The 56,270-nt window shown below is 53.8% G+C and carries 59 protein-coding genes, 1 tRNA gene and 1 pseudogene (2 of these 61 running past the window's edge); 25 read left to right on the top strand and 36 right to left on the bottom strand.

Going from position 1 to position 56,270, the window contains the following annotated elements; genetic code table 11:
- The 6 genes from GCD22_RS11310 to dapC form a co-directional block, all read right to left on the bottom strand.
- Positions 1-414, bottom strand: partial view of a L,D-transpeptidase family protein gene (locus GCD22_RS11310; protein WP_081577422.1) — the 5' portion only. 585 nt of this gene lie to the left of the window's left edge; only the first 414 of its 999 coding nucleotides appear in the window; the start codon lies at positions 412-414; the stop codon falls past the left edge of the window.
- A 65-nt stretch (positions 415-479) separates the two neighbouring features.
- Positions 480-1,403 (bottom strand): sulfotransferase family protein, encoded by a 924-nt coding sequence (locus GCD22_RS11305; RefSeq protein WP_031568475.1) that lies wholly within the window; start codon positions 1,401-1,403, stop codon positions 480-482.
- Between the two features lie 11 nt (positions 1,404-1,414).
- Positions 1,415-2,236 carry a septal ring lytic transglycosylase RlpA family protein gene (locus GCD22_RS11300; protein ID WP_031568477.1) on the bottom strand — a complete coding sequence of 274 codons (822 nt, stop codon included), beginning with the start codon at positions 2,234-2,236 and terminating at the stop codon, positions 1,415-1,417.
- The gene (gene dapE, locus GCD22_RS11295) at positions 2,229-3,377 is read right to left on the bottom strand and encodes a succinyl-diaminopimelate desuccinylase (RefSeq protein ID WP_031568479.1); all 1,149 of its coding nucleotides are present in this window, start codon (positions 3,375-3,377) and stop codon (positions 2,229-2,231) included. Before dapE ends, GCD22_RS11300 begins: the two co-directional genes overlap by 8 nt.
- 12 nt (positions 3,378-3,389) lie before the next feature.
- Positions 3,390-4,214 (bottom strand): 2,3,4,5-tetrahydropyridine-2,6-dicarboxylate N-succinyltransferase, encoded by an 825-nt coding sequence (gene dapD, locus GCD22_RS11290; RefSeq protein ID WP_031568482.1) that lies wholly within the window; start codon positions 4,212-4,214, stop codon positions 3,390-3,392.
- A gap of 22 nt (positions 4,215-4,236) precedes the next feature.
- Positions 4,237-5,439: a succinyldiaminopimelate transaminase gene (gene dapC / locus GCD22_RS11285; RefSeq protein ID WP_051690399.1), complete on the bottom strand. Its 1,203-nt coding sequence runs from the start codon at positions 5,437-5,439 to the stop codon at positions 4,237-4,239.
- Positions 5,440-5,595: 156 nt separating this feature from the next.
- Here dapC and GCD22_RS11280 point away from each other — a divergent pair, with 156 nt between their 5' ends.
- Positions 5,596-6,510, top strand: coding sequence for a DMT family transporter (locus GCD22_RS11280; protein WP_140391081.1), 915 nt, complete (start codon positions 5,596-5,598; stop codon positions 6,508-6,510).
- Here the strand turns inward: GCD22_RS11280 and GCD22_RS11275 are convergent.
- The 5 genes from GCD22_RS11275 to GCD22_RS11255 all read right to left on the bottom strand — a co-directional run bounded on the left by GCD22_RS11275 (position 6,469) and on the right by GCD22_RS11255 (position 11,058).
- Positions 6,469-7,143: an HAD family hydrolase gene (locus GCD22_RS11275; RefSeq protein WP_153940785.1), complete on the bottom strand. Its 675-nt coding sequence runs from the start codon at positions 7,141-7,143 to the stop codon at positions 6,469-6,471. The genes GCD22_RS11280 and GCD22_RS11275 overlap by 42 nt on opposite strands.
- Complete coding sequence (ubiG, locus tag GCD22_RS11270) at positions 7,140-7,832, bottom strand: bifunctional 2-polyprenyl-6-hydroxyphenol methylase/3-demethylubiquinol 3-O-methyltransferase UbiG (protein WP_031568490.1); 693 nt, start codon at positions 7,830-7,832, stop codon at positions 7,140-7,142. Before ubiG ends, GCD22_RS11275 begins: the two co-directional genes overlap by 4 nt.
- Entirely contained in the window at positions 7,829-9,175 is a 1,347-nt protein-coding gene (locus GCD22_RS11265; RefSeq protein WP_031568492.1) for a TRZ/ATZ family hydrolase, read from the bottom strand. Before GCD22_RS11265 ends, ubiG begins: the two co-directional genes overlap by 4 nt.
- 100 nt (positions 9,176-9,275) lie before the next feature.
- On the bottom strand, positions 9,276-10,451 hold the full coding sequence (locus GCD22_RS11260; RefSeq protein WP_031568495.1) for a lytic murein transglycosylase: 1,176 nt from the start codon (positions 10,449-10,451) through the stop codon (positions 9,276-9,278).
- A 43-nt stretch (positions 10,452-10,494) separates the two neighbouring features.
- Positions 10,495-11,058 carry a C40 family peptidase gene (locus tag GCD22_RS11255; protein WP_226855976.1) on the bottom strand — a complete coding sequence of 188 codons (564 nt, stop codon included), beginning with the start codon at positions 11,056-11,058 and terminating at the stop codon, positions 10,495-10,497.
- A gap of 169 nt (positions 11,059-11,227) precedes the next feature.
- Here GCD22_RS11255 and GCD22_RS11250 point away from each other — a divergent pair.
- Together GCD22_RS11250 and GCD22_RS11245 are read left to right on the top strand one after the other, a co-directional pair.
- Positions 11,228-11,302, top strand: a tRNA-Val gene (locus tag GCD22_RS11250).
- A 221-nt stretch (positions 11,303-11,523) separates the two neighbouring features.
- Positions 11,524-12,609, top strand: coding sequence for an IS630 family transposase (locus tag GCD22_RS11245; protein ID WP_153940443.1), 1,086 nt, complete (start codon positions 11,524-11,526; stop codon positions 12,607-12,609).
- Here the strand turns inward: GCD22_RS11245 and GCD22_RS11240 are convergent.
- The 7 genes from GCD22_RS11240 to GCD22_RS11210 all read right to left on the bottom strand — a co-directional run bounded on the left by GCD22_RS11240 (position 12,557) and on the right by GCD22_RS11210 (position 18,827).
- Entirely contained in the window at positions 12,557-13,873 is a 1,317-nt protein-coding gene (locus GCD22_RS11240) for a glycosyltransferase family 4 protein (RefSeq protein ID WP_031568769.1), read from the bottom strand. The genes GCD22_RS11245 and GCD22_RS11240 overlap by 53 nt on opposite strands.
- A 3-nt stretch (positions 13,874-13,876) precedes the next feature.
- Entirely contained in the window at positions 13,877-14,590 is a 714-nt protein-coding gene (locus GCD22_RS11235; RefSeq protein ID WP_170286741.1) for a DUF4214 domain-containing protein, read from the bottom strand.
- A 13-nt stretch (positions 14,591-14,603) separates the two neighbouring features.
- Positions 14,604-15,404 carry an ABC transporter permease gene (locus tag GCD22_RS11230; RefSeq protein WP_031568775.1) on the bottom strand — a complete coding sequence of 267 codons (801 nt, stop codon included), beginning with the start codon at positions 15,402-15,404 and terminating at the stop codon, positions 14,604-14,606.
- Entirely contained in the window at positions 15,394-16,374 is a 981-nt protein-coding gene (locus GCD22_RS11225) for a KpsE/RkpR family capsule polysaccharide export protein (RefSeq protein WP_237747358.1), read from the bottom strand. Before GCD22_RS11225 ends, GCD22_RS11230 begins: the two co-directional genes overlap by 11 nt.
- A gap of 164 nt (positions 16,375-16,538) precedes the next feature.
- Complete coding sequence (locus GCD22_RS11220) at positions 16,539-17,990, bottom strand: mannose-1-phosphate guanylyltransferase/mannose-6-phosphate isomerase (RefSeq protein WP_031568778.1); 1,452 nt, start codon at positions 17,988-17,990, stop codon at positions 16,539-16,541.
- 186 nt (positions 17,991-18,176) lie between these two features.
- On the bottom strand, positions 18,177-18,581 hold the full coding sequence (locus GCD22_RS11215; RefSeq protein ID WP_031568780.1) for a type II toxin-antitoxin system VapC family toxin: 405 nt from the start codon (positions 18,579-18,581) through the stop codon (positions 18,177-18,179).
- A gap of 3 nt (positions 18,582-18,584) precedes the next feature.
- A complete protein-coding gene (locus tag GCD22_RS11210; RefSeq protein ID WP_010638470.1) occupies positions 18,585-18,827 on the bottom strand; it encodes a type II toxin-antitoxin system Phd/YefM family antitoxin in 243 nt (80 codons plus the stop codon).
- Positions 18,828-19,040: 213 nt separating this feature from the next.
- Here GCD22_RS11210 and GCD22_RS11205 point away from each other — a divergent pair, with 213 nt between their 5' ends.
- The 4 genes from GCD22_RS11205 (at position 19,041) to GCD22_RS11190 (ending at position 20,455) form a co-directional block, all read left to right on the top strand.
- A complete protein-coding gene (locus GCD22_RS11205) occupies positions 19,041-19,292 on the top strand; it encodes a type II toxin-antitoxin system Phd/YefM family antitoxin (protein WP_035209351.1) in 252 nt (83 codons plus the stop codon).
- Positions 19,283-19,678, top strand: a complete 396-nt coding sequence (locus GCD22_RS11200) for a type II toxin-antitoxin system VapC family toxin (RefSeq protein WP_010638464.1) — start codon at positions 19,283-19,285, stop codon at positions 19,676-19,678. Before GCD22_RS11205 ends, GCD22_RS11200 begins: the two co-directional genes overlap by 10 nt.
- A 133-nt stretch (positions 19,679-19,811) precedes the next feature.
- Entirely contained in the window at positions 19,812-20,063 is a 252-nt protein-coding gene (locus GCD22_RS11195) for an AbrB/MazE/SpoVT family DNA-binding domain-containing protein (RefSeq protein WP_010638462.1), read from the top strand.
- The gene (locus GCD22_RS11190; RefSeq protein ID WP_226831283.1) at positions 20,045-20,455 is read left to right on the top strand and encodes a type II toxin-antitoxin system VapC family toxin; all 411 of its coding nucleotides are present in this window, start codon (positions 20,045-20,047) and stop codon (positions 20,453-20,455) included. The genes GCD22_RS11195 and GCD22_RS11190 overlap by 19 nt, the downstream gene beginning before the upstream one ends.
- A gap of 9 nt (positions 20,456-20,464) precedes the next feature.
- Here the strand turns inward: GCD22_RS11190 and GCD22_RS11185 are convergent, their stop codons facing one another.
- The 9 genes from GCD22_RS11185 to GCD22_RS11145 are packed head-to-tail and all read right to left on the bottom strand — an operon-like array spanning position 20,465 to position 37,291.
- Complete coding sequence (locus GCD22_RS11185) at positions 20,465-22,018, bottom strand: LTA synthase family protein (RefSeq protein ID WP_035209354.1); 1,554 nt, start codon at positions 22,016-22,018, stop codon at positions 20,465-20,467.
- Entirely contained in the window at positions 22,011-22,793 is a 783-nt protein-coding gene (locus GCD22_RS11180) for an SDR family NAD(P)-dependent oxidoreductase (RefSeq protein ID WP_031568788.1), read from the bottom strand. Before GCD22_RS11180 ends, GCD22_RS11185 begins: the two co-directional genes overlap by 8 nt.
- Positions 22,700-24,010: a capsule polysaccharide biogenesis protein gene (locus GCD22_RS11175; RefSeq protein WP_031568790.1), complete on the bottom strand. Its 1,311-nt coding sequence runs from the start codon at positions 24,008-24,010 to the stop codon at positions 22,700-22,702. The genes GCD22_RS11180 and GCD22_RS11175 overlap by 94 nt, the downstream gene beginning before the upstream one ends.
- A complete protein-coding gene (locus GCD22_RS11170; RefSeq protein ID WP_031568792.1) occupies positions 24,007-25,128 on the bottom strand; it encodes a capsular polysaccharide export protein, LipB/KpsS family in 1,122 nt (373 codons plus the stop codon). Before GCD22_RS11170 ends, GCD22_RS11175 begins: the two co-directional genes overlap by 4 nt.
- A complete protein-coding gene (locus GCD22_RS11165; RefSeq protein ID WP_031568794.1) occupies positions 25,129-26,454 on the bottom strand; it encodes an aminotransferase class I/II-fold pyridoxal phosphate-dependent enzyme in 1,326 nt (441 codons plus the stop codon).
- A gap of 9 nt (positions 26,455-26,463) precedes the next feature.
- Entirely contained in the window at positions 26,464-33,789 is a 7,326-nt protein-coding gene (locus GCD22_RS11160; RefSeq protein ID WP_080707718.1) for a type I polyketide synthase, read from the bottom strand.
- Positions 33,786-34,961, bottom strand: coding sequence for a glycosyltransferase family 4 protein (locus tag GCD22_RS11155; protein ID WP_031568799.1), 1,176 nt, complete (start codon positions 34,959-34,961; stop codon positions 33,786-33,788). Before GCD22_RS11155 ends, GCD22_RS11160 begins: the two co-directional genes overlap by 4 nt.
- A gap of 7 nt (positions 34,962-34,968) precedes the next feature.
- Positions 34,969-36,150 (bottom strand): polysaccharide biosynthesis/export family protein, encoded by a 1,182-nt coding sequence (locus GCD22_RS11150; protein ID WP_031568800.1) that lies wholly within the window; start codon positions 36,148-36,150, stop codon positions 34,969-34,971.
- Between the two features lie 55 nt (positions 36,151-36,205).
- A complete protein-coding gene (locus GCD22_RS11145) occupies positions 36,206-37,291 on the bottom strand; it encodes an IS630 family transposase (protein ID WP_153940443.1) in 1,086 nt (361 codons plus the stop codon).
- Positions 37,292-37,359: 68 nt separating this feature from the next.
- On the opposite strand from GCD22_RS11145, the gene GCD22_RS11140 reads away from it, so the two are divergent.
- From GCD22_RS11140 to GCD22_RS11120, 5 genes are all read left to right on the top strand, one after another.
- Positions 37,360-40,293, top strand: coding sequence for a glycosyltransferase (locus tag GCD22_RS11140; RefSeq protein WP_153940783.1), 2,934 nt, complete (start codon positions 37,360-37,362; stop codon positions 40,291-40,293).
- Positions 40,294-40,773: 480 nt separating this feature from the next.
- Entirely contained in the window at positions 40,774-42,036 is a 1,263-nt protein-coding gene (locus tag GCD22_RS11135; protein ID WP_031575090.1) for a class I SAM-dependent methyltransferase, read from the top strand.
- Between the two features lie 226 nt (positions 42,037-42,262).
- A complete protein-coding gene (gene gmd / locus GCD22_RS11130; protein ID WP_153940782.1) occupies positions 42,263-43,279 on the top strand; it encodes a GDP-mannose 4,6-dehydratase in 1,017 nt (338 codons plus the stop codon).
- Between the two features lie 19 nt (positions 43,280-43,298).
- Positions 43,299-44,225, top strand: a complete 927-nt coding sequence (locus GCD22_RS11125) for a GDP-mannose 4,6-dehydratase (protein WP_051690742.1) — start codon at positions 43,299-43,301, stop codon at positions 44,223-44,225.
- A 112-nt stretch (positions 44,226-44,337) separates the two neighbouring features.
- Entirely contained in the window at positions 44,338-44,646 is a 309-nt protein-coding gene (locus GCD22_RS11120) for a hypothetical protein (protein ID WP_031575100.1), read from the top strand.
- Here the strand turns inward: GCD22_RS11120 and GCD22_RS11115 are convergent.
- Positions 44,636-45,016 carry an SCP2 sterol-binding domain-containing protein gene (locus tag GCD22_RS11115; RefSeq protein ID WP_176212012.1) on the bottom strand — a complete coding sequence of 127 codons (381 nt, stop codon included), beginning with the start codon at positions 45,014-45,016 and terminating at the stop codon, positions 44,636-44,638. The genes GCD22_RS11120 and GCD22_RS11115 overlap by 11 nt on opposite strands.
- A 139-nt stretch (positions 45,017-45,155) precedes the next feature.
- On the opposite strand from GCD22_RS11115, the gene GCD22_RS11110 reads away from it, so the two are divergent.
- The 7 genes from GCD22_RS11110 to GCD22_RS11085 all read left to right on the top strand — a co-directional run bounded on the left by GCD22_RS11110 (position 45,156) and on the right by GCD22_RS11085 (position 51,062).
- Entirely contained in the window at positions 45,156-45,452 is a 297-nt protein-coding gene (locus tag GCD22_RS11110) for a type II toxin-antitoxin system TacA family antitoxin (protein WP_010638488.1), read from the top strand.
- Positions 45,453-45,971, top strand: coding sequence for a GNAT family N-acetyltransferase (locus tag GCD22_RS11105; RefSeq protein ID WP_031575102.1), 519 nt, complete (start codon positions 45,453-45,455; stop codon positions 45,969-45,971).
- A 67-nt stretch (positions 45,972-46,038) separates the two neighbouring features.
- Positions 46,039-46,353 carry an ATP-binding cassette domain-containing protein gene (locus GCD22_RS18560; protein WP_244947525.1) on the top strand — a complete coding sequence of 105 codons (315 nt, stop codon included), beginning with the start codon at positions 46,039-46,041 and terminating at the stop codon, positions 46,351-46,353.
- Complete coding sequence (locus GCD22_RS18555; RefSeq protein ID WP_244947524.1) at positions 46,350-46,700, top strand: hypothetical protein; 351 nt, start codon at positions 46,350-46,352, stop codon at positions 46,698-46,700. Before GCD22_RS18560 ends, GCD22_RS18555 begins: the two co-directional genes overlap by 4 nt.
- A gap of 3 nt (positions 46,701-46,703) precedes the next feature.
- Positions 46,704-47,459 (top strand): class I SAM-dependent methyltransferase, encoded by a 756-nt coding sequence (locus tag GCD22_RS11095; protein ID WP_031575105.1) that lies wholly within the window; start codon positions 46,704-46,706, stop codon positions 47,457-47,459.
- A complete protein-coding gene (locus GCD22_RS11090; protein WP_244947523.1) occupies positions 47,423-49,462 on the top strand; it encodes an HAD-IIIC family phosphatase in 2,040 nt (679 codons plus the stop codon). Before GCD22_RS11095 ends, GCD22_RS11090 begins: the two co-directional genes overlap by 37 nt.
- Before the next feature lie 40 nt (positions 49,463-49,502).
- Positions 49,503-51,062 carry a glycosyltransferase family 4 protein gene (locus GCD22_RS11085; protein ID WP_031575114.1) on the top strand — a complete coding sequence of 520 codons (1,560 nt, stop codon included), beginning with the start codon at positions 49,503-49,505 and terminating at the stop codon, positions 51,060-51,062.
- A 285-nt stretch (positions 51,063-51,347) separates the two neighbouring features.
- Here the strand turns inward: GCD22_RS11085 and GCD22_RS11080 are convergent, their stop codons facing one another.
- Positions 51,348-51,767, bottom strand: a complete 420-nt coding sequence (locus GCD22_RS11080; RefSeq protein ID WP_226831262.1) for a type II toxin-antitoxin system VapC family toxin — start codon at positions 51,765-51,767, stop codon at positions 51,348-51,350.
- Between the two features lie 2 nt (positions 51,768-51,769).
- On the bottom strand, positions 51,770-52,027 hold the full coding sequence (locus GCD22_RS11075; RefSeq protein WP_031575119.1) for a FitA-like ribbon-helix-helix domain-containing protein: 258 nt from the start codon (positions 52,025-52,027) through the stop codon (positions 51,770-51,772).
- A 222-nt stretch (positions 52,028-52,249) separates the two neighbouring features.
- On the opposite strand from GCD22_RS11075, the gene GCD22_RS11070 reads away from it, so the two are divergent.
- Positions 52,250-52,501 carry a type II toxin-antitoxin system Phd/YefM family antitoxin gene (locus GCD22_RS11070; protein ID WP_031575123.1) on the top strand — a complete coding sequence of 84 codons (252 nt, stop codon included), beginning with the start codon at positions 52,250-52,252 and terminating at the stop codon, positions 52,499-52,501.
- A gap of 108 nt (positions 52,502-52,609) precedes the next feature.
- The gene (locus GCD22_RS11065; protein ID WP_226859330.1) at positions 52,610-52,879 is read left to right on the top strand and encodes a PIN domain-containing protein; all 270 of its coding nucleotides are present in this window, start codon (positions 52,610-52,612) and stop codon (positions 52,877-52,879) included.
- A 93-nt stretch (positions 52,880-52,972) separates the two neighbouring features.
- On the opposite strand, the gene GCD22_RS11060 is transcribed toward GCD22_RS11065, so the two are convergent.
- The 5 genes from GCD22_RS11060 to GCD22_RS11040 form a co-directional block, all read right to left on the bottom strand.
- Entirely contained in the window at positions 52,973-53,203 is a 231-nt protein-coding gene (locus GCD22_RS11060) for a type II toxin-antitoxin system Phd/YefM family antitoxin (RefSeq protein WP_010639844.1), read from the bottom strand.
- A gap of 3 nt (positions 53,204-53,206) precedes the next feature.
- Complete coding sequence (locus GCD22_RS11055; RefSeq protein ID WP_031575129.1) at positions 53,207-53,560, bottom strand: PIN domain-containing protein; 354 nt, start codon at positions 53,558-53,560, stop codon at positions 53,207-53,209.
- A 164-nt stretch (positions 53,561-53,724) separates the two neighbouring features.
- Positions 53,725-54,165 (bottom strand): HVO_A0114 family putative DNA-binding protein, encoded by a 441-nt coding sequence (locus GCD22_RS11050; RefSeq protein ID WP_080707867.1) that lies wholly within the window; start codon positions 54,163-54,165, stop codon positions 53,725-53,727.
- Positions 54,166-54,259: 94 nt separating this feature from the next.
- Positions 54,260-54,679, bottom strand: coding sequence for a putative toxin-antitoxin system toxin component, PIN family (locus GCD22_RS11045; RefSeq protein WP_031575135.1), 420 nt, complete (start codon positions 54,677-54,679; stop codon positions 54,260-54,262).
- Positions 54,679-54,918 carry a ribbon-helix-helix domain-containing protein gene (locus GCD22_RS11040; protein WP_031575137.1) on the bottom strand — a complete coding sequence of 80 codons (240 nt, stop codon included), beginning with the start codon at positions 54,916-54,918 and terminating at the stop codon, positions 54,679-54,681. Before GCD22_RS11040 ends, GCD22_RS11045 begins: the two co-directional genes overlap by 1 nt.
- 170 nt (positions 54,919-55,088) lie before the next feature.
- Here GCD22_RS11040 and GCD22_RS11035 point away from each other — a divergent pair, with 170 nt between their 5' ends.
- The 4 genes from GCD22_RS11035 (at position 55,089) to GCD22_RS11025 (ending at position 56,224) form a co-directional block, all read left to right on the top strand.
- A complete protein-coding gene (locus GCD22_RS11035) occupies positions 55,089-55,253 on the top strand; it encodes a type II toxin-antitoxin system VapB family antitoxin (RefSeq protein ID WP_031575140.1) in 165 nt (54 codons plus the stop codon).
- Positions 55,254-55,368: 115 nt separating this feature from the next.
- Entirely contained in the window at positions 55,369-55,617 is a 249-nt protein-coding gene (locus GCD22_RS11030; protein ID WP_031575143.1) for a hypothetical protein, read from the top strand.
- A complete protein-coding gene (locus tag GCD22_RS18015) occupies positions 55,598-55,978 on the top strand; it encodes a type II toxin-antitoxin system VapC family toxin (protein ID WP_051690744.1) in 381 nt (126 codons plus the stop codon). The genes GCD22_RS11030 and GCD22_RS18015 overlap by 20 nt, the downstream gene beginning before the upstream one ends.
- Before the next feature lie 78 nt (positions 55,979-56,056).
- Positions 56,057-56,224 (top strand): glycosyltransferase, encoded by a 168-nt coding sequence (locus GCD22_RS11025; protein WP_342353881.1) that lies wholly within the window; start codon positions 56,057-56,059, stop codon positions 56,222-56,224.
- Here the strand turns inward: GCD22_RS11025 and GCD22_RS11020 are convergent.
- Positions 56,184-56,270, bottom strand: a pseudogene (locus GCD22_RS11020) (IS630 family transposase); its annotated part runs 30 nt beyond the window's last position; the annotation flags it as partial. The gene GCD22_RS11025 and the pseudogene GCD22_RS11020 overlap by 41 nt on opposite strands.

Here is a 56,270-nt window from a genome sequence, read left to right as displayed (position 1 = left end):
AATTTCTTCCGGGCGGGGAAATTTGGTCACCAGAATCCAGGTCCAGGGATCCGGATCAGTTTTTTTTGCGTGTAACAGGGCTTTTTCTATGTTCAGGGGTAATCCACGTATGCCCATTCCGCCAGGTACTATCGGCAGATTATGCACAGCTTCGAACTGGTACAAGGCACCCAGTACCAATGGATTCCAGGGATCTTGCCATGAATCCGATGCGGCAAGGGCCTGCAAGGCACGCGGGATTTTAAAGCGCCACTGGTAAGTTTTATGAATATGCCCATGCGCGCCCAGATAATCTTCCGGAATCAGCGGGAGATAATGGAGACGGATGAGAATACGCCGAATTTCTCGGGCTTGCAGGACCGTTGAGGATGCACTGGAAATTACGGCAGCAGTGGGGGGTGCTGATACCAGCATATCGGTTTTTCCCTAAGTGTTTGCGGTGGTTGTCAGTCAAATTCTAGATGACTGTTAGTCTTAAATCAGTACTTATAAGTTCCTTGTTTCATCTCCCAGGATTTACGCAGCTCCGGTAGTGGTCGAATAAGCAGTTTTTCCAGTTGTTGGATTTCTGGTTCGTAAAAAGTCTTTAAAAAATACAGAGCTTCCGCATCCATAGGCGGTTTGTGGCTTTTCATCAGGAAAATGTGGCGCCAGATGTAATCACCCCAACGCCGGGGGAAAAAGTGTTCGCCAATGCGGCGACTGATGGGATTACTGGCGAGGATACGCGCCCAGTTTCCCCGTGGCAGGCGATAGGCATTATGGATGGATTGCAGATTGATATGATTGATAGCCTGCGGATCAATCTCCAGAAACTCGCAAATTTTTATGAGGACATCTATCGGATTTTTTTTAAGGTCTTCCAGCAGGCAGATATGGACGTTTTCAGTACCAAAACGCTGCTGGTATCTGGAAATCTGTGCGGCGTATTGGCCGAGTTCCAGATATAGCTGAGACACTCCCCAACCCTTGTCAGGGCGCGTCCAGTCTTTTTTCAAAGCGTCTAGAAATGGCAAGTCAATAACGCCTTCATTATAGTCCATGAGGTATTGGGCATAAGCACGCTGCACCGGATCGCGTAAAATGACAATAATCCGGGCATCCGGCCTTACTTTATGAATACGTTCTGCAGCTTCAGGGCACCATAAATAAGAAGGGCTGGCATCTCCTATGCGTATATAATTTTCGGATCCCCGGTACAAATGTTGGTATTCACGTTCGCTGGACACCCGCTGGATTAAGTGATCCTGTTCGGGACGCGGATGGGCTTGGGTGAAATAGTGCGGTTCCTTCATGTTAGGCAGAAAAACCTGAGGATGCTGCTTCAGGTAGGCATAAAGGGAAGTCGTACCGCTTTTTACCGCACCAACAATATAAAAATTCGGCCAGATGAAGTCACGCATTACCAAGCCGCTTATTGTTCCACCGGATAAAAATCATGAAAACCCATTTTTTTCATGGCGGCGACAGCCTGTACGGCAGCAACGCCATCGGGAAGGGGGCCTACCTGCACCTTGTAATATTGTTGTCCCTTAACGAGCCCGGGAACAACCAGTACATCCCGGAAACCCGCAGCATAAAGACGATTTCGCTCCAGCGTGGCGTGGTTTAATACCTTGAATGCGCCGGTTTGCAAATAGGTTTGGGTTGGCCCCTGAATTTCCTGGGTATGCATGGTTGTTGGGCTGGCTTCGGAATTATTTACCCCGGTCGGGGTTATGCTGGAGGGGGCGAGCGCGACAATCTGCACTGCCGCCGTGCCCTGGCGGGTCATCCCCAAGGCGCTGGCGGCTCCATAGGAGAGATCCATTTTGCGTCCATCCACAAAAGGTCCGCGATCATTCACCAGAACAACAATACTACGACCATTGCTCAAATTGGTGACCCGGGCACAGGTCGGGAGCGGCAAGTCACGGCTGGCCGCCGTATAAGCCCGGGGACGAAAAGGGGTTCCCATGGATGTTTTGGAACCGGATTCCCAGCCATACCAGGAAGCCAGTCCACGCACATTGTAGCCGGCAGCACTTTGCAGGGGGTGATAAAGGCTTCCATGAATCTGATAGCTGCGATTGTAGGCTGCGCGCAGGTTAGGAGTCGGCGCACTGCAGCTTGCCGCAGCCGCCTGGGCGGGGAGGTTGCCCTGAGTGGCCTTCTGGCTGACGCCGGCGCAACCACTGATCAGCAACGCAGTGATGCTCAGCACGCCATATAATAGGTGCACTACAGGCTTAATCATCCCGGCCGGATCCCAATAAATGAATCATGATTTCGCTGTAAATCCGCGACAAATCTTCCAGGTCTGCTACTGCCACACATTCATTGAGCTTGTGAATGGTGCTGTTGATGGGGCCAAGCTCAACCACCTGGCCGCCCAGTTGGGCAATGAAACGTCCATCAGAGGTTCCTCCACCCGTAGAAAGGCTGGCCGGATGACCGAGAATTTTTTTCAGGGCGTACTGGGTGGCTGCCACCAGAGTACCGGGAGGAGTAAAAAAGGGTGGTCCCGACAATTGCCAGTCAATCTGATAATGGATTTGCGCAGCATCGAGAAGACCATGGACGCCAGCCTGTAGGGATTCCGGGGTGGATTCCGTAGAAAAACGGAAGTTGAAGTCGGCACTGAGTTGCCCCGGAATGACATTATTGGCGCCGGTGCCTGCGTGAATATTGGAAAACTGTAAACGGGTGGGCGGAAAAAACTGGTTGCCCGTATCCCATTGTTGATCCACCAGATCGGCCAGCGGGCGAAAAGCCCGATGAATGGGATTGTCGGCCTTGTCAGGATAGGCTACATGACCCTGCACACCCTGCACGGTCAGACGTCCATTCAGGGAGCCGCGCCGCCCGTTTTTAATGACATCGCCCAGACGGTTTTCCGAGGAAGGTTCACCCACTACGCACCAGTCAATCTGGGTATTCTGATCACGCAGCCAATCCACGACGTGGCGGGTGCCATGGGTAGCAATACCCTCCTCGTCAGAGGTGATCAGAAACGCGAGACGGCCGAGGTGATCAGGATGTCGGGCAATAAACTGTTCAGCCGCCACGATCATCGCCGCCAGGCTGCCTTTCATGTCGGCGGCACCGCGTCCATAGAGCATGCCGTCGCGAATGCTGGGGGTGAAGGGATCACTGTGCCAGGCTTCCAGCGGGCCGGTGGGCACCACATCCGTATGTCCGGCAAAGCAGAGGTATGGCCCTGAAGATCCGCGTTCTGCCCAGAAATTCTCAACGCCACCGGCTGCCAGACGGGTCACCCGAAAACCCAGGGCTTCCAGCCGCCCTATCATCAGGTCCTGACAGCCGGCATCTTCCGGAGTCACCGAAGGTCGGGAGATCAGATCTTCCGCCAGGGCCAGCACGCTGCTTTTTTTCATGTACGGCTTCCTTCAGATATCTCGCAGAATCTGGTTAATGCCCACCTTGCTGAGTGTTTTGGCATCGACCTGTTTGACAATAACTGCACAGTAGAGACTGTAGCTACCATCTGGAGAGGGCAGGTTGCCGGATACCACAACCGAACCGGCAGGCACCCGTCCATAGCTGATTTCACCGGTTGCCCGGTTGAAAATGCGGGTACTGGCACCGATGAATACGCCCATGGAAATTACCGAGCCCTCTTCAACAATGACGCCTTCCACAACTTCGGAACGCGCACCAATGAAACAGTTGTCTTCAATGATGGTGGGGTTAGCCTGCAGCGGTTCCAGTACGCCGCCAATACCGACGCCTCCGGAAAGATGCACATTTTTGCCAATCTGGGCGCAGGATCCGACCGTGGCCCAGGTATCGACCATGGTGCCTTCATCCACATAGGCACCGATATTCACAAAGGAAGGCATCAGTACGCAGTTACGGCCGATGAAAGCTCCACGCCGGGCGGTGGCCGGCGGCACCACGCGAAAGCCCCCGGTGCGAAAGTCGTTGCTGTTATAGTCGGCAAATTTGCCCGGCACCTTGTCATAAAAATTGGTCTCCGCACCAGAGATACGGCTGTTATCGTGAAGTCGGAAAGACAAGAGCACGGCTTTTTTGATCCACTGATGGGTCACCCATTCGCCATGACGCTTTTCGGCAACCCGAAGCACGCCTTTATCCAGCCCTTCAATGGTCTGGTGAACGGCATCACGCAGATCGGCGGGTGCCTGTTTGGGTGAAATTTCCGCCCGATTTTCCCAGGCAGCATCAATAATGGTTTCAAGACTCTGGCTCACGAAAGCTCCTTCACAAAGTGGTTCAAATGGAAAATGAAGATAATGGATGGGTTTCCAGAAAATGCCGAATCCGCTCCAGTCCTTCGACGCAGTCTTCATGACTGCCAACCAGGGCAATGCGCACCCGATCCTGACCGGGATGACAGCCCTGCGCCTCCCGGGATAAATAAGCTCCCGGCAGACAGCGTACATGTTCTTCAGCAAACAGGGCCTTCACAAAGGCTTCGCCATTTCCGACCAGCGGCCAGAGATAAAAGCCACCAGCCGGGATTTCAATGGGTAGATATTGACCGAGAATAGTCCGGGCTGCCGCAAATTTTTGTGCATAACTGGCCCGGGTCTGGATAACATGGGTTTCATCCTGCCAGGCTCTGATGGACGCTGCCTGAATAAAAGGCGGCATTGCGGCACCCAGATAGGTCCGATACAGGACAAAAGCCTTGAGTATTCTGGCATCACCGGCCACAAAGCCACTGCGCGCGCCGGGAATGCTGGAACGCTTGGAAAGACTGTGAAAAGCCAGCACATTGTCGAGGTTGCCGGTTTGTGCAGCGGCTTCAAGAATGCCAGCGGGGGCATCCGGACCTGTGTACAGCTCGCTGTAACATTCGTCTGCGGCCAGGACGAATCCATGCTGACGGGATTTCTCAATAAGCCACTGCAGGGTTTCGCAGGACAGCGTTGCTCCCGTCGGATTATGGGGTGAATTGATATAGAGCAGGGCACAGCGTGCCCAAACTGCTTCATCAATCGTTTTAAAATCGGGCTGACCATTCGTGCCACAATTGAGATAATAGGGTTCTGCTCCGGCCAGCAGAGCCGCACCCTCGTAAATCTGATAAAAAGGATTGGGCAGCAATACCAGCGGTTGAGGCTTTGCGCGGGCGGGTAACACGGCCTGGGCAATACTGAACAGTGCCTCACGACTGCCATTGGCAGGAATGACCTGAGATTCGGGATTCAGAAAACCGGGCGGCAAATGAAAGCGTTGGCTGGCCCATTGGGCAATCGCCTGACGCAGCCGCAGATCACCCAACACCTTGGGATATTCCGTCAAACCATGCAGATGCTCAATAATCGCTTCACTGACGATCCCTGGTGCCGGATGGCGCGGCTCGCCAATGGAAAAATCTATCAGTTCCCGGTCGGGAGCTGTCACTCCGGCCAGTAACTGCCGCAACCGCTCAAAAGGATAAGCCTGCAGGGTATCCAATAATGGATTCATGGAATGTGTTGTCATAGGTTTTGATTCTGGGGCATGGATGGCGTTTATGACAAGCCCTGATCGGCGCCTGAGGAACTGAGACGCCGCTTGCCAATCCCGATATAATCCGAAAAATTCTTGCCGAAATTCTCCTTGGGACAGGTTCTCAGCAGACTTATGCCACATATTATCAAGCAGAACTTGCCGATCATGGCTTTACTCCTGGGTTCCAGTCTGTGGGGTGTGTTGTGGCTGCCCTTGCGCTACTTTAATGTGGCGGGGCTGCATGGTGCCTGGTTGATTCTGGCCATCTATCTGCTGCTTGCTCTGCCGGCAGGATGGTGGTCCTGGAAGCGTCGCGGGGAATTGCGGGGGCATCATTGGACCCTGATCGGGCTGCTGGTTTTCGGGGGCTGGACCAATGTGGCTTTTATGCTGGCACTGGTCCATGGAGAAGTGGTACGCATCCTTTTGCTCTTTTATCTTTCGCCGGTCTGGGCAATTTTTGCCGCCCGGATTTTTTTGCGGGAAGCGGTGGGGTGGCGTGGTGCTTTGGCTGCCGCCCTGGCAGTAGGTGGATCGGCGCTGGTTGTCAGTCATGGTCAGGGCTTTTCTGTAAGTGATCTGAGTACCAACGATCTCTTGTCCATTTCCTCGGGTTTTGCTTTTGCCCTGAGCAACGTGGTGCTGCGCGCCGATGAGGCGCTGGGAGATATGCATCGTGCCACTTCGGTGTGGTGGGGTTGTGTCCTGTTGGCGCTGCCTTTTGTCTGGTTCCAACCCTGGCCCAGTCTTTCTCCAATGCAATACCCCTATTTACTGGGGTTTTCCTGGCTCTGGATTGCCGGCGCGACCTTGGCCATTCAGTACGGAGTGGCGCGCATGCCGGTCAGTGTGTCTGCCGTGATCATGCCCTTTGAGGTGATTGTCGGGGCACTGTCTGCCTGGTGCTTGGCAGGGGAAAAGCCCGGCTTGCTGGAAGTGCTGGGCGGCGTATTGATTCTGTCCGCCGCGCTGTTGCAAATCACCCGAAGCCAACAGCATCCGGTTTCATTGGGCGGTGTGGACATGGAAAAGGGCGGACTGCAGTAATTCACTACGGGTAATGATCTGATCAGCCTCCCAGTTTTCCGGAGGATGTTGCGCCTCCACATAACCCCAGCCAGCTGCCCAGCACTGCGTACCCGCCGCGCGGCCCGCCAGTATGTCGCGATGATCATCGCCAATCATGAGGCTTTGCGTGGCTTCGGCGTCCAGTTGCTGCAAGGCATGGCGAACCGGCAAAGGATCGGGCTTGGCACGGGCGGTCGTATCGCCACTCACGACGACGCCGGGGGCCACCGGCAACGCCAGTGCCGCCAGTAGGGGCGTAGTCAGGAACCCCGGTTTGTTGGTGACGATACCCCAGGGGATTTGGTTTTCCTCCAGCCAGTGAAGAACTTGTGCAATGCCGGGAAACAGGGTGCTCTGTTCGCAAATCCGCGATAAATAGTCTTCCAGAAATATTTCCCGCAGGACCGGAAACTCATGGTCTTCAGGTTGCAGTCCAAACGCGACCCGCAATAATCCACGTGCGCCCTGGGAAGCTACCGGGCGCAGGTCAGCCAAGGGCAGGGCAGGGAGTCCACGACTTTCACGCAGCCGGTTGGCAGCCGCCGCCAGATCCGGTGCGGTATCTACCAGGGTACCATTGAGATCAAAAAGTACCGCAGCAGGTTGGGTCATTTTTGGGTGTGCAGGAGGTAATTCACCGTCACATCATCGTTCAGACGCGCTAAATGGCGGATAGGATCATAATGCATGCCTTTCAGTGTGCGGCTCTTTAACTGCGCCTTGCGGGTCATGGCAATGAGTTCGCTGGGACGAATGAATTTTTGATAATCGTGGGTGCCGCGTGGCAACAAACCCAGAACATACTCGGCACCCACAATAGCCAGGAGGTAGCTTTTGGGATTGCGATTGAGCGTCGCAAAAAAAGCATTTCCGCCGGGTTTCAGCAGTTTTGCACAGGCGGCAATAATGCCCGCAGGATCAGGGACATGCTCCAGCATTTCCATGCAGGTCACCACATCGTAGGACTCGGGCTGTTCCTCGGCCAGCTCCTCTACAGCCACTCTGCGGTACTGGACTTGCAGATGCCCGAGTTCGGCGTGGGCCTGTGCCGCTGCAATACCATCTGCTGCCAGATCAATGCCCGTAACGTGAGCACCCAGCCGGGCCATGGCTTCTGCCAGCAGACCGCCACCGGTCCCGACATCGAGAATGTGCTTACCGCGCAAACCCTGACAGCCCCGGGCGATAAAATCTACGCGCAACGGATTGATTTCATGCAGTGTCCGGAAAGGTCCGGCAGGGTCCCACCAGGTGCTGGCGAGAGCATCAAATTTGCTGACTTCGGCCTGATCCATGTTCATGTGTTTTGATCCTTGTCGCGAATGCGCTTAACCCATGCTTGCGCGCGGCTGAATAATGCCTGCTCTTCCCAATCCACCGCCTGACCCCGACGAATACGGATTTGGCCATTTACCCAGACGTGGGTAACCTGATCGCGTCCGGCACAGTAGGCGACCTGGGATACCGGGTCATAGACCGGGAAGGTGGCCGGGTGGTCGAGGGAAATGGCGATGCAATCCGCAGTCTTGCCGGGTTCCAGACTGCCGGTCAGGTCCCCCCAGCCGATGGCTTCGGCACCTCCCAAAGTAGCCGCTTCCAGGACTTCCCAGGCCGGGAAGGCCGTCGGATCGCCGCTGAAACCTTTGGCCAGCAAGGCCGCAGTGCGCAGTTCACCGAGCATGTCGAGATCGTTATTGCTGGCGGCGCCATCCGTACCGATGGCCACCCCGATACCCTGCTCTCGAATACGGGCCACGGGGGCGATGCCGGAACCGAGTTTAAGATTGGATTCCGGGCAGTGGGCGATGTGCAACCCGCTATCCCGACAAATCGTCAAGTCATCAGCGTCCAGTTGGGTCATGTGTACCGCCAGAAAACGCGGATTCAAAAGACCCAGCTCCGCGAGCCGCGCAAGGGGACGCCGACCATGCTGAGCGAGACTTTCTTCCACCTCATGGGCGGTTTCATGGACATGCATGTGGACGGGCAGTTGTTCGGCTTCGGCCAGTTCTCTGGTACCCCGTAAACCGGCGTCAGCAACCGTATAAGGTGCATGGGGTGCGAGACTTTGGCGGATCAGCGGCATTTGCTGCAGGCAGGGGAGAAGATCAGCGGCCGCTTGCAGGCAGGCATCGGCATTTGCGGCATAAGCCGTAGGAAAATCGATGATGACATGCCCGATGTGGGCACGCATACCCATGTTCTGAGCACTTTGGGCGGCGGCTTCGGGAAAAAAATACATATCATTGAAAGTGGTGGTGCCGCCACGCAGCATTTCAGCGATGGCCAGTTCCGTACCCATGCTGACAAATTCCGGGCTGACAAAACGCCCTTCTACGGGCCAGATATGTTCGTTGAGCCAGGTCATCAGGGGCAGGTCATCGGCGAGCCCGCGCATCAGGGTCATGGCCGCATGCGTATGGGCATTGACGAAACCGGGCATCAACACATGCTGGTCGAGGGTCGTGTTATCTGCTGCTGTATATGCGGCATGAATTTCGTCCCGGGGACCGATAGCGACAATGCGCCCCTGCTTGATGGCCAGCGCATGATGATGCAGCAGTACGCGGGGACGCACCGGAATGACCCAGCGCGCACTGATAATTTGATCGACCACTGGTTTTGCAGCGTGTTGTGATGGCACACCTGACCTCATGACCTGATATTAGGGGTGCCTCATCTTAACACGGGGGCGCTGGCGTGAGGCAATTGTCCCGTTGCTTGGTCCTGTGTCGTTTTCAGCTTCAGCCATCCAGTGCCCGTTGAATGGCCCGGGAATATGCCCAGACCGTAGCTGAATAGTACACGCTGGGATTGTAGCCCATGATGGCGTAGAAGTTGGGGTAGGCAATAAACAGTGTAGGACCTTCGGCAGTTTGCAGGCGGAGCAGGCCAACGGGGGTGTCAGCAGGCAAGGATGAGGGTTCTTCCGGCTGAATCCCGGCGGCCAGCAGTTGCCCCAAGGGATGTTTGCCGTGCAGGAAGGCGGTAGCGTCAACCCCGCTGGAACCCGCCACTCTGGCCATGACCGGTTGCCCTGGCTGCCAACCATGGCCCAGAAAGAAATTGGCCGTAGAGGCCAGCACGTCAGCGGGAGATTGCCAGAGGTTAGGCAGAGGGCCGCCCGGAGGGTCATTCCAGACAATGCCGTAACGCAAATAACTGCTGGCCAGGAATTGCGACATCCCCATGGCTCCGGCTTCAGAACCCATCAGGGTTGCTGGTGACGCCCCCAGCTTTTGGGCCAATTTCAGGGTTTCAGCAGTTTCATGCAGAAAAAACCGGCGACGCCCCGGCAAAGCCAGCGAGAGGCTAAGGTTGCTGTTCAGCACCGAGAAGTTTCCCATGAAGGAACCAAAACCGGTTTCAATGTTGAGAATACCCATCAAAATCGATCCAGGAACCCCGTATTTCTGGCTGACCTGCTCGAGTAGGGTACTGTGCGCATTCCAGAACTGCAATCCCCGGTTAATCCGGTCGGGGTGCAGAAAACGGTCTCGATAGCGCCACCACGGATATGGGGCTGAGGGCTGCTGGCTGGGCGGCGGCGGGGTCATCAGTGTTACGGCGCGGGCATTGAAGCGGGCGTTTTGCAGGGCTGAAATGACATAATGGGCTGGCAGGCCATCGTTTATCTGTAAATGACAGGCAATTTCCTGGAGTTGCCGTTGGTATTGCTGAGGGAAATTAGGAAAATAAACATCCCGTACACAGGAAACCGGCGGAGCAGGGAGCATGTTTTGCGCCTGTTGGACGGTTAATGGCTGAGTTGTGGAAGTTGAAGCGCTGGAGCCCGGCATGGTCTGGACGGTAGGGGGGCTGACGGTACCAGTAGGCTCGACTTCGGTGGCACAGGCCGAAAGCAGGATAGCCATGATGCTGGTGCTGAAAATGCTTCGGATGATGGATTTGAGGTGCATGTGCTCGCTCGTTGTCTTGTTGAAATCCGGATCGGATACGTGTTCAGTTGTCGCGCATGGCCAGTAATTCTCTGGGCATGGGCCGTCGCACACCATCCAGACGTTCGGCCCAATAAGGGATTTGCAGGCTTTGCACGGCGACACCCTGGCGTCGGTTCAGTGCGCTGACAAATTGCTGCCCACCGATGTAAATTCCTACATGCGAAAATGGTTGTCCCATGGTATTGAAAAACACCAGATCACCAGGGCGGATACGACTTAAGGGCACGGAAGGCAGGGCAGCGGCCTGGGCAAAAGAAGTTCTGGGAATGTCCACACCAGCCTGCTCCAGCACATATTGAATGAGGCCGCTGCAGTCAAAGCCGGTCTGGGGAGTGTCTCCTCCCCATCGGTAGTTCTTGCCGATTTCCGAAATGGCATGGACCAGAACGGCATCCAGAGTGGTAGCTTCGGCGTGCTGCACATAATCCGAGGATTGCACCGGGGGCTGGGATGGGAGTGAGAAAGAAGAAGGACTGTTGGGGGCCATGCTGGCACAGCCACTGAGCGTCAATGTCAAAAACAGAAGAGTTATTCCCCCCCGTTTAAGGGGGCTTTTCGCAAACATAAAGTACTGCCTTGACATAGGCGTCTTCCTCATTCTTTTTTCTAAGGAAAGTAAATAGCCTAATTCTTCTGATTTGGCAAGGGAGGCTAACTACGGGAGATTAACTGCTGGTTGACCTGAATGGCCGCGATTGGTATTTTACGCGCTCTCTGGAACCGTTCGGCATCCAGGGCGGTTAGCTCAGTGGTAGAGCACTGCCTTCACACGGCAGGGGTCACAGGTTCGAACCCTGTACCGCCCACCAAATAAAACAATGGGTTACTTGTTAACCTGTAATTATCTCATGATGCGACTAAGGCGCAGTACGACGTGCTCATCTAGCTGACATTGTGGGTAGACGTGCCTATTGGATGACCTCCAAGTTGATATTCGGTTACAATCTAGTGTAGTGTTGCATTCTTGGTGAACCTTAAGGTTAATGATGATAAAATAGCTCCATGTTGAGGGTATGAATGGAGTCGAGCCTTGCGAGTTGCGCCCACAGTCACTTTAACCAGCGAAGAGCGGTCCGAGTTGTCCCGTATAGTCGCCTCCCGATTAAGCAGTGTCCGCTTGTCATTACGGGCACGGATGATATTGCTGGCGGCAGAGGGCTTGCAGAACAAAGAAATTGCGGAGCGCCTGGGGGTGGATCGCCTGCAAGTCGCACGTTGGCGCAAGCGTTATCTGGAACACCGCTTGTCGGGCATTGAACGCGATTTACCGCGCGGCGCCCCTCCGGTGAAAGTGGATGTGGCCCGTCTGGTAGAATTGACCACGCAGAGTAAGCCGGAAGCGATGACGCATTGGAGTACGCGTAGGATGGCGGCAGAACTGGGTGTCAGTGCCGCCAGTGTGTCACGGCATTGGCGCAAGCATGGCCTCAAGCCTCATCTGCTGCGTGGTTTCAAGGTGTCACGTGACCCGCATTTTGTGGAAAAGCTGGAAGATATTGTGGGGTTGTATATGTCTCCCCCGGAGCATGCCTTGGTGCTCTGCGCGGATGAAAAAAGTCAGGTGCAGGCCCTGGACCGGACCCAACCGGGACTTCCCCTCAAAAAGGGCCGCGCAGAAACGATGACCCACGACTACAAACGTAATGGTACCACGACCTTGTTTGCCGCCCTCAACGTGCTGGATGGTCAGGTCATCGGACAGTGTCAACAGCGCCATACCCATGTGGAATGGCTGAAGTTCCTGAAGAAAATTGATCGGCAGACGCCCAAGGACAAGGCTCTGCATTTGATCGCCGACAACTATGCGACCCATAAACACCCGGTAGTACAGGCGTGGCTCGACAAGCACCCGCGTATTCACATGCACTTTACGCCCACTTCGGCATCCTGGCTCAACATGGTCGAGCGTTTCTTTCGGGATATCACGACCCAGCGGTTACGTCGTGGGGTGTTCACCAGTGTGCCTGAACTCATCCAGGCCATTGAGGGGTACATCGACCACCACAACACCCATCCCAAGCCTTTCATCTGGACCAAAACCGCCCGCGACATCCTGCAAAAAGTCATTCGCGCCAACAGCCATTTAAGCAGCAAACAGAATGCAACACTACACTAGGACGACGGGTAGGGTGAATCCGTGTTGCAGAGCGTTGATCTAGATGCTGCGCATGAAGGTTTTGCAAGGCATTCCATGCGCGGTGGGCGCTGAATTCCCATGAAAATTTTTTAGCTTGCTCCAAGCCATGGCGCTCCAAATCCTGACGGAATTCGGCGTTGCCCAGTACTTCGGCCATTTTGGTGGTCATGGCCACGTCATCACGCGGAGCAAATAAGGCGTCCTGCCGGCCAAGCACTTCAGGCAGGCTAGAACTGTTGGCTGCGATGACAGCTTTACCGCAGGTCATAGCTTCCAGCACCGGCAGCCCGAAACCTTCATACCAGGAAGGAAAGACAAACAGACTGCAGGCATTATACAGTAGATTTAATTCCGAATCAGATACATAACCTGTAAAAATTAGTTCACTCCGTTGCAAACCAGCCTTTATTGCAAGAGATAGAAAATGATTTTTTTGATGGAATACTCCATGCCCCACCAACACAAGTGAGTAGCTATCCCGTATTTCCTCAGGAAGATTAGCAAAAGCGCGAAAAAGACCATCAAGATTTTTACGAGCATCTGTATCACCGGCAGCCAGCACGAATGGGCGGTTAATACCGTATGTAGTGTCTAGGTGCGAGCGCGTGGCTTCACTCAAATAAATTGGGTGAAATTGTGGATCACAAGCCGTGGATATATTGATAACTGCCTGCTCAGAGAAATTGAGATGATCAACTGCATCGCGTCCGGAAGATTCCGAAATGGAAAGTAGAATATCGGCTCGTTTGAGATGATTAAGTTTGCCTAAATACCATCGATTCATGTCTGGGTCCCGCAAGTAAATATGCGGGTGAACTTGCGGAATTAGATCGTATAAGATTACTGCTGTAGGAGCGACGCCATTCAAGCCACCCGAAATTGTAACAGCATATCCATAAAAACCTTCAAACAGCGAGGAAATCAAAATCACATCGGGTTTCAAGCTGTAGAAAAAGGCTTCCAACATCGACTCGGAGGCTTTTCGTAGCGAATCATTGGCAACATCATGCCCGTCAACTGGCCCTGCAACCTCAAATACCCTAATTGCATCCACTGGAAGCCATTGAGCAAAGTCGGCGCGAATCTGCTCAATGGTATCCGCGTAGGCTGCGTTGAGCACAAGCAGAATTTCATGTTCGCCGCGCAGCCGCGCCATTTCCTTAACTAGAGAGAAAGTATAGCGCCCAATACCCCTAAAGCGGCTTGCCGTTTGCGCACCTTGCATATCGATTACCAACCGCATGAATTAATCTCCGTATGTTACTCCTGCTATTTGAATTTGGCGCTGAAAAATATCGCGGGCATACTCAGATAGACCTGCCAGCTTAGATTGAAACTCCGCAGAACATATCAATACTTCACGCAGGGCTTGCTCCGACTCCAAAAGTGCATGGTGGTTTTTGACTTCCACACTTTCCGGCCCACGCCCCAGAACATCCATAAAGACTTGCTCGACATTTTTGGATGAAAGTTGTTGTGACTTGTCCTGATATTGATTAAGTTCAGGTGAAATGATCTGAATTTGCGCGACTTGATGCACTATATTCTCCATATATTGCTCGTGACTTTTTGTAGCAATTTGCACTGCCTCTTGTAGGAAAGCCAAATGCTGGTTGGTACGCGCAAGCTGAATATCAAGCTGAGCCAGTTTTAACGTGACTGTGTGAAAAGAAGCTTCCATCCGACCACAACGTCCGAACAATCGCCAATACCAACTTTTTGCACGTTGCGTTTCCACCATGAGCTTTTTAAGCCCGACAACCTCATTCTGGGTCTCACATTCCGCAGATTTAGCTAGTTGCGCGATAACTTCGGCCTTGCTGTAACCCTGTGCCAGACGACCCAGGTAGTACATCAACCCGTGCTCATCAGGCTCGCGTTTTAGTAGATTCCGATAGACCTCGGTCACGAAAGCGCTTCCATCATGGACAAACAACTCCTCGATGTTTTTTATGGTCATATATCGCATTCCTTCAACTTATTTTTACACGTTTAATAGCCACGCCAGACACAGCAAGACCAAACAATGTCATTCCAGTGAGCGTAAAAATGGTGTAATTTATATGATAATAGCTTGGGACGCTGCTACCAAAATAACCGTGATGAAAATAATCTACAGCATCGATTAATGGCCAGTAAAGAAGATAACTACGATAAGGCTCTGGAACAACAAATGTGGGTATAAAAACTCCACAAAATGGCAGCATCAAATACAGAATAATGTGAGAGACTTTTTCTATAGTCTCACTTAACTCCGCCAAACCAGCCATAATCAGAACAAAGCAAAAAGAGAACCAAATAATCAGCAGATAACCTAAAGACATTGTCAGAACACTTGCTGGATAATGACAAATTCCTACCACAATAAAAATCGGAAATAAAAACAAAAAAACAGCAACAGAACTGGAGAACTCAAGTAGAATACGAGAATAGATAATATCCATAGGCCTTATAGGCTGATGATGTAAAAGTGAACGATTAACATTAATAGCACCCGTTACTCGACTCGTACCGTTTCGCCAAAACAGCAGAGTCGGATAACTGACCGCCAGATATTCTGCCGGGCTGATTCCATACGGATATCCAGCGTCAACAAATGAAAAGATTACGATGACACCGATTACAAACATGGCCGGCTCTGCAATCATCCACAACATCCCCAGCCCCTCCCGTCCGAATCGGGTGACCGTTTCCCGCAACATCAACGCCCAGATTACCCGCAGTTGCAAGCGCAGTTGAAACCAAAAGGTTTCTTTGCTGGCTTTAGCGCTCATGGTGTTCCTTCACGCCGGCGTACAGGATGCTCAATACCCCCCAGATCATCAGAGACACAATCAATACCGCCAGAATATCCTCAAAACGCTTGGGTTCCTGGGGTGCATCCGGTAAATTGGGGCGGCTGATGGTTTCCAAATACAATTCCTGCTTCTGTGCCGTCAACCGCGCTTGTTCCAGTGAAGTTACTGCTGCTTCCAGCAGCTTTTGAGCAAGTAACTGGTTGACCGTCAGTCTTTCAAATTCAATATCCTTGCTGGCCAATGATTCCCTGTCACCGGTCACCTTGGACTGTTCGGCAGCAATTTCACCCTGTAGGGCTTTGATGCTGCTTTTAAGAACCGGTATCTGCGGGTTATCAGGGGCATGGGCGACGATGGACTGTAATTCGGTTTGCATGGCAATTAACTGGTCCTGCAACTTGCTGACCATGCCGAGTTGCAAACTGCTTTGTGCGGGTGGGCTGAATACCCGGCGTTTATTGCGGTATTCGGCCAGGGCCAGAGTGGCATCCCGCAAGGTCCGTTTGGCTTGATCCACATCCTGCTTGGCATGGTACACGGCCCGATGGCGGGCCGTTTCATTCAGTTGATTGACAATGTCCTGACTTTTTTTCAGGAGAAAATCGTTGATCTTCTGGGCATCGTGGGCGGTAAAGGCGCGTACTTTCAGTTCGCTGATGCCGTTGGTACTGTCGAGCGTATCCGCCACCATATTCTGGTAGTAACGCCATAATCGCACATAAGAGGAATAAGGATGAAAAATCCCCCCGAAACGGTTGAAAATATCAATATGGTCGTTGCCATAAATCTGTTTCAGCGGATACAACTTGTTGGTTGCCATCATGCCGTCCCAGGACGAAATGTAAGAGCTGATGGTCTGTGCCGCACTGGTGGAATTGCTGCCCCCCAGATTACTGAGCAGGGAGGCCAGCCCACTGGAACTCACCCGCTGGTTGGGGCTGTACACCACAAAGCGTGCTTCACTAATGTATATTGGAGATGCAATCAATCCAAAATACAGGATGGATAACCCCGTAGGGACCAGCACGATCCAGATAAAAAGCTTGTTCAGATTTTTGATTCGGGTCCAGAGGGCCTTGAGAACGCAGTCGTTTCCTGTTGATTTTGGTTTTAGGCAGTGGTTGCTGCAGCTTCAGCACGTCCGTAGATGTCATCAAAGCGGACGATGTCATCCTCAGCCAGATAAGCACCGCTTTGCACTTCGATGAGTACCAGATCCATCATGCCGGGGTTTTCCAGACGATGCGGGCAACCTGCGGGTATGTAGGTGGACTGATTGGTCATGACGAGTTTTTCTTCTTGGCCGTTAACAATGCGGGCCGTGCCGGAGACCACAATCCAGTGCTCGCTGCGGTGGTGGTGCATTTGCAGGGAGAGCTTTTCGCCTTTTTTGACGACAATGCGCTTGATTTTGAAATGATCGCCTTCTTCCAGCGTGGTGTAGGTACCCCAGGGACGATGCACGGTGGCGTGAAGATCGACGGTGCTGTGTTTGCGGGCCTTGAGCTTTTCGACAATGGTTTTGACTTCCTGATCGCGGCGGCGGTCGGCCACCAGCAGGGCATCGGGGGTGTCCACAATCAGAATATCCTGCAAACCGAGAATGGCCGTGAGCCGCTCAGGACTCTGAACGACGCAATTCTGGCTATCTACCAGCACACAATCCGGGGCGTGTACCTGATTCCCTTGGGCATCTTTGGCCATCAAAGAACCATAGCCGCTCCAGGCACCCAGGTCGTTCCAGTCAAAATCTGCCTGCACCACGGCGACGTTGGGGGCTTTTTCCATGACAGCGTAGTCAATGGAAATGTCCGGGGCCAGGGCAAATTCCTGTCCCAGTTCCCAGGTGTCGCCGTTGCGGGTGGCGGAGACGATGGCAGCCTGCACGGCTTCCAGCACTTCCGGGGCGTCGGTTTGTAAGGCTTTGAGCAGACTATCAGCGCGCATGCAGAACATGCCGGAGTTCCAGAGGTAGTCGCCGCTGTCGAGGTAATCCCGGGCTTTGCTCTGATTGGGTTTTTCAACGAAACGGGCGACCTGATAGCCGCTATCCAGGGCGCTGCCCTTCTGAATGTAACCGTAGCCGGTTTCGGGACCCGTCGGGGTGACACCAAAGGTCACCAGATAGCCTTGTTCGGCAAGCTGCTGCGCTTTGTGTACGGCTTCGGCGAAGGCTTTCTGATCATGAATGAGGTGGTCTGAGGGCAGCACCAGCAGGATGCTCTCCGGCCCAGCGACTTCCTGCGCCCAGAGCGCGGCGGCGGCCATGGCCGGGGTAGTATTGCGTCCAGTGGGTTCAAGCAGATAGTGCACATTGCGCACGGTTTGGCCATAGATGCGGGCACATTCAGCAAAGGTGTCGCGGGTCAGGAAGTAGTAATCGCGATTGGTGACCGTCAGCAACGGGGCATCTTCTTTGATGTCGATGACCCGGCGCAGGGTTTTCTGGATGAGGCTTTCGCCGTCGGGCAGGGCCACGAAGGGTTTGGGGAAAGCCTTGCGGGACAAAGGCCATAAACGCGAGCCGGTGCCTCCGGAGAGAATGACGGGTACTAATGCCATTTTAAGAAATCCCTCTTTTGCGGTTAATCATTCAAAAACTGAGGGTTACCCCTGCTTTACTGCTTTCTGGTATTGTTTTCAGTCATAATGCCTCAAGCTGGACCGATAGTGCAAGTTTATGGGGGGCTATTATGTACACAAATATCTTTTGAGGGTTTTATGAATGCCGTGCGCTGGGGACATCTTTCAGTTTCTCCATGTTATATGTTCCACCAACGGAGTGTATTGTTTCAGCTTTTGATCGGTACTCAATAAGCGCGCAGGCAGGGTCATTGCCTGCGCAACCAACAGCCGGTCAAAAGGATCTTTATGCACCCATGGCAAGCTGGCAACAGCATAGGTATGTTCGGCCTGAACGGGGAGCTCAGTCAGAGCCGTTTGTAGTGCGAGCAGGTGGATATCTTCGGGTCGAAAATCAAAATGCTCTCGCTTCAGTGAGGCTTTAATGGCGATCTCCCACAGACTGGCGGCACTGAAACAGACCCTATTCTGCGGATTGGCTATGATGCTACACACGTACTCAGGCAACCGCTCTGGGGCAATGAGTACCGCGAGCAATACGTTGGTGTCCAGAAGCCATCTTTGCGTCATAGGTTAGGTTTCATGCCCGTAAAACATGGCTTCTAGCTCTGCTTGAAAGGGGTGGTCCAGATTTTCGGGCATAGTAAAACGCCCTTTACCCTGCCCTAGAACACGCAAATTTTTTGACTCCTGCAGAGAAACCAGACGCGCGACCGGTTTACCCGCCCTGGCAATGATAATTTCCTCACCCGATGCTGCCTGATCTACGTAGCGGGAAAGCTGGGTCTTGGCTTCATGCATATTGATGACAGGCATAAGTTATCTCCAATGATTGCTTAACTGAGTCCAGTTTAGTCCGATCTAATCAGTAAATCCAGCGCGCGGACGCCCAGTTCTGCCACAACAATTTCCGGGTGCTGCGGGCTGCCGGGGGCCGGGTGGCGGGAGGACCAACTACTTGACTATCTAGCCAGAAAGACACATATTCTGGCTAGGTTGCCTTGGTGCGAATACTGCGAGAATTTAGAAATGCAAATCAATATACTGGAGTCCAAAAATCGTTTATCCCAACTGGTGCGTCTTGCCCAGCAAGGTGAGGAAGTCATCATTGCTAATCGGGGAATACCGGCCGTGAAGTTGGTACCGGTCAGTCCTGCATCCGATTCAGATCAGCTTGACATACTTGCCTGGCTGGACAAACACCCGCTCCCGCAAGTTCTTCGACGCTCCGGACAGGAAATAGATGACGCACTGGCCCAGGAGCGACGGGGATGGGATTAATTTATCTGGACACCCGTTTATTGGTCTATGCTTTCGAGGATCATCCGGTTTGGGGCGCTCGCGTCAAATCTGCGTTGAAGCAGAAACCTGCTTCGAGTTATGCCATTTCATCCTTGGTGAAATTTGAGTGCCTGGTCGCACCCATGCGCGATGGTAATGTTGCACTGCAACGTTACTATGAGGATGGAATGTCGCGGTTCACCTTGCTGGATATGTCTGATGAGGTGTTCACGCAAGGTGCAATGCTATGTGCCCGTTTTGGCCTGAAAACCCCGGATGCGTTACATCTGGCTGTGGCGCTTACGCACCGCTGTGAGGCGTTGTGGACAGCAGACATGCGCTTGCAGAAAGCCGCCCATGGGCTCGCGGTAGACGTACTGCATTAAACCAACCCCAAAGCGGCACCGGAAATGCTCTCCATTTCGGTTAATCGTTTATCGCTTTACGGAGATGGCAAGTAATGTATTTACGCATTATAGTACAGACCATCAACCTAATGTGATTGCGAGGCACAAGACCATGAGTACATTGACGGTTACTGCGCGTGGACAGGTGACATTTCGAAAAGATGTACTGCAACACCTTGGTATCAGACCAGGCGATAAAATTGAGCTGGACTTACTACCGGATGGTCGGGGCGTAATCAAGGCTGCGCGGTCCGATGGGAAGATATCCGACTTTGTCGGTTTACTCGCTGGCAGAGCGCAGAAGGTCGCCACCCTCGAAGAAATCAATGAGGCGGCAGCCCGCGGATGGGCCAGCATAAAATGAAAGTCTCCGTAGATACCAATGTCCTGGTGCGGGCTGTTGTGAGCGATGACCTCGCACAAGCGGACGTTGCTGCCACGTTATTGATCGAAGCCGAGTTGATCGCGGTGGCGTTACCCTGCCTGTGCGAACTGGTTTGGGTGCTGATTCGGATCTATGGCTTCCAGCAAGCCGACGCAGCCCGAGCGATCCGGGCACTAATTGCCGATGCGAAAGTAGAAGTAAATCGACCCGCTGTAGAGACGGGCCTGCAGATGCTCGACGCGGGCGGAGACTTTGCCGATGGCGTGATTGCATACGAAGGCAACTGGCTTGGCGGGGAAGTTTTCATTTCCTTCGACAAAAAGGCGGTGGCGCTGCTCAAGACTCAAGGGCAATCGACGCGCCTTTTGTAACGTATCTGTCTAAATTTCCAGTAAATCCAACGCGCGGACGCCCAGTTCTGCCACAGCAATTTCCGGGTGCTGCGGGCTGCCGGGGGCCGGGTGGCGGGAGGACCAGAGCCAGTAGTCGGTGCGGCCATCTGCAAAATGACGGGCCTCATAGAGTTTTTCCATAATGGGAACATGATCACCATAAAATCCCAGCACACTGGGCAGGGGCAGCCTGGGCAGTTCACTCATAAACCGCTGCAGCATGGCCCCGGCATTGCGGACGTGGCGCAGGTAAATGGCCAGGTCATCGGCACTGACGGGCGGCTCCTGCAATAGCAGGGTTTTCTTTTCGGCGGCACTGACCGATTCCAAATGCAGAGGGCCGTGGTTTTCCATGGTAATAATGAAGATGAAGGTCGGCTGGGTGGCCCCCTGAAGTATTTGCAGGGTCTTGTCGGCAACTGCCCGGTCGCCGGTATAGGGGCCACTGCGGTCTTCCGGCGTAAATTCCGCGACATCCAGAAAATCATCAAAGCCGAGCAGCGGGTAAATGGTATTGCGGGCGTAAAAGCTGGAAGGATAGGGATGGATACAGATGGTCCGGTAGCCCTGGGCCTTGAGTCGCCAGGCGATGCTGGGCAGGGGCCGACGCGCCAGAAAGCGGTAAGGCTGAAACTGATGAATACCGAGCGCCGCCGGTGACCAACCAGTGAGCAGACTGAATTCGGTACGGATGGTATTGGCACCCCAGGGCGGTACACGAATCTGCCCGCTTTGCACGCATTGACGATGAGCTGCGTCAAAATCCCTGAACACTTCCGGGGCAATATGTGGCCAGAGGCGGCGCACATCAAAAAACGATTCGCTCTGGACGATGACCAGATGACCGGGTGACTCTGTATGACTGGGGAGTTCCGGGATGTTCGGGTTTGGAACCGGAATATGCGGCGGTTCTAACCGGGGACCAAAAGGTCGGGCAGCAGGCACCTGAACAGGGGCCCGTTCTGCCCAACCATATATCCAGAGACTGGGGGCAAAACCCATGTCGCGAATATCTTTGTCCGGCTGCAGGCTGGGTGCGTCAGACCAGCGGTCGCCCACCCAGAGCAGGCAGGCTGCAGCGAATAATGACAAGGCCCCATATTTGAGAAAAACCAGCCAGGGCATGTGTGCAGTCAGTGGCGTTTCCGCCCAGAGTGCCGCGCCAATGACCGCTACGGCAATGATCCCCAGGGCGATGGCCCGCCACAAACCGAGAAAGGGTAAATACAGACGGGGATGTTTGATGGCATCGGTGAAGTATTCAAAGTCCATGAATACAAAAGGTTCACGCAGGCTGGCTTCTTTGGCGTTACCCACCAGCACCACCGCCAGCCAGATGCCGAGCCCCGCCAGCATGGCAAATATCGGGCGCTGAACGATCAGCAGAAAGACGGTGAAGATCAGCAGCCAAAGACCGCTATGGAGCAGATAAGTCCATAAGGGGCGGCCCGGCAGCTTGGGGCGGGGATGCACGAGGGACTCCGCCGCAAAGGACAGCAGCCAGCCGATTGCCAGACACCAGGGCCAGAGCAGTTCAGTCATGGTGACCGTTATAGCCCATCAGGCCGACAATCCAGACCGAAATGGCGGCGGGAAGCACCGCCAGCCACCAGGTGCCGAAATTTAGGGGAAAGGGAAAGCTGATGCGCGCCTTGTTGCGGGCCAACCCTTGGCGGATGAGTGCCGCCGCGCGCGGGGGCTGCATGAGGAAAGGCTTGGGACCGGGCATTTCCTGGCACATGACCGAGTCCACATAGCCGGGCATGATGACACTGATGCCAATACCTTCTTTTTTGAGCCAGCCGCGCAAAGCTTCACCGTAGGCTTTGATGGCCGCTTTGGAGGCGCAATAGCTGGGAGTGACCGGCAGGCCGAAGTAACCGGCCAGGGAGCTCATCAGGGCGATTTGCCCGGCGTGGCGGGCGCGCATGGCGGGGAGTACGGCATCCACCAGGACACGGGTAGCGTGCAGGTTCACGTCCATGAGCGCTTCGGCTTCTTCCCAGACTTCGCCGGATTCGTCGGGGCCGGTGTTGATGTTCATGCCGGCGTTGGAAATCACCAGGTCCAGCGGGCCGTTTTTTTCGCAGTCCGCTACCCAGGCACGCAGGGTGGCACTGTCGCGCACGTCAAAACTGCGCTGGGTGACCGTTGCGCACTGAGTCTGGGCAGACTGCGCAATGGCGTCCAGCTTGCTGCGGTTACGCCCGTGCAGGTGCAGGATTACGCCGGGTCGGGCGTAGGCGGCGACCAGGGCGGCGCCAATGGCGCTGGTCGCGCCGGTAAGGAGGATGGTTTGCGGAGATCGTTGCGGCATAAAAGTTCCTCTATGGGGGACTGTTGTAGTTCAAGCCTGGCGGCGGCCGTTTCCAGCGCCAGTTGCATACCGGTGTTGCAATAAAAACCGCCGTTGATTTGGGTGCCGTATATCAGCACCCGGCGGAATGCAGACCAGAGCTCCGGATCGGGAGCATGGGGCTGGTTCCAGAACTCGGCAAGACGCTGCTGACTGGTGAGACCAGCCACATTGTAAACCGGATCGGCCAGAGTCATCACCGGTTTTCCGGAGTTGAGCGCCCAGGTGCCCACCGTACTGTTGATGGTCACTACCCCTTGGCAATACTGCAGGAAAAGTTCGAGGTTGCCGTAATCATAATAATGAATCCGCTCGCGGATCCCCAGTTGCCGGGCGGTTTCCTGGGCAAAGGTTTCATAGGGGAGAATGCCGGGGTCGAGGGGATGGTTTTTGATGACCAGATGCAGGTTTTTGTCGGCATATTGGGCAAAAGATTCCAGACTCTGGCGAATAAAATCATAAGTATCAAAAAACTGCGAATGACAGGTGATCTGGCTGTCACTGTAGAGCTGCAGGGGCAACAGGAAAAAGGGCTGCCCCCTTTCAACGAATTGATAATTGCGGGCCAAATCATTTTTCAGGCGGTGCCGGACTTTGGGGTAGCGGCGCACATACCAGAAGTATTCGCGAATGGGATGCATGGGGGCGTGATGCCGGTAATGCCGGTAGGCAACAGGGTTCAGAATATCGCCACTATGGTAAACCACATCATGCAGGGCGCGTATTTTGAACTTGCCGAGAAACGCCTGACTATTATCAGGTATGGGCACCCGGTCGATGATGTGGCGGTACCAGTCCGGGTCCTTGGGCAGTTGGGAATGGGCATTGACTCCACCCCGTTCCAGGGTCAGCCAGAATGGCCGCAAATAGCCTTCTTCAAAAACGTGGACCGCAATATTCCGGGCTTTGGCGAGAGTATGCACGGACTGATGGACCGGACGCTGATCGCCGAAAAGCACCACATCGGTGATCTGTTCGCGCTGGAAGGTCTGCTGAAGAAATTCCGGAAATACGTCCAGGCTTTTGCGGAAATACAGGGCTTTGCGTGGAAACCAGTAGACCATGTCTCCGCCACAAAACTGGATTTTCAGCACCTGATGGCCGCGCTGCACCAACCGATCGGCCAGCAGGGCAAAAAACGGGCTGGCGACCCCCTGCAGAAACAGGAATTTTTTCATCGCACCCCCACCACCTGACGCAGCACCAGCCGAAAGGCTTTGCGCCAGAACGGCAGGTGATAGTCTTTTGCACCACCGCGCTGGGCATGTAAGGCATTGACTGCGGCTTCGGGGCTGCAGAGGAGGTGTTCCTGAGGGTGAATATAACGGGGGTAGAGGATGAGCGCTGCGGCAACCAGGGCATCCAGACTGAGTCGGCGTTGCCGCCGGGGGATGGTTTCCCGGTCGTTGGTCAATCCCCATCCGGCGTAAAATGGACTACCATGACAGGTCACCGGTTTGTTGCGCAACAGGGCTTCAAAGCCCGCTGCGGAAGTCATGACATGCACCTGATCTACCTGAGTCAGCAGTTGATGCATGCTGACATCATGGACCACTTCGTCGCAGTAGGTAGTCGCCTGCTCTTCACCGGCGCCTACCCGGCGCAGCCCGGCACTGACGTCCGGGTGGGGCTTGTAAACCATGTAATCGTCAGGGTGCATTTCGCGCACTTGGCGGAGCAGCGCCAGATTACTCTGGGTGCTGGCGCTGCCCAGGGCAATGCTGGCGTCACTTTCCACCTGTCCGACGACCAGAATGACCCGGGTAACGGCCTGATCACTGGCCAATGCCTGCGGGTCAGATTGTTGCTGCCTGCTTTGCCGCTGATCGGCGGGATTAGTTTCAGGCGGGCGAAGAATGGACAGACGGGTATCCGGCCGCTGCCATCCCCCCTGCCCGACGTTGTACTTGGTGAGCCCCAAAGCCACAATCTGCTCGCGCAGGGCTCGGGCGCGGTCCAGAAGCGGCGCATCAAAATCATGGGTGGCGAGTATTTGTTCAAGGTCCGAAGCTTTGCTGGCGTCGTAATAGAGGCCGCTGCCATCAAAACAATAAGACAAGGGCGCAATCAGGTCCGCACCCAGGCCAATGGAGCGTAAAAACCCGTCTTCTACACGAATAATGGGATGACCCTCCGGCGCAGTTTGCGCTCCCCAGAGCAACAGAGTAGCCCCCGCCGGTGCCTGACAGGGGAGGCGGATAAAATGTAGCCGCGACTCGGGCAGAAAGGCCCGCAGCGGCCCCTGTTTCCAGGCCGAAAAACCGACGGCGTATATGTCTGCGGGAATCACCACCATTTAACACAAGCCTTTCAGCCTAATCAGGCTATCCCGAAGTTCTTCAGTGCTATGTTCGACATTCAGGAAAAAACGCAGGCGCGCCTGTTTTTCCGGCACCGCTGGATAGAGGATGGGTTGCACATGCACGCCCTGCTCCAGCAATTGGGAAGAGAGGCGCACGGCCTGCAGAGAGCTGCCAACAATCAGGGGGGTGATGGCATAACCGGCGCTGAACCCCGTATCCATCTGCTGCCTTTTCGCTTCATCCAGAAAATATTGACCACGTTCGTGCAGGGTTTTGACCCTGTCTGGCTCTTTTTGGAGGATAGTCAGCGCCGTCAGGGCGGCGGCGGCCAGGGGCGGGGCCAGTCCGACACTATATAAGAATCCCGGTGCCAGATAGCGTAAGTTGTCGATCAGGGCCTGCTCTCCGGCAATATACCCACCACAGGCGGCGAGGGTTTTGCTGAGGGTGCCCATCCAGATATCGACATCGTGGGTATTGATACTGAAATGCTCGGCAATCCCCCGGCCGGTGGCACCCAAGACGCCGAAAGAATGGGCTTCATCCACCATCAGCCAGGCCTGATGCTTTTTTTTCAGGTCGATCAGGCGCGGCAGGTCGGGGAAATCTCCGTCCATGCTGTACATTCCCTCTACCACAATCAGGACCCGCTCCGCTTTGCGCCGCTGCTGACGTAACAGGGTTTCGAGTGCATTCAGATCATTATGCGGAAAACTGAGGCGTTGGGCGCCCGACAGCAGGGCTCCCTGGACAATGCTGTTATGGGCATATTCATCGTGGAGAATCAGATCCCGGGGTCCGAGTAAATGCCCGATGGTGGTGACATTGGTGGCGTGACCACTCACAAAAGTCAGGGCATCATCTACTCCGTAAAAATCGGCCAGAGCCTGTTCCAGTTGCTGGTGCAGAGGGCGTTCACCCGCCACAATGCGGCTGGCAGAAACCGAACTGCCGTATTGGGCAATGGCGGCCTGGGCGGCTGCATTCACTTCGGGATGTCCGGAAAGGCCGAGATAATTGTAGCTGCCAAAATTGATGACACGGCGTCCGTCGATGGCGCTATGCGCCCCCGCAGTACCCTGATGCACATGAAAAAAGGGGCTTTTGACGCCAAAGCGTTCCGCGCCTTCCTGCATGAGATGCACCTGCTGATAACCGGGTTGACGATCAAAGCGGGTGAAAGCCTCGGGAATTTCCGCTCCGCCAATTTTGGCCCCAGGCGCGGGGGCAGTCTGAATTTTTTGCAGGCGCTGTTCCAGACCTTTCTGGATGAGCTTTTCCTTGAACTGGGCGGCGATACTACGATCAGCTTTGGTCATTTTGTAGTCTCAGGTAACGCCGTGTTGGGCTTCCAGCTGTTCACGGGTAATGCTTGCGGCACCCGGAACATCCTGTTGTTCTGCGTCGTTGCTCAAAGATTGCACCAAACGCCGCGCCAGACGCAAGGGGGTTGGTCCCTCACTGAGCAGAAAAGCTGGTAGTTTGACACCGAGACGTTCTTCCAAAGCCAGGGCCAGTTCAACGCCCATGAGCGAGTCGAGACCGAGTTGACTGAGATTCTGATCAGGCGTGATTTTATCTGCAGACAGACGCAGAATCTGGGCGACTTCCTGACGGACGGTATCCACCAGCAATTGTTCTGCTTCAGCCGTGGGGAGGCTTTGCAAGTGACTGCGCAGGTCTTCGTCACTGGACGTTGCCTCGGTCTTTCCGGAGGGCATGACTGCCGCAAAACGGGGACTTGCGGCCACTGGCAGAAAACGCTGGAGGGCACGCCAGTCGAGATCTGCCACCATCCAGCCATGGGCATCACTGACTATCATGTTTTCCAGCACATCCAGGGCGGTGCTGGCAGTCAATGCGGCACCACCCAGACGTTGCTGCAATAAGTCGCGGGTTTTTTCGTGTCTGGTCAAATACCCGACATCGGCAATGGCTCCCCAGAGAATGGCCAGAGCGGTCAGCCCCTGCTGACGCCGCCATTGCGCGAAAGCCTCCATCCAGCTGTTGGCCGCCACATAATGCGCCTGCCCCGGATTGCCGAGCAGGGTGGTGATGGAGGAATAGAGGACAAAAAACTCCAGGGGCTGATTGAGAGTGGCCTGATGCAGATTCCAGGCACCAGCGACCTTGGGTTGGATGACTTTATCCATCAGCTCCGCGTCGAGATTCCGGGCCAGGGCGTCTTCGATCACGGCAGCCGCGTGGATAATGCCGTGCAGGGGGCCGACTTCTTCAGTGATGCGCCGGATGAGCGCCTGTACCTGCGGCGCTGCGCGGACATCACAGGACCATGCGTGTATTTGCACTCCCTGACGGTGAAGGTCACTGAGGATGCGGGTAGCAGCAGGATCAGGCTGACCACTGCGACTGACCAGCACCAGTTTTTTGGCGCCACGTTCCGCCAGCCGTTGTGCCGTTGCCAGACCGAACCCGCCCAGCCCTCCGGTAATCAGATAGGCCGCTTGCCCATTGAGTTGCAGGCGCAAAGCCGCTTCCGATCGGGGCGCATGGGGCAGATAGGGTGAGGTCATCTCGACCACCACCTTACCGATCTGGCGGGCCTGCTGCATGTGTCGGAAGGCATCGGTGACTCGGGCGGCCGGGAAATGGGTAGCGGGCAGCGGGAAGAAGTCTCCCGCTTCGAAACGCGACATGATTTCGGTAAAGAGGGTCTGGGTGAGTTGCGGCCGGCCTTTCAGGAGCTGATCGGCATCAATACCGAAATAACTGAGATTGTTGCGGAAGGGTCGCAGGCCAATGGCATTGTTTTCGTAAAAATCGCGTTTTCCCAGCTCCAGAAAACGTCCGAAGGGTTTGAGAATCTGGAGATTGCGGAGGACGGCTTCGCCATACAGGCTGTTTAACAGGACATCTACCCCTTCGCCTTGGGTATCAGCCAGAATGGCGTCGGCAAAATCCAGACTGCGCGAGTCATAAATGTGCTGAACCCCCAACAGACGCAGAAAATCGCGTTTTTGCGGCGAACCTGCCGTCGCATAAATTTCCGCCCCCAAATGCTGGGCTATCTGGATGGCGGCAATGCCCACCCCACCGGCTGCTCCGTGAATGAGGACTTTTTCGCCAGCCTGCAACTGGGCCAGCGTGTGCAACGCATACCATGCGGTCAGGAAAACCGTGGGAATAGTAGCGGCGGCACGCATGGACAGGCCTTCGGGGATGCGGGTAATGGCCTGCTCCGACGTGATCAGGCGTGTGCTGAAACTGGCCGGGGCAAAGCCCAGCACTGCGTCGCCTACCTGCCATTGTGTCACAGCAACCCCTACCCGCCGGATTCTGCCCGCAAATTCCAGGCCCAGCGTGGGACCGGAGAAACCATTTTCCAGGGCTTCATCCGCCAGTAAACCCAGGGCATACATGACATCGCGAAAATTCAGCCCGGTACTGTCAACGGCAATTTCTACCTCATGCGCCCCGGGGGTCCGCTCTGGTACGTCTACCCATTGCAGATGGCGGAGCTGGCCGGGTAGGGAAAACTGGAGTTGCTGGATGGGTACGGGCTGAACGGGTTGCGTCGGGGTTTGCGGATTATCATGACCAGCAGGACTTAATTCTGCCGCAGTGCCTTCCTGCACCTGCAAAATATAGCGTCCGCCCTGAGCATCCAGCAGAAGTTCGGTTTCGGGACCGGGATTCAGGAGTTCCTCAACGACCATTTCCACGGTCTCGGGACTTCCCTGCCCCCAATCCACAATGCGCAACTTCAGTTCTGGCCATTCGTTTTGCAGACTGCGGGCAAAACCACACAGACCAGCCTGTCCCAAACTGTGTGTTGCTCTGAAGGCAGTCGCAGAAGCAGTCCCTCCCAAACCGCCATCACTCAACAGTAGCAAGGGGATGACCGGGTCCTGGCGCAGACACCAGAGTCCCGCCTGTTGTAAGCGTTCGCAGTCCATGCGCAGCCTGCTGGCGGCTGATACGCCTTCTGCTGACAGATCCTCTACAGCCGCAAAATTCGGCAGAAAAATCATTCCGGCTATCGGCTTAACTTCTGCAGATGATGCGGGTGCAGGGGACGACGGCAGCTTATCCTCCATCGGCCACGGTAAATGCCGGCATTCCAGCCCTTTAGACGCCAGGGCGTTTTCCAGTAAACAGGCGGCAACGCTCTCTACCCCATTATGGTCGGGGCTGCTGCAGAGCAGTACCGCAGCAGCCGGTTCGGTACGGATCTGTTCGAGGAATGCTGACTGCTCCGGGCTTTTACGGGCAATAAAGCCATAAGCTCCCGCTGCTTCGTCTGCTGTCAAAGTTAGACTCAGGGCGATGTCGCGCTGCTCCAGCCAGTCCTGAATCTGCGTTCGCGCGGGGAAAATGCTTGCCGCAGGATCCACTTCACTCCACCAGTTTTCGGGTTCCACTCCCTGGACCAGCAACAACCCGCCGGGTACCAGGCAGCGCTCGGCAAATTCCAGCATCTGCCAATGCTGTTCCGACAGCGCGGCATCCAGACGCAACCAGATCAAATGCATGGCTGCACAAGGATTTGTAGTGATTTGCACGGACTGCCAGGGTTTGTCTTCCCGGGTTTCGGCGTCTTCCGATACATAAGCCCGCCATAGGGATATGCGCGGGTCGGTCTTTTCTGCCCAGAGCGCGAGGGCTTCCGGCTCGCCACTGCAAATTTCCATGAAATTCAAAGTGTGCGCAGCAGATAACTGCTGTAGGCACTGGCTTTGCAGATCTTGAAGACAACGCACCAGCAAGGGGCTGAGGGTATCCATCAATACCGGCATCAGGTCTGCCAGCAAAGAGCCGTCGGGAGCATCCTCAGCAGCTTCGCCCTGGCTACCCAGCCCATAGCGGCCAACCGCCAGGGTAATCGGGAAAAACTCGGGATAATCCTGTAAAAGTATTTGCCAGATATCGTGCGCCGCCACTTCCGGGTCGCTGTGGTCAGCAGATTCGGCGGCATAAGTCTGTAACAGGGAATGAATCAGAGGCGAATATTCTTGCGCATAACGCTGCAAAGCGGGTTGTCCGGCCTGATGCCGGGCAAAAATGCTGTGGATGCGCGGCTGATCCAGTTCTGCGACAAAATGCTGATGTTCAGGACGTGGCACGGGACGCAGCACCGACTGGACATAGCGGAGCTTTTCTTTTTCCGGCTTCTGCAGTCGCACCCGGCGTAAACGCAGGCTGTCGCAGCAGGCGACGAGTTCGCCAGCTTCCCCCCAAAAGCTGAGACGGGCCAGCAGCGACTGGGGAGAGTGGCGCAGCACTTCGACCACAACCCGCAGCTTCTGCGTTCCCGGTACAAAGACGCTGAGCCCGGCAAAACGCACAGGAACATACGCCCAACCGGCCGGAACCGGACTTTGCGCCAGAAAATCCACAAATAACTGCATGGCGCCGTCGAGCAAGGCGGGATGAAGCAGGTAGGGTTCTGACATCGCGCTGCCGGACAGTTGCAACTGCCCATGGATGGTAGTGCCTTGCAGCCAGCCTTGAGTCACCGTCTGGAACCCAGGCCCATAATGCAGGCCGGCAGCCTGGCAGCGTGCGTAGTGTTCTTCCCCCTGAAAATCTGCCGGTGCAGCGGGCATGCTGGTCGGTGCCGGGCTTCCTGAGTTTTGCAGACTGCGCTCTGTCGCGCCTTGCGTAGCCCCCAAACGGACCCGGCCCTTGGCATTAATGGCCCAGTTGTTTTCCATCTGCTTGCGGGAGCGAATCTGGAAATGACCATCGTCCTGAAGCTCCACGCGCACGATCCGGCTGTGCGCACTATCCAGCAGCAAAGGCAGCAGGATATCCAGCTCTTCCACCGTCCAGGCCCGGGTATCTTGGCGTTCAGTCAGTTTTTCCCGGGCTGCAGCCAGTGCCAGTTCGACAAAACCCGCGCCGGGGAAAACCACGCCATCCCCGACCTGATGATCTGCCAGAAAAGCCTGGCGGGCCGTGTCCAGACTTTGTTCCCATTCATGCGGATGTCCGGCCACAGGATGCCCCAGCAGAGGATGCACCGCATAACGATATAAAGTACCTGCTGATTCCGGGGTCGTTTGATGCCAATGTTTTTCCCGTTCCCAGGGATAATCGGGCAAATCCACGAGCGTACTGCGAACCGGAAAATACCGCTTCCAGTCAGGTTCGACCCCCGCCAGCCACAGGGCCGCCAATGTCCGGCGTATGGCTTCGGGATCATCCTCGTTGCGCCGCAGGGTAGGAATTACTCGTCCTTCCTGCCCCCCTGCGTTGATCGCCTCCTGCAGATAACTGCGCAGCACTGCATGACCGCCAATTTCCACGAACAAATTCCACTGTTCCAGGGCGACGTCTGCTGCCTGCTGGAAACGCACGGGCTGACGAATATTACGCCACCAGTAGTCGGCATCCAGGGCTTCACCGCCAAGCACTGTACCGCTGACCGCAGAAATAAAGGGAATTTGCGTCGCCTGCGGTTTCAGCCCCTGCAGCACTTCCATCAGTTCAGCCTGGAGCAGATCCATGCAGGGACTATGGAAAGGGTAATCAATATCCAGGCGTTTATGGCCGACGCCTTGAGCCCGAAGCTTTTTCTCCAGTTCACTCAGTTCAGCACTGCTGCCCACGACCGTAGAACCCCGGTGACTGTTCCAGGCGGCAATACTGATGCTCTGGTCCAGACCCCAATCGTGAAGATGGGGTATCAGCGCATCGGCAGAAAGCGCGACTGCCGTCATTTGTCCCTGCCCCCGCGACTGGCCCTGCAAACGGCTCCGCTCGTATATGATCAGCACCGCCTCGGCCAAGGTCAGGGCACCACAAGCCCAGGCAGCAGCTACCTCGCCAACGCTGTGACCGGCAACTGCCGCCGCCACAATTCCCTCGGCACGGAGCATGGCCGTAATGCCGACCTGCAAGGCAAACAAAGCCGGTTGCGCCTGTTCAGTGGCTATGTAGCGGTCGTCGCCCAGATTTCCAGCCAGTTCAGCGTGGAGGGAGTAACCGGCCAGCGGCGCAAAGTAATGATCCACTTCAGCGATGCTGCGGGCGAACACCGGGTCCTGAAGCAGTGCCTGCCCCATGCCTGCCCATTGACTCCCATTGCCGGAGTAGACAAATACCGGACCTTGTATTTTTTCCATGGCCTGGACAGCGACGCTGTCGCCCTTTCCATCAGTAAAAGCAAGCAGTTGCGCAGCCATGTTTTCCTGCGGGTTCAGCCAGAAAATAACGCGCTGCGCCAGCCAGGCCCGGCGGAAATTGGCCTGATACAGTGCCGCATAAAGTTTGTCCTGGTCCGCCGTCGCCAGCCAGTCTGCAAAATCCCGGGCCACAGCTTGCAGCGCAGAGGGCGTAGCCGCACTGAGGCAAAGCGGTTTGTGACCATCTGCCGAACTCCGCCAGCGCGGGGATCGGCGTCGGCGTGGTGCTTTGGCGGATTCCAGAATGATGTGGGCATTGGCTCCCCCAAAGCCAAAAGAATTCACCCCCACCAACAAGGGGCCTTCGGCACGGAGTGGACGCATACGCTGCACCACTTCCAGGTGGTAGGTATCCAAAGCCAGTCTAGGATTAAGGGTTTCTATCCCAATAGTCGGCGGAATCAAACGGTTTTGCAGGACCAGAATACTTTTCAGCAAACCCGGAATACCCGAGGCGGTTTCCAGATGGCCGATGTTACTTTTTACGGAACCGATGGGTAGTGGCTGATCGGCATCGCGATGGATGCCCAATGCCCTGCCAATGGCTTCCACTTCAATCGGATCCCCTATGGAAGTCCCGGTACCATGGGCTTCCAGATAATCCAGTTGCCGGGGATCAATGCCTGCAGCGGCGTAGGCTTGTTCCAACAGGCTTTGCTGGGTATTGACTCCGGGAATGGTCAAACCGGATTTGTGCCCGTCCGTATTGATGGCGCTGTGGGCGACCACGGCCAGGATCCGGTCACCATCGCGCAGCGCCTGGGCATGATCCTTGAGGATAAATATTCCTCCACCCTCGGAGCGCACATAACCATCTGCGGAAGCATCAAAGGGGCGGCAGCGTCCACGTTTGGAAAGCATGGAGGCTTTGGAAAAAATGAGAAATCCGTAAGGATGCAGATGCAGACTGATGGCTCCGGTCAGGGCCAGATCCGATTCCCCGTGCAGTATAGACTGGCAAGCCTGGTGAAAGGCTACCAGTGTCGAAGAACAGGCGGTATCCACGACAAAACTGGGCCCCCGCAAGTCGTAAAAATAGGACAGCCGATTCGCGGCAATACTGGCTGTTGAGCCCGTGGCAGTATTGGCATCCACGGCAGCCAGATCATCAGCCAACCGCGAAGCATAATCGGTACTGGCCAGACCCATAAACACACCGCAGCGACTGCCACGCAGAAGTTCTGGGCGGATGCCGGCATGGGCAAATGCCTCCCAGCTCATTTCCAGCAGCAGGCGCTGCTGGGGATCTATGGCCGCCGCTTCACGCGGAGAAATGCGGAAAAAGCCGGCATCAAAACCCGACACATCCCCCAATGAACCGGCGGCAAAAGTGACGGACGTGCCGGGATGACTGCGTTGCGGGTGCTGCAGACAGGCTTGCGCCCAGCGGTCTTCAGCCACCTGGGTGATCAGATCATCTCCCGTCAACAGATGTTGCCAGAAACTGCCCTTATCCCGGCATTGTGGTAATCGGGAGGCATAGCCAATAATTGCAACTTTTTTCACAATAAACTCACAAATTTTTCGAATTTTTCAAAATGTTCGGGCCACGTCGGGGCGACAAAACCTTTTATTCTCTGCAGTTGCTGTTGACGGCGTTCATGATCACACTCGCTGAAATCGCGAATTGCCTGCAGCCAGACTGCTTCGTCATCCGTATCCAGATATTCCGGAATATTTCCTGCTATTTCCGCAAATACGGGCAACGGATTGGCCAACACCGGCACTCCCGATTCCAGAGCTTCCAACAAAGGCAATCCGAATCCTTCCGCATGCGAAGGGAAAAGTAAGGCCTGAGCGCCACGCAGATGCGCGAGCACTTCTGCGTCACTGCAGTGCGGAAGAAATTCGACGTGCTCTTTCAATCGCTCATTATGCTGCAATTCATACAGTACATCGCCGCACATCCATCCTACCTGGCCAATAATGCGTAATTGGGGAATATGATTCCAACGCCACTCCGCCATCATGCGTTGCCAGAGATAGAGCAGGAAAGCATGATTTTTTCGGGGTTCCAAAGTTCCCACCGTCACAAAATAGGGCCTTGTCGGTGCAACTTCGGGACTATTAAGCGGGCGATGCTTTAAATGCGTACCCAGGGGTATGACCGCCATCGGCGGGATCGACATTTTGATGTTTTCTGCATAGTCGCGAAGCGCCTCGGCGGTGTGCTGCGAATTGCTGACAATACCTGCCGACTGCCCGAGAATCACCTGCAGGCGTTTTCCATGGCGCTGGGTTGCATCGAGCTGACAGAAATGTGGATGGGTCACCGGAATCAGGTCATGGGCCATCACCAGCAGACGCATTTTTTTGCGCCGCAGCCAGGCCAGATAGCTGGGGCGGTCCAGCCCGCTGTGGCCCATGTTCAAAACCCAGCTGCCGGATTTTACCGGACGGATGGGCAGTTTCAGCATATGCCCAACTGTCTTGGCAAGGCTGCCATGGCGCTGCCCATGCGCCCAGGCCTGCAATGTATCAAACAGGGTCATGGAAGTGATTACCGATAGGGCAACCGCCACGCCATTATGAATCATCATGGCCTGTGCCCGGCCATGAAAGTGACCAACATACGCGAGGCACACCCGGTCTACCCCTGTGGGTATGCGTCCCTTGCGCATGCGGTGGACAAGCCGGGTGATATCTATATAAACCGGAGCTTCGCCAAGATCTGCCATAAAATGCTTACTTGACGATGCCCGCCGTACTCAGGCCCTGGATCGGGTAAACAATCTGCACGATCAGGCCCAGGAATTTCTGAAGATCGGTAATAGGTGCCGAGGCCACATAAATCAGATCCTTGTTCTGGATAGGGAATTCTTGTGCCGCAAAGAGTGTGGCGGGATTGCTGAAGTCAAAGCGGAACACCACGGGCACTTCCCCTTCGGCATTGGTTTGCAGAGGTTCTGGCCAATTGGTGAGGAAGTCGGGTTTTTCCAGACGGAAAACGAATACCGCCTTGGCATCGGCTTCATTTCCATTCAAACCACCGGCTCTGGCCAGAGCTTGCGCCAGACTGATGCCCGAGGCTTCAAAATCAATTTCCTTGGTCTGGGTAGTCGCTCCCATGACGGTCACATGCAACGGCTGATACAGTGCGGTAATCACATCCCCTGCACGCAAGGAAACATTTTCTTCGGGGTGCCGAATCACGTCTTCCAGCGGCAGTTGCAACACCTTCCCCTGATGGGAAAGCTGAATGGTGACCTTGTTCACCGGTTTATCGACCCCGCCCGCTGCCGCCAGCGCCTGCAGCACGCTGACTCCGCCCGGAATCAGCGGAACCTGGGTACTTTTACGCACATTGCCAACCACGGAAATGCTCTGGGCATGGTTGCTGACTAGACGGACCACCACCTGGGGATCATGGGCCATATTTTTCAGACGGGCGCGGATTTCAGCGCCAATATCGTCCAGGGTTTTACCGGCACAGGAAATTTTACCGGCAAAAGGAATGATGATGTCACCATTACTCCCCACCATTTGCTCAGGAATGGAGGTCATCACCGAACCGGAACCCGTAGTGCTGTTGGCTACCCCGGCCGAAGCAAAAAGCATGGCGGGTGGTGCCTCCCAGATATAAACCTGCAAGGTATCGCCAGGCCCCACCGTATACAGTCGCGGATTGGGGTTACTGAAGTCGCGCAGCAGGTTTAGCTGAGGCGTATCTGCCCGAGTCCGGATCTGATGGGCAAGGGCATAATCCACCTTGACCAGCTGAATGCCGCGTAAGGTTTTGTTATGGGACACGTTCTCCACAGGTCCGACACGCGGTCCTGCGTAAGGCATGTAGGAGGAGCAACCCGCGAGCCCCGCCAGCAGCAAACTGGCAGTCAAAGCGCGCAAACCCGGATAACCTGTTGTCATCGGCAACATCCTCAGAAAAAACCGTCAGTTGAATAGTTGGTAATATTATTTCCTGCTAGTGTAGTGTTGCATTCTGTTTGCTGCTTAAATGGCTGTTGGCGCGAATGACTTTTTGCAGGATGTCGCGGGCGGTTTTGGTCCAGATGAAAGGTTTGGGATGGGTGTTGTGGTGGTCGATGTACCCCTCAATGGCCTGGATGAGTTCAGGCACACTGGTGAACACCCCACGACGTAACCGCTGGGTCGTGATATCCCGAAAGAAACGCTCGACCATGTTGAGCCAGGATGCCGAAGTGGGCGTAAAGTGCATGTGAATACGCGGGTGCTTGTCGAGCCACGCCTGTACTACCGGGTGTTTATGGGTCGCATAGTTGTCGGCGATCAAATGCAGAGCCTTGTCCTTGGGCGTCTGCCGATCAATTTTCTTCAGGAACTTCAGCCATTCCACATGGGTATGGCGCTGTTGACACTGTCCGATGACCTGACCATCCAGCACGTTGAGGGCGGCAAACAAGGTCGTGGTACCATTACGTTTGTAGTCGTGGGTCATCGTTTCTGCGCGGCCCTTTTTGAGGGGAAGTCCCGGTTGGGTCCGGTCCAGGGCCTGCACCTGACTTTTTTCATCCGCGCAGAGCACCAAGGCATGCTCCGGGGGAGACATATACAACCCCACAATATCTTCCAGCTTTTCCACAAAATGCGGGTCACGTGACACCTTGAAACCACGCAGCAGATGAGGCTTGAGGCCATGCTTGCGCCAATGCCGTGACACACTGGCGGCACTGACACCCAGTTCTGCCGCCATCCTACGCGTACTCCAATGCGTCATCGCTTCCGGCTTACTCTGCGTGGTCAATTCTACCAGACGGGCCACATCCACTTTCACCGGAGGGGCGCCGCGCGGTAAATCGCGTTCAATGCCCGACAAGCGGTGTTCCAGATAACGCTTGCGCCAACGTGCGACTTGCAGGCGATCCACCCCCAGGCGCTCCGCAATTTCTTTGTTCTGCAAGCCCTCTGCCGCCAGCAATATCATCCGTGCCCGTAATGACAAGCGGACACTGCTTAATCGGGAGGCGACTATACGGGACAACTCGGACCGCTCTTCGCTGGTTAAAGTGACTGTGGGCGCAACTCGCAAGGCTCGACTCCATTCATACCCTCAACATGGAGCTATTTTATCATCATTAACCTTAAGGTTCACCAAGAATGCAACACTACACTAGGCTGGCTTTTGTTTCCCCTATTCCTCCAGAAAAAACTGGCATTGCGGATTATGCTGCCGAGCTTTTGCCCGAACTGGCACGCCATTACGAAATTACTGTAATTGTACAGCAAGATGTGGTGGGCGATCACTGGGTGCAAGCCAACGCACCCATACGCAATGGTTCCTGGTTCCGCAAAAATGAACGAAATTTTGATCGCGTGCTTTATCATTTTGGCAACTCGCCTTTCCATGACCACATGTTTGATCTGTTGGCCGTTATCCCTGGTGTCGTTGTACTGCATGATTTTTATCTTTCCTGGCCTGTCTGGCATCGTGATGAACATGGCTCAGATAAAGATGGTTGGGTACGTGTTTTACTTCAGGAGCATGGCTGGAATACTGCGCGTGCTCGGTTGGCTGTGACCAACCGGACCGATCTGGTTAAGGTGGTCAACACTTACCCTTGCAATTTAAATGTGCTGCAGCAGGCTTTGGGTGTTATTGTCCACTCTGATTTTTCCCGACAACTTGCCCGTCAGTTTTACGGTGATCAGGCTGCGGAAGACTGGACCATCATCCCGCTTTTGCGCCAACCTCCGCTACAAAAAAATAAAGTTACTGCTCGCCAAAACTTGGGGCTTTCGCCGAATGATTTTGTTGTATGCAGCTTTGGTGTTTTGGGGCCAACCAAACTGAACCATCATCTGTTAAAGGCTTGGTTGGCATCTCCCCTCGCCACACAATCGCACTGTTTCCTAGTTTTTGTGGGCGAAAATGATGGAGGAGAATATGGACAGGTCTTGTTAAAAACCATTGCTAGGAGTGTTGCCAAAGACCGTATCCTGATCACCGGTTGGACTAGCAACGAAACTTATCAGGATTGGTTGGTGGCCGCAGATATGGCTGTACAGTTACGCACTCTTTCACGAGGTGAAACATCTGCTGCAGTGCTGGATTGCATGAATTATGGCCTGCCTCTGATTGCCAACGCTCACGGCAGCATCGACGAATTGCCAGTTGATGTTTTATGTTTGCTACCCGATGTATTTAGTGACTCGCAATTAACAGAAGCCATTACTGCCTTGTATCACGAACAGAGTGGCCTAAATAAACTGAGCACCAACGCGATGGCGTATATTCGTACCCAACACAGCCCTCGGTTTTGTGCCGACCAATACTCAGAGGCTATTGAAACGGCCTACTCCAAAGCCGAACAAACTATTTACGGACTGAGCCAGCAATTGCCACAAATATCTCCGTCACTTTCTATCAACGAATATCTTCATTTTGCGAATGCACTTGCGGCTAACTTTCCACCTGCACCAAGGATTCGACAACTTTTATTGGATGTCTCTGCCATTGTATCTAGTGATCTGAAAAGCGGAATTGAGCGTGTTGTCCGTGCTATCTTGGATCGACTCGTCGAGAGTCCTCCCGAAGGATGGGTTGTGGTGCCGGTGTACGCAACTAACGATCAGCAGGGTTATCGCAATGCCCGTCAGTTTATGTGCCGTTTTTTGGATATACGTGCTGACTGGGCAGAAGACTCACCGGTGCAAGTCTGGCAGGGTGATGTATTCTGGGGATTAGATTATCATCCTTATGTCGTTCCTGCACAGGAAAGCATCTTGAATACCTGGAGGAATCGTGGTGTTCGCGTTTATTTTGTTGTTTATGACTTATTACCGGTGCTGATGGCCGAAGCGTTCCCGGAGGGCGCAAAACAAGGACATCATCGCTGGCTACAAACTATTACCCGCATGGACGGCGTATTGTGCATCTCCCAATCAGTAGCAGATGAATTGTACGATTGGCTACAAGTTTTTGGCGATAAGCGAGAAAGCCCCTTTTCTGTATATTGGTTCCATTTAGGCGCGGATGTGGATAAAAGTAATCCAAGTTTTGGCCTGCCCATCGATGCAGCACAAACCTTGCACAGTATGACGGCTCGCCCAAGTTTTCTGATGGTTGGTACCATCGAACCGAGAAAAGGTTATTTGCAAACCTTGCACGCCTTCGATTTGCTTTGGGCGCAGGGTGTGGATTGCAATTTAGTCATTGTTGGCAAGGAAGGCTGGAAACTGGTGCCCGGTCCCCAACGTTATGATATTCCTAAAATAGTGGAATGCCTACGCACCCACCCTGAATGTGGTAAGCACCTGTTCTGGCTAGAAAGCTCAAGCGATGAATATCTTGAACAGATTTACACTGTGTCAACCTGTCTTATTGCCGCCAGTTACGGTGAGGGCTTCGGCTTACCACTTATTGAAGCTGCACGCCACGGCCTGCCTTTATTGGTGCGGGACATTCCAGTATTCCATGAAGTCACTACCGGTCAGGCACATTTTTTTGCTGATACCCGCCAGCCAGAAGTGATTGCCGAGGCTGTAATCCATTGGCTTGCGCATTACCATAAGGGGCAGCACCTGCGCTCTGATACTATGCCACACCTTACATGGATACAAAGCGTTCGAAACGCTCTTGATATTGTATTAGGCAAGTCTGCCCCCTATGTCACTTGGATGCCCGATGGTATACGCCGTTACTGGGGTTCCGATCCGCGCTTGCATACCGAGGTGGGTCAAACCAAAGGGTGTTCCATAAAGACTAGTGGTATTGCAGGGTTTCTTATCTATGGTCCATATGAGCGCTATGAGGCTGGGAGGTATCGTATTATCCTAAAAGGTGAAGCCGAACGATTGACGGGAAATGAAATTTTAAATTTAGTCTGTAATCATGGGGAATTTAGGTTGTCACAAGTCAATTTGACCGCTTGCGAGCCTGGTCAATATCATCAAGAGTATGATTTTAATCTGGATACCACATACGATGATCTTGAGTTTCAAATATGTGTTACAGAAGAAACAGATTTTATCATTAACGAGCTGATGATAATTGACCAAAAAAATGAAATCCCCTTGATTCTGTCGGCGTAACAGCAGATGCTTTATCTATAATCATACAGGAGACCAACATTTTGAGCCATCACCAAGCACCCGAGGATGAGGTGGAAATGAACGTAAGCCCCTATCATAATGGGCCATTTTCAATTGCGAATTTCGATATGTCAAAGTATTTAGTATCAACTGCGCCGTGTTATATCAAGGGAAGGAGTGATGTCCCTGTTGCGCAGGATGACTGTTAACGGAGTTGTGATTTCGTGGGGCATTAACTTACAGTCTATGTATCCTTTTTTCGATGTTAGATAGAGAAGAGGCGAAAATTCAGATGGTGTTTCCTTCAGAAGAAGCTGGATGAATGGGTGGATCGGTTAAAGTTTTGGAGTTAATGCTGGTCACTTTTTGGTGATGCTATAACTGAGGAATTTAGTTAGCGTACTCTCTTAGATTTGCTTACGAACTAAATCACCTGGTAATTATTGGAATTATTTGCTAAATTTACTTAGGATATTACCTATGGAGAAACCATTATTGGCTCTGAGTTTTATTGTGAAAAATGAAGGAAAGTATGCCTTAGACATGATTGATTCGGTTAGTAGTATCATAGCGTACGCATGCGTGGTGGATACCGGATCTACAGATGAGAGCATAACCTTAATCCACGATTTTCTTCTCGCCAGAAACATCGGTCATGAAATCATAACTACTGAGTTTAAAAGTTTTTCAGACGCAAGAAATAAATCAATAAATATTGTTCCATCATATCTTGATTATATTCTTATCCTTGATTGTGACGAGGAGATCCCGAGAGATCAGCATGAGCTGTTGTTAGGATTAATGAATAATAGTATTAATGGGTACGATGGCTGTTATTTTCCAAGGGTTAATCTTGTAGATAACGGTACTCCATTTCTATATCCTGATTTGCAATTAAGGCTACTTAAAAATAAAGGTTTTTTATATTTTGGAGACGTTCACGAAATGCCACAAGGAGGTGAGTGGCTAATGCCATCGTCGGGTCAGTTTGAAAAATTTCCACATATTTATCATTACAAATATATAAGAAAAACAAGTTATGAATTAAACGAGCGAGAATATCAGTATCAATCAATATATAGAAAACATGCTGTTGTGCGAAAAAAATCGATAATCAAGGTGCTTGAATCAATAGCTGATCCATTTTCAAAAGAGCTAATAAAAAATCTTCAAACTGAAATGCAGTACTCAAATTGTGCCCATCTTTATTTTAAAGAGGTGGTAGAAAAAGATATCAAGTTAATTGCCAATATTGGATGCAAAGAGGGTTTAAGTACTATTTTGTTAGCCGAACAATTGATTATGCATGGTAAAGACTCAACGATTATTGCGATTGATACATGGCTTGGATCTTTTTATAAATTAATTAATGAGGATACTATAAGTTGTGATGATATTAATATTAATGCGGAAGATTTTTACTCTCAATTCTTAGAAAACATTAAGAACAAAAACTTGACAGAATGGGTTTTGCCCTTGGCGTTAGACCCTCATAATGCTTCAATTTTTTTTAAAAATCGTGGGATTTATTTCGATTTAATAAATCTAGACTTTAGTCATGACTATAATGGTGTCATTTCTGACTTAAATGATTGGTGGCCATTACTTAATTCTGGTGGAGAGTTGATAGGTGCAAATTATCACGAAGATAACATCACTTGTCCAGATATTAAGCGTGCCTATGATGATTTTTTTGAAGAATTTGAATCGCTGGAAGGTAAGTGTCGAATAAAAAAAATGTGAGTATAGATTGAGATAGATTTTAATCACTTGTTTAACTTGAGTCTAATCATGGGCGTTCATATCCTGTTATATTGTAAAAGTATGATGATTTTATGTTTTTTTTCATAAATCCGAAGTGAAACGAGTGACTCTAAAAAAGCAGAAGTATTTGAACCATGAGCGCCGTCACGGGTTGATCATTTCTTGTGAAATGCATTTCAAATTTTTGACTATGGAGATTTATGTTATGAATGTAATCATCACCGGCATCACCGGCCAAGACGGTGCCTATCTCACCCAACTCCTGCTGGAGAAGGGCTGCACCGTCTATGGCACCTATCGCCGCACCAGTTCCGTAAGCTTCTGGCGTCTGGAAGAACTGGGTGTCGCCGATAACCCCAATCTCCATCTGGTCGAGTTTGACCTGACCGATCTGGGTTCTGCCATTCGCCTGATTGAAAGCAGTGGGGCTACTGAAGTCTATAACCTCGCTGCCCAAAGCTTCGTCGGCGTCAGCTTCGATCAGCCCCACACTACTGGTCAGATTACCGGCTTGGGTGCCTTGAACCTGCTCGAAGCTATTCGCATCGTCAATCCCAAAATCCGCTTCTATCAAGCCAGTACTTCCGAAATGTTCGGTAAGGTCCAAGCCATTCCCCAGGATGAAAACACCAACTTCTATCCCCGCAGCCCTTATGGGGTGGCTAAACTCTACGCGCACTGGATGACCATCAACTACCGCGAAAGCTACGGCATCTTCGGGAGCAGCGGCATTCTGTTCAACCACGAAAGTCCCCTGCGCGGTCTGGAGTTCGTTACCCGCAAAATCACCGACGGCATGGCCAAAATCAAACTCGGCAAACTCGATCAACTGCAGTTGGGCAATCTCGATGCCAAACGTGACTGGGGCTATGCCAAGGATTATGTGGAAGGCATGTGGCGCATGTTGCAGGCCGACACCCCGGATACCTATGTACTGGCTACAGGTCGTACTGAATCCGTCCGGGATTTTGTGACCATGGCCGCTAAAGCCGCAGGCATCACTATGGAATGGCAAGGACAGGGCGAAGCCGAATGCGGCAGAGATGCGGCCACCGGCAAAGTGATTGTCGCCGTCAATCCCAAGTTCTACCGTCCTGCTGAAGTGGAACTGCTGATTGGTAACCCCGCCAAGGCCAAGACCGAACTCGGTTGGGAAACCCCCACGACGCTGGAACAGCTGTGTGCCATGATGGTCGAAGCCGACTTGCAGAGGAACGGCTGAACAACCTGCGGAGGCCAAATTGACGCATCCTGAATCCAAGCCAACACTCAGTGCTACAGGCCAGACAATTTTGGTCACTGGCCTGCGCGGTTTTACCGGGCAGTATCTGGCCAAAGCCCTGCGTGCCCGTGGCGCCCAGGTCATTGGCCTGGTGCAGGACGAAGCACAAAACGCCGAGGAAATCAGTGCCGATCTGACCGATGGCGCTTCCGTACAGGCCGCTGTTGCCCAGGTCCAGCCCACCCATGTAGTCCATCTCGCCGGGCTGGCCTTCGTCGGTCATGGGGATGCCCAGGCTTTTTATGCCGTCAACCTTTTCGGCACCCTCCATCTGCTGGAAGCCTTGAGCACCCTCAAAACACCGCCGCGACGTATTCTGCTCGCCAGTTCCGCCAATGTGTATGGCACCCCCGCTGTGGAAGTCATCGACGAAAGCATCTGTCCGGCTCCGGTCAATCACTATGCCTGTAGCAAGTTAGCCATGGAGCACATGGCCCATAACTGGATGGATAAACTGCCCATCGTCATTACTCGTCCCTTCAACTACACCGGCGTTGGGCAGGACCACAAGTTTCTTATTCCTAAAATTGTCAGCCATTACCAACGCCGTGCGCCTTTCGTTGAACTGGGCAATCTCGATGTCAGCCGGGATTTTTCCGATGTCCGCGATGTGGTGGACCGCTATGTAAAACTCCTGCTGGATGCCAAAGACGTGGTCGGGCAAACCTTCAATGTCTGCTCCGGGCAAGCCCACTCCCTGCGCGAGATTATGGCCCTGACCGAACAACTCAGTGGTCACTCTCTGGACATCCGGGTGAACCCGGCATTTGTCCGCGCCAATGAAGTCCCCCGCCTGCTGGGCTCTGCGGCCAGAATGCAACAATACCTCGGCCCATTCTCCCCCATCCCCATGGAACAGACTTTGCGCTGGATGCTGGAGACTTGATGGCTGATCCCGACTTTTACCGCGCTTTTGAAGACCGGCACCGGGGTTCCCGAGCTCTCATCAAATCGCGGGTCAAAGTCTATCTGCCTTTCTTGTATCCACTGAAAGCCATTTGCGCAATAAAATATTGCGTTTGCAGGAATCTCCCGAGCTTGCCGCAGGGGATGCCCCCGTATCATTGATGCAGGTGCTGGCCGGGGTAAGTCCCGACTATGCCGTGGTCGCGCAAAAAACAGCCACAGCCAAAAAACTGAAAAGTTTTGATGCACCCTTTGATCAGCAGTATGGGTTGACCCTGGCAGACCTCGCCATGCGTTATGAAGCCAGCCTGCGCGCGGAAATCATCTGCGAGCTGAAGCCCAAGCGTAGAAAACCCAAGGCACAAGCTGCCAGCGATGCTCAGTACGCGCCTAAAAAGTAGCGGGAATATCCCCCATGCGCCGGAAAGTGGTATTGAAAGGGTCCATATATTTGAGCAAGGTCAGCATGGAGCCGCGAAACTGGAGTTCTTGGGTCAGAAAGGCCTTTTTGCCGCTCAGTTCTCTCTGGTGAATGCGCATCCAGGTTTCCTGGCTGGCATGGACACGCAGTAGTGCTTTTTGCGGCGGGGTTTCTGAAATATCTTGTGGTAACCCATTGACCAGCGTCAGATAAATGTTGGGGTGGTCTTTGTCCAGCCAGCCGTATTCAATGCTGGCATTGAAGCCTTTCAGTGCCACTGCCAATGATTCATCTGCGCTGCAGTGTGCGGCGTAGGCCTCCATCCAGGGAATACTCAGAAAGCGGTCCATAATTTTCCAATGATCATGATGTGCGCTGTTTGGAAGAGTACAAGCCGCTCTGCATAGCGTCAAAGCGTCTCCCTTGATGAGTACGGACAAGTGCCGTACAATAAAAACTAAGACATAAATCCATTCTACGGAGTCGCCCATGCTGAACACGCCTGAAACATCCGACAAGTCGCGCAATGCGCGCCTGGAGGCGCGCGTCTCCAGCGACCAGAAAGACTTTTTTCAGCGCGCTGCCAAGTTGACAGGGCGCACTTTAAGTGAACTAGTCATTGAGAGTACTCAGGAAGCGGCGAGCAGGATCGTGCAAGAGCACGAAGTCATCCGCTTGTCTCGCGAAGAGCAAATCACTTTTGTCAGTGCCTTGCTGGCACCGTCCGAGCCGGGCATGCGTATCCGTAAGGCCGTCCGGAGCTACCGACAAAAAACGGGGCTTTGATTGACGCTTTCTTTGGTCTCTGAAAACATCGCTCCGCTTAAAAAAACGCACGAGCGCAAGACGTTCGATTGCGGCAATGACCGGTTGAATGCTTATCTGCGCGAGCAGGCGCGGCAAGACGCCGAGAAGCGCGTCGCCGCACCTTTTGTATTTACTGAGGCAGACAGCCCTGTAGTGCTCGGCTTCTACACCCTGTCGTCATCCATCATCCCGGTGGCTGAGCTTCCGCCGGACCTGATGAAGCAGTTGCCGCGCTATGGACAATTGCCGGTCACGTTACTGGGCAGGTTGGCGGTGGACCACTCGGTCAGTGGTCAGGGGCTGGGTGAGTTCCTGCTGGTAAATGCCCTTCATCGCAGCCTGCAATCTTCGCAACAGATCGCGGCCATGGCGGTGATTGTGGAAGCCAAGGATCAGCGGGCCGAGAGCTTCTATCGGCATTTTGATTTTCAGCCTTTCCAGCAAACCCCTTTGCGCCTGTTCCTGCCCATGGGGCAGATCGCGAAATTGTTCGCATAGCGGCTTGCCCTTATAATGCCAACCAGATTCTGGTCATCTCATGGGGGATGATGATGAGTAATTATCCGTGAATGAAAACAGCCTGATTCTTTCTGGTATTAGCAAATCCTTCCCCATCCACCATGGTCGGGATATGCGTCTGATTCTGGATGATATTTCCCTGGAGATTCACCCCGGTGAACGCTGGGGTATTATGGGTCCGAACGGGGCGGGCAAATCCACCCTCATTCAGATTATCAGCGGTTCTTTGCGAGCCGATGCGGGAACCGTGCATCGCGGTATGACGGTTTCCTGGCCCCTGGCTTTTGGGGGGCTTTTCAGGGTAGCCTCACGGGCCGTGATAATGCCCGCCTCATTGCCCGGGTTTATGGGGCTGATGTGAAGGAAACTGTGGCGCAGGTGGAAGACTTTGCCGAACTCGGGATTTATCTGGATGAGCCGGTGAAAAGCTATTCTTCAGGCATGAATTCGCGCCTGAGTTTTGCCATCAGCATGGCGGTGGATTTTGACTGTTATCTGGTAGATGAAGTCATTTCGGTGGGCGATGCGCGTTTCAACCGCCGCTGTGAGGATGAACTGAAACGGCGAGCCACCAAGGCGATGGTGCTGGTATCTCATCATTCTGATCTGATTCTGGGTAATTGTGATCATGCGGCCATTCTCGAAAACGGGCGTTTGCGGGTCATTGAGGATATCAATGAAGCCGTGCATTACTATACGAACATGTGAGCCATGCTTCCTGACAGTAATGCCGATTGGCGGCATATTGCGCGCGAGCGGCCTTATTTTGGGGTGTTGAGTGAGGCGGCTTATGCGGAGCCAGCGCTTTCCGATGCGCAGCTCTCGCAATTTTTGGATTCCGGTCAGCGTTACGTCAATATGGTGTTGGACCAATGCACGCGCTTTTTTGGTGCCAACGGGCAGACGGGTAGTGCGCTGGATTTTGGCTGCGGGGTAGGGCGGCTGTCCTTGCCTTTGGCGCGGCGCTTTGGGCAGGTGACGGGGCTGGATGTGGCTCCGGCGATGCTCAGTGAGGCCCGGCGCCTTGCCCAATTAGCCGACCTGCACAATGTGCAATGGCTATTGGCCGATGATCAGCTTTCGGGAGTTGCCAGCAAAAAGTTTGACTTTATGCTTTCTTTTATTGTGTTTCAGCATATTCCTGAAGCACGAGGACAACGCCTCTTGCAGCAGTTATTGACCCATCTGGCACCGGGCGGAATGGCAGTTTTCCATTTCAAATACGCACAAGTCATGCCTCGACATCCGTGCTCCACTTTTTTGAGTCACCATGTACCGGGCGGCCGTTTGCTGGTCAATGCCCTGCGAGGGAAACCACTGAAAGAACCGCACATGCAGATGAATGCCTACAATCTGAACCGTCTGGTCCAGTCTTTTCAGGAAGCCGGGATTCAGGAAATCCATACCCGTCTGGAAGATCATGGTGGTCATTGGGGTGTGGAAATGTATGTGCGGCGGGGGCGCTGAGTACGTTGGCGAGCAAGGTAAAAATATCGTGGCGGCTGCATTGGCTACAGCGTAAGAGTTCCGTTGCGGATGCCGCGAGTTTACAGAAACTGGATAATGACGCTTTTTTGGACGCGGTTTATTTGAAGTATCTGGGGCGAAACATAGACCCTACAGGAAAAAGCTTCTATTTGCAGCGTGTACAATCATCTCGGGGACGTCAGCGAGTTATACAGGCGCTTCAAAATTCTGTAGAAGGACAGGCTTACAATCAACGCCAGAAAAATTTTTCTGCACTACTGGATTGGAAAGAAAGAGAACAACATTCTCCAACGCCTTACTTAAGAGCTATTCAAAACCGCAAACCACCCCGTATAGCTTTACTGGGTACTTGTCAGGTGGAAGGCCTGCTGCAAACCGCGCTCGCAGCGAGTTGGCCCGTTAAACACTATCTGATGGATTCTGGACCTCATGATCATGTGCCCCTGCTTTCTGCGGAGGATTTTGACGGGGTGCTGGTGCAACTGACCCTGCGTTCTTTGCTGAGTATGGTGGCGGAAAACGGCGATGGGGATTTATTTCATCTGCGCGCTGATGTGGATTGGTCCGATTTGCGGGAACGGGCTGGTCAGCAACTGCAAAACCAGGTGCAGCGCATACTGGCGGCCTTACCCGATGGGCTTCCTGTGTTTTTCCTGGGTTTTCTGGAGCCCATGCCCCGGATCAACGGTCTGCTGGGGCGTAATCGTCAGAATAGCTTATATGCATTGATTCGCCACCTGAATGACGCATTGGAAGAGGCCCTGGCGGTGCAGCACCGTGCTTTTTATCTGGAGCTGAACGATTTGCGCCTGCATTACGGCGATAGCACGGCCTATGATGGCTATGTTACCCATTTCACCCATGGGGGCATGCGCAGTAGTCGGCAGGGAGATTTGATTCATCTGGGGATTCTGGAAAAAGTACAGGCTGCTTTGCAGATTTTGCGGGGTGATCAGCAGGTCAAACTGATTATTACCGATCTGGATAATACCCTCTGGAAAGGCGTGTTGGCGGAGCTGGATGAGATTATCCCGCTGGAGGTCACCGAAGGTTGGCCCCTGGGTTATGCCGAGGCCCTGCTGGCCTGCAAGGCACGCGGAATTTTGCTGGCTATTTGCAGCAAAAATGAGGACATCAGTACCCGCGAAAATTTTGCCAAAGTCTGGGGGAGCCGCTTGCGTCTGGAGGATTTCTGCGCGGTACACATCAGTTGGCAACCCAAGTCTCAGGCCATTGCGCAGATTTTGGCAGAAACCAACCTGTTACCTGAATATGTGCTGTTTATAGATGATAACCCTCTGGAAATTGCCGAAGTCAGCCATGCTTACCCGCAGATGCGGACCCTCAGCGGTGACCCGGAGCAATGGCGTCATCTGCTGCTCTATGCTGTGGAAACGCAGGTCGCCCATGTGTCGGCAGAGTCTGCCCGGCGCACCGAACTGGTTCAGGCCAAAAAACAGCGGGATGCAGCGGCTGAGAACATGGATAGGGCGGCCTGGCTGGAGTCCTTGCAGCTCACTCTGCAGGTGGAGACCGTGACCGATGGCAGGCATCCCCGCTATGCACGTGCGCTGGAGCTACTCAACAAAACCAATCAGTTCAATACCACTGGCCGGCGCTGGAGCGATGCAGAACTGCAAAACTGGCTGGCGGCGGGGGGTGTTTTGCTCGCCGTTTCGACGCAAGACCGTTTTGCCCCTCATGGGCTGATTGCCCTGGCTTTGTTGCAGTCCAATGCCATCATGCAGATGGTACTGTCTTGCCGGGTATTTGGCCTGGGCATTGAAACTGCTCTCCTGGCCGAAGCTGTGCGCCAGATACAGGCCGGTGGGCATGATGAATTTCTCGGTCATTTTAGTGCCACTGGCCGCAATGATGCCTGCCGGGATTTCTGGCCTGAGCAGGGCCTGGTCTGGGACGCGGAACAGAGTTTGTGGCGTGGAAGCGTTGCGCCTGAATGGCCGACCTGGATTCGGCCATGACAAGGTCAACTTTATTATCATAAACAGGAAGTTGAATTTTATGGAGCATAAACCAAATAACCTCCGTATACTCATGGAAATGCGCCCCGCCCTGGATGGCTTTTACGGGATTCCTCAGGAAACCCGCTTGCTTTACGGGGTGTTGGCCCGTTTGCCCGATGTGGAATTGTCGGGCTTGCTGCAGATGTCCAAACGCAGCGTGCGCGGTGGTGTTTATGGGCATAAGTCCCTCAGTGAGGCCGAGCGGGTGCATCGTTTTGCGCGGGTGGTGGTGGCCCTGAAAGGCCGCACTGCCGTGGACTGGAAAGGGGATGTCGCCGAATGGCTGGAAAATCTTATCCAAAGCTGGCGCCTGCGCGGAAAAGCCTGGATGGGGATGGGGGCAATTCCACTGGGGCATTTTGAGACCCGCTATTTTCGGGACTACGTTTGGCAGGAATTATATGGGCGTAGTTTGCCTGCGGCTGATCGGGAGGCGGTGCTGCGCGGGGATTATCGGGTTTGTGCTTACCCTTGGCGCAGCATGCATTTGGTGGGTATTGAACGCGCCCAGCTTTCTTTGGCGTCCCGCTATCCGCGCCTGAATACCCAAGGGGTGGATGTGCTGATTGCCCAGACGCCTTTCCCGGCGCGGGTGAATAAGGGCACGGCGCTGCTGGTGCATTATCATGATGCCATTCCGGTGTTGATGCCCCACACGATTTCCGACCGGGCTTTTCATCAGGCCAGCCATTTTCAGGCGATGGCTGCCAATGTGCGGGCGGGTGCGCATTTTGTGTGCGTATCGAACGCGACCCGCCGGGATTTGCTGAATCTGTTCCCGGAAGCCGAGCCTTTGGCCCACACGATTCATAACATGCTGCCCAGTCATTATTTTCCGGCAGAACCCGAGCCAGAGCGCATTCCCGGTATTGTCCGCCGCCATTTGCATGGTGAGTTTGAGGGGAAAATCAAAGGCAAACAAGAAAAATACAAGGTCTATAAATTATCCCGGGCTTTTGGCAATGAAGAAGAAAAAACCCGTTTTTATGCCGATGCTCTGGGACCAGACAGCCGTTTTGTGTTGATGGTTTCTACCGTGGAGCCGCGCAAAAATCACAGCCGCCTGCTGGAAGCCTGGGAAGCTTTGCGCAGTACCATGGACCCGGACCTGAAGCTGATTATTGTCGGGCATATCGGCTGGGATTATCAGACCGCGCTGGAGGGGTTTTTGCCATGGATAGAGCAGGGCAGTCTGTTTTTGCTCCATAGTGTGCCCGCTGAAGCCCTGCGTTTGTTATTCCGGCAGGCGGTGGTGACGGTGTGCCCCAGCGTGGGCGAAGGTTTTGATTTTTCCGGGGTGGAAGCCATGCGCTGCGGAGGTGTGGTAGCGGCTTCGGATATTCCGGTGCATCGTGAAGTGTATGGCGAAGCCGCCAGCTATTTTGACCCCTACGATACCGGCAGCCTGGTGCAGGTGCTGCGGCAAATGATTTATCACCCTGATGCCGCCGAAATACAGGAGTCTTTGCGCGCCGCCGGTGCCACCCAAAGTGCCCGCTACCTCCCCGAAAAAATCCTGCCCCAGTGGCAGGATCTGCTCTGGCGGATCGTGCGGTGAGGGCTACGGCGAAAGCGTCACTTAGAGATGTTGCGCCTAATGGCGATCTCTCGGAAATGGTTGTGTGGCGAGTACCTGCGCCCCCTTGTTAAGGTAAAACTTTGGGCGATACCCAGGACGTGCCTAATATAAGTAGCGGGAATATTACCCATACGCCGGACAGTGGCGTGGACAAATCTTCTCCAAGATGTTGTAGGTAGTGTTCCACATCATCGCTTGTATCTTCCGCTATGAACAATGGTGCAATAAAGCTGGCATCCAAATACACCATTGTTTTCAGGTTTATTATTGTACCGCCTCCCATGGATTGATGACGTTCAGCCCGGCAGCCTCAAAAGGGGTGGTGTCACGGGTAGCGACGGCAAAGCCGTTGGCAAGGGCGACGGCGGCAATGAAGGCAGCGGCCGTTTCGACCGCCAAGCCGGCAGCGCGGGACTTGACCAGCAGCTCTGTATAGGCTTTCGTGCAAGTCATATCGAACGACAGCACCCGATTGGCGAACATCGGCAGCAGGCGCTTTTCCAGGTTTTCATGCAGGCTGATCCGGCGCTTTCCGACCGGCATCAGCGCGACACCCGCACGCAGCTCGGCTACCGTGATCGCGGACAGGTAGAGCGTTTCCAGCGCTTGCGCGTCGAGCCAGTCAAGGACACGCGCTTGAGGCTCCTGGCGCTGTGTTTCCGAAATCACGTTCGTATCGAGCAGGATTATTCGAAGCGCGCTGCACGGGCTGGGGACTGGATGCGCGCGTTCTCGAAGAGGGCGACTTCTTCATCCGTCAGGCCACCCGTCTCGCGAGCCATAGAGGCCAGAAACGAGCCAAGTTTCACGCGCCCCTCCGGCTTGGCTGCCCGCTCCAGAATGTCACGGATTTCCGCCTCGGTGCTGCGGCCATGATGGGCGGCTTGGATGCGGATAGCCCGATGCACCTCATCGGGCAGATTTCTTACGTTCACGTTGGCCATTTGATATATCTCCATTAAAGTCTATCAATGCACCCATTGTATGGATATGACATCAAGGCGCAAGCTGCCAGCGATGCCCGGGACGCGCCTAAAAAGTAGCAGGAGTATCACTTATACGCCGGAAAGTGGCCCGCCGCTTGGACAAGGCCTTGGCTTGAAGTTTTTGAATCGCTGACCTATGGTGACCACCGGTGACTACTTTTATGTCAAGAGGGCTTCATCATGTTGACGATCAATCTCAAAGACGCCAAGGCCAAATTTTCCAGCATGGTAAATGAAGCCATGAATGGCGAGGTGGTCACCATCACCCGACACGGTAAACCGGTTGCCGCATTGGTATCCGTGGATGTCGCAGAAGCGGTTCGTCAGTCAATGCAATCAAAACCGCCTGGGCTTGTGCACTACCTCAAAACTTTTCCGGGTGATTCGCCCATTGGGCGCAACCCGCAGCCGTCACGCCCCGTAGAGTTGTGATGGGTTTTTTGCTCGACACGGATGTTATTTCCATGCTCTCGCCGGGTGTTTTTAGACAGCAAAGGCGCCACAGCGAAAGCGGCTGATCTCAGAATATGGCTTTTGGGCTTGATGGCGAATTATGGGGATAAAATCCTCGGGTTGGATGCCCATGGCGCTGTATTGTCCGGCCGGCTGGAAGCCTTATCCTCGGCTGCGGGTCATCATCCGGGCATGGCGGACGCAGTGATTGCAGACATCGCGAAGCTTAATCATCTTGTTGTGATTACGCGAAATCCCCGGCATTTCTTGTCATTCGGTATTGAGGCGGCCACTCCAGATCAGGCTGTTTTATTATTCAAACCCGAACAGGGTCAGAGTATTAGCCTGGTTACCTAACCTTATGAGTGTATGCGATTTTTTTCCTTTTCTGCGACCTTGTCTGTTTTGTTTATTGCAGGTGCCGGGTCAAACGTCCGCTGCAACGATTTGTTAGCTGCGGGCTTCACGCTCGCGCCCTTCTCTAACAGCGCTGACAATTTCGTCTCGGCTGAGATTCAACTTCACGCCCTTGACGTCCAGAGGAGACAGAGATTTCTGAACCGGGCGGATGAGGAATGCGCGACCATCTCGACGTGTGATTTTCACCGCCCCTTCAAGTTGGGCTGAATCAAGTACGGTCGAGAACTTTTGACGAGCTTCAGAGAATGTGTAGACCTTCATGAGCTAGACCTCCAGGATTTTGATACTCAAGGACTCAGCCACCTGTTTAAGAGGTTGGTCAAGGGTAAGCAGTGGTGAATGGGATTGCATGGCGCACACCAGCAAGTAGGCGTCGTATGCGTAGATGCGATGCTTGGATACAAGAGCCAAAGCTTGATTCAGATTCACCTCAACCAGCTTGATGGAAATCTCAGAATAGGCATCCAGGCATGCTGTGGCCTGCTTCAATGTCGTACGACCACGTTTGATCATGGCCGAAAAGGCATTGCCCATTTCCCAGTGAACGGAACTTGGCGCGATCAAATTACGACCTGCCGTGAGCTCCAATGCCCGATTTCGGCCTGGCTCATATACAATTGCACCACTGTATCAGGTCTTGCTCCAAGCAGCTAACATTTCCTTGAGCAAGGTCAGCATGTGAGTACGGTCAGAGATATTGATGGTTTTAGACGTGCTGATGGTCACATAGCGTGAGAGGGTGCGCAGTCTCAACTCCCCGCCGTTCCAGGGCGGGGAGAAGGTTAAGCCACGGCGCTCAAGGACAGGTGAATTTCCACATCGTCCCAAGGCACAAAAATCTGCTGATCTTCCGTTTTGTCGATAAGGTGGTGCTCTGTGAGTTTCTGAACATCGGTATGCACGTTGCTGTAGTTCCTGTTCAACTGCCTGGCTAGCTCGTAGATGGACTGTGGGCCATTCTTTTTGAGATGTTTCAGCAGCACCAACCGCGCTGGCGTAAGCTCACGAAAAAGCTGTACAGAATCGGAAAAACTCAGGTGATAATCTGCTTCCGGTAGAATCTCTGCACGGTCAAGTTTTTGGGCAATTTCCCGCAGCTCGGCTACCGTGATCGCGGACAGGTAGAGCGTTTCTAGCGCTTGCGCGTCGAGCCAGTCAAGGACACGCGCTTGAGGCTCCTGGCGCTGTGTTTCCGAAATCACGTTCGTATCGAGCAGGATCATTCGAAGCGCGCTGCGCGGGCTGGAGACTGGATGCGCGCGCTCTCGGATACCACCTGCAGACCGAATGCCTCGGCGGCACGACATTGGCTTGAAGTTAAAGTGCCTCGGCGCAGAAGGTGACTGGTGTGACGATGCGCGTGCGGCCGATGTTACCGCGTCGGAGCAGACCGGCGCGATGGTCACCAGTCACGAGGTAATCAGCATTACCAGTCAGAGACATCGCTAACAAAAAGGTATCTTCCGGATCGTCGGCCTCGATACCTTTCGGTAGCGGCGGCAGCGTGTTGAGCACAATGGCGCGCTGAATGTTGTTTATCATGGTGCCAATGCGATGTGCAGGCAGGATGGTCTTGATCTTCGGGTAACGGCTCACCCGGCGCAGTTCATCGAGCTGCGCTGCACCTGTCACCAGTTCAAAACGTGCCGCAAGCCAAGCGCGATAAATGATGTCTGGAGTGCTGTGCGACGAGATCAGTGCGGCCAGCAGCACGTTGGTGTCGAGGACGACCCGCATCAGTGTTTACGCGCCCACTGTACCGCCTCGTCGATAAGGGAATTCAGTTCTGTCTCGTCCATACTCACCGTGGCAGCTTTGGCTTGCTCGACAGCCCGCTCAAAAAGATAGGCGCGCACTGCCTCCTCAATGAAACGCGATAGGTCGCCCTTGCGACCGCCGCCCTGCGCGGCAATAAACATACGCACGGACTGATCTATTTCCGGCGATACGGCGATATTCCAGCGTACGGTATTCATAAAGCCCTCCCAAAAGTGTTTATGTACATAAGTGTTTATACGCTCAGGTCGGCGTGTCTGCAATGCAATCAAAACCGCCTGGGCTTGTGCACTATCTCAAAACTTTTCCGGGTGATCCGCCCATATTATTCAAACCCGAGCAGTGCCAGAGTATTAGCGAGGTTTCTCAAATGCGAACGACCGTTAAGCTGGATGATGACCTCCTTGTGCAGGCCAAAAATCTTTCTGGTGTGGAAGACCGGGGCGCGTTGCTGAAAGAAGCTTTGCGTGCCTTGATTGAGCGCGAAAGCGCCCGTCGCCTGGCGCGACTGGGTTGTGCTCATCTTTCTGGTTAATCGGCCTTAACAGGATTTGTGCCACAGTGGCCGACAAAGGGATTCATTGAGGGCGTTTGTATATTATCGCTTGCGGGTGTACAGTTTTTGCTTGTGTGTACATGTTGGAGGCGCTATGAATGCGACACAATTGCGCGCAAATCTTTTTTTGGTACTCCGTCGCGTGCTGGCTACGGGTAAGCCGGAAGATGTGGAGTGGAAAGGTCAGCATTTACAGATTGTTCCCAAAGAGAGTTTATCGTCCATGGCGAAGCTGGCGCGTCTCCGCCCTCATCCTGGAGTGATTCAGGGGGATCCGGAAACCATTGTGCATCTGGACTGGTCTTCGGAATGGCAGGTTGAAGATGTCCATCGTTTATCTTGATACACACGTTCTGGTTTGGCTTTATGCGGGCATGCTGGATAAATTCACAGCGGAAGGTCAGCAGGTGATGGAGACGCGTGAACTCAGGGTGTCTCCTATGGCTTTGCTGGAAATTGAATATCTCAATGAAAAAGGCGTGGTGACAGTGACTCCGGACACATTATTTGCAGAGTTGGCGCAGACCATCGGCCTTGCAGTGTGCACCATCCCCTTTGCGATGGTGAGTCGTGCGGCCTTTTCTTTGGCCTGGACGCGTGATCCATTCGACCGGTTGATTGTGGCCCAGGCAAGGGTGAATGAAGAGCCTCTGTTAAGTAAGGATCTTTTGATTCGACAGAATTATCTGCATGCAGTTTGGTAATAATGAATCCATCACCAAAAAATCTTATCCAAAGGGCCGCCCAGGATAGAGCAGGGCAGTCTGTTTTTGCTCCATAGTGTGCCTGCCGAAGCCCTGCGCTTGTTATTCCGGCAGGCGGTGGTGACGGTGTGCCCCAGCGTGGGGGAGGGCTTTGATTTTTCCGGAGTGGAAGCCATGCGCTGCGGAGGCGTGGTAGCGGCTTCGGATATTCCGGATGGGTATGTCGCTGTTGACACTGTCCGATGACCTGACCATCCAGCACGTTGAGTGCGGCAAACAAGGTCGTAGTGCC

Source organism: Acidithiobacillus thiooxidans ATCC 19377, assembly GCF_009662475.1.
Lineage (GTDB): Bacteria > Pseudomonadota > Gammaproteobacteria > Acidithiobacillales > Acidithiobacillaceae > Acidithiobacillus > Acidithiobacillus thiooxidans.
The sequence above is the reverse complement of the archived record's forward strand: the minus strand, read 5'-3'. Positions and strand labels throughout refer to the sequence as shown.

What these genes read in the sequence shown, in the direction of transcription:
- GCD22_RS11305 (WP_031568475.1), bottom strand. Translation starts at nt 1,403, where the DNA reads ATGCGTGACTTCATCTGGCCGAATTTTTATATTGTTGGTGCGGTAAAA.
- GCD22_RS11300 (WP_031568477.1), bottom strand. Translation starts at nt 2,236, where the DNA reads ATGATTAAGCCTGTAGTGCACCTATTATATGGCGTGCTGAGCATCACT.
- dapE (WP_031568479.1), bottom strand. Translation starts at nt 3,377, where the DNA reads ATGAAAAAAAGCAGCGTGCTGGCCCTGGCGGAAGATCTGATCTCCCGA.
- dapC (WP_051690399.1), bottom strand. Translation starts at nt 5,439, where the DNA reads ATGAATCCATTATTGGATACCCTGCAGGCTTATCCTTTTGAGCGGTTG.
- GCD22_RS11280 (WP_140391081.1), top strand. Translation starts at nt 5,596, where the DNA reads ATGCCACATATTATCAAGCAGAACTTGCCGATCATGGCTTTACTCCTG.
- GCD22_RS11275 (WP_153940785.1), bottom strand. Translation starts at nt 7,143, where the DNA reads ATGACCCAACCTGCTGCGGTACTTTTTGATCTCAATGGTACCCTGGTA.
- ubiG (WP_031568490.1), bottom strand. Translation starts at nt 7,832, where the DNA reads ATGAACATGGATCAGGCCGAAGTCAGCAAATTTGATGCTCTCGCCAGC.
- GCD22_RS11260 (WP_031568495.1), bottom strand. Translation starts at nt 10,451, where the DNA reads ATGCACCTCAAATCCATCATCCGAAGCATTTTCAGCACCAGCATCATG.
- GCD22_RS11255 (WP_226855976.1), bottom strand. Translation starts at nt 11,058, where the DNA reads ATGTTTGCGAAAAGCCCCCTTAAACGGGGGGGAATAACTCTTCTGTTT.
- GCD22_RS11240 (WP_031568769.1), bottom strand. Translation starts at nt 13,873, where the DNA reads ATGCGGTTGGTAATCGATATGCAAGGTGCGCAAACGGCAAGCCGCTTT.
- GCD22_RS11235 (WP_170286741.1), bottom strand. Translation starts at nt 14,590, where the DNA reads ATGACCATAAAAAACATCGAGGAGTTGTTTGTCCATGATGGAAGCGCT.
- GCD22_RS11230 (WP_031568775.1), bottom strand. Translation starts at nt 15,404, where the DNA reads ATGAGCGCTAAAGCCAGCAAAGAAACCTTTTGGTTTCAACTGCGCTTG.
- GCD22_RS11220 (WP_031568778.1), bottom strand. Translation starts at nt 17,990, where the DNA reads ATGGCATTAGTACCCGTCATTCTCTCCGGAGGCACCGGCTCGCGTTTA.
- GCD22_RS11215 (WP_031568780.1), bottom strand. Translation starts at nt 18,581, where the DNA reads ATGACGCAAAGATGGCTTCTGGACACCAACGTATTGCTCGCGGTACTC.
- GCD22_RS11210 (WP_010638470.1), bottom strand. Translation starts at nt 18,827, where the DNA reads ATGCCTGTCATCAATATGCATGAAGCCAAGACCCAGCTTTCCCGCTAC.
- GCD22_RS11205 (WP_035209351.1), top strand. Translation starts at nt 19,041, where the DNA reads ATGCAAATCAATATACTGGAGTCCAAAAATCGTTTATCCCAACTGGTG.
- GCD22_RS11200 (WP_010638464.1), top strand. Translation starts at nt 19,283, where the DNA reads ATGGGATTAATTTATCTGGACACCCGTTTATTGGTCTATGCTTTCGAG.
- GCD22_RS11195 (WP_010638462.1), top strand. Translation starts at nt 19,812, where the DNA reads ATGAGTACATTGACGGTTACTGCGCGTGGACAGGTGACATTTCGAAAA.
- GCD22_RS11190 (WP_226831283.1), top strand. Translation starts at nt 20,045, where the DNA reads ATGGGCCAGCATAAAATGAAAGTCTCCGTAGATACCAATGTCCTGGTG.
- GCD22_RS11185 (WP_035209354.1), bottom strand. Translation starts at nt 22,018, where the DNA reads ATGACTGAACTGCTCTGGCCCTGGTGTCTGGCAATCGGCTGGCTGCTG.
- GCD22_RS11180 (WP_031568788.1), bottom strand. Translation starts at nt 22,793, where the DNA reads ATGCCGCAACGATCTCCGCAAACCATCCTCCTTACCGGCGCGACCAGC.
- GCD22_RS11175 (WP_031568790.1), bottom strand. Translation starts at nt 24,010, where the DNA reads ATGAAAAAATTCCTGTTTCTGCAGGGGGTCGCCAGCCCGTTTTTTGCC.
- GCD22_RS11170 (WP_031568792.1), bottom strand. Translation starts at nt 25,128, where the DNA reads ATGGTGGTGATTCCCGCAGACATATACGCCGTCGGTTTTTCGGCCTGG.
- GCD22_RS11165 (WP_031568794.1), bottom strand. Translation starts at nt 26,454, where the DNA reads ATGACCAAAGCTGATCGTAGTATCGCCGCCCAGTTCAAGGAAAAGCTC.
- GCD22_RS11155 (WP_031568799.1), bottom strand. Translation starts at nt 34,961, where the DNA reads ATGGCAGATCTTGGCGAAGCTCCGGTTTATATAGATATCACCCGGCTT.
- GCD22_RS11150 (WP_031568800.1), bottom strand. Translation starts at nt 36,150, where the DNA reads ATGACAACAGGTTATCCGGGTTTGCGCGCTTTGACTGCCAGTTTGCTG.
- GCD22_RS11140 (WP_153940783.1), top strand. Translation starts at nt 37,360, where the DNA reads ATGCAACACTACACTAGGCTGGCTTTTGTTTCCCCTATTCCTCCAGAA.
- GCD22_RS11135 (WP_031575090.1), top strand. Translation starts at nt 40,774, where the DNA reads ATGGAGAAACCATTATTGGCTCTGAGTTTTATTGTGAAAAATGAAGGA.
- gmd (WP_153940782.1), top strand. Translation starts at nt 42,263, where the DNA reads ATGAATGTAATCATCACCGGCATCACCGGCCAAGACGGTGCCTATCTC.
- GCD22_RS11115 (WP_176212012.1), bottom strand. Translation starts at nt 45,016, where the DNA reads ATGGACCGCTTTCTGAGTATTCCCTGGATGGAGGCCTACGCCGCACAC.
- GCD22_RS11110 (WP_010638488.1), top strand. Translation starts at nt 45,156, where the DNA reads ATGCTGAACACGCCTGAAACATCCGACAAGTCGCGCAATGCGCGCCTG.
- GCD22_RS11095 (WP_031575105.1), top strand. Translation starts at nt 46,704, where the DNA reads ATGCTTCCTGACAGTAATGCCGATTGGCGGCATATTGCGCGCGAGCGG.
- GCD22_RS11085 (WP_031575114.1), top strand. Translation starts at nt 49,503, where the DNA reads ATGGAGCATAAACCAAATAACCTCCGTATACTCATGGAAATGCGCCCC.
- GCD22_RS11075 (WP_031575119.1), bottom strand. Translation starts at nt 52,027, where the DNA reads ATGGCCAACGTGAACGTAAGAAATCTGCCCGATGAGGTGCATCGGGCT.
- GCD22_RS11070 (WP_031575123.1), top strand. Translation starts at nt 52,250, where the DNA reads ATGTTGACGATCAATCTCAAAGACGCCAAGGCCAAATTTTCCAGCATG.
- GCD22_RS11060 (WP_010639844.1), bottom strand. Translation starts at nt 53,203, where the DNA reads ATGAAGGTCTACACATTCTCTGAAGCTCGTCAAAAGTTCTCGACCGTA.
- GCD22_RS11050 (WP_080707867.1), bottom strand. Translation starts at nt 54,165, where the DNA reads ATGATCCTGCTCGATACGAACGTGATTTCGGAAACACAGCGCCAGGAG.
- GCD22_RS11045 (WP_031575135.1), bottom strand. Translation starts at nt 54,679, where the DNA reads ATGCGGGTCGTCCTCGACACCAACGTGCTGCTGGCCGCACTGATCTCG.
- GCD22_RS11040 (WP_031575137.1), bottom strand. Translation starts at nt 54,918, where the DNA reads ATGAATACCGTACGCTGGAATATCGCCGTATCGCCGGAAATAGATCAG.
- GCD22_RS11035 (WP_031575140.1), top strand. Translation starts at nt 55,089, where the DNA reads ATGCGAACGACCGTTAAGCTGGATGATGACCTCCTTGTGCAGGCCAAA.
- GCD22_RS11030 (WP_031575143.1), top strand. Translation starts at nt 55,369, where the DNA reads ATGAATGCGACACAATTGCGCGCAAATCTTTTTTTGGTACTCCGTCGC.
- GCD22_RS18015 (WP_051690744.1), top strand. Translation starts at nt 55,598, where the DNA reads ATGTCCATCGTTTATCTTGATACACACGTTCTGGTTTGGCTTTATGCG.